Origin of the sequence: Weizmannia sp. FSL W8-0401 (assembly GCF_038009125.1) — a bacterium.
Lineage (GTDB): Bacteria > Bacillota > Bacilli > Bacillales > Bacillaceae_C > Weizmannia > Weizmannia coagulans.
On sequence record NZ_JBBPAG010000001.1, the window covers coordinates 634,386 to 692,056 of the forward strand.

The window sequence follows — 57,671 nt, forward strand, 5'->3', positions numbered from 1 at the left end:
TTTGGAAAATTTAGCAACGCATATTGCCATCGCCTGCAGAAGAATCCAGGAAGGCTTTGTTATTGAAGAGCTGGCTGATGTTCTGGTCGATGATCATCCATTTGAAAAAATTGTAGCGAATGAAATTATAAAAGAAGTGGAAGATTTTACTTCGTTAACTTTTCCTGGGACAGAAATCGATTATGTTATTGTTCATTTATTGGGAACCAAACTTTTACACAAGAAGGAACTGGCCGAGTTTAGTAAATTTGATGAAGCCGGAACGATTATAAATTGTATGTTAGATCGTTTAAAGTCTGAATTGAATTGGGACTTTCGCCAAGACCGCGAGTTTATCCAGGCGTTAACGCTGCATATCCGTCCTGCAATGAACCGATTGCGGTATAAAATGAATATCCGGAATCCGTTATTAAACGATATAAAGAAAAAATACCCGGCCGCGTTTGAAGGCGCCATTATTGCCAGCAAATGTATAGAAAAGTATTTGCAAATGGAAGTGGTTGAAGATGAAATTGCCTATATTGCGCTGCATATTGGTGTTGCGCTAGAACGGATGAAATTAAACAAGAAAAAAATAAAAAAAGTACTCATCGTTTGCGCATCGGGCGTAGGGAGCGCAAAATTGCTCTCCTACCGATTGCAAAATTTGTATGGCCAAGAAATTGAAATTGCCGATACCATTAATTATTACAATTTATCATCCTATGATTTATCTTTCATTGATCTGATCATTAGCACTGTCCCTATAAAGGAGGATTTTGGCGTCCCGGTCCAAGTTGTGAATACTTTTTTGGAAGACAAGGACATTCAAGCTATAAATTGTTTTTTATCTAGGACGCAAAATGTGGCAGAGAAATATTTGCATCCTTCAAGAATTTTCCTCCAACTGGAATTGCAGGATAAGGAAAGTGTGATTCGATTTTTATGTGATGAACTATATAAGCAAAAGCTTGTACCAAGGGATTATGTAAACCTTGTTTTAGAAAGGGAGTCGATTACGCCAACCTGTTTTGGGAATCTCGTAGCCATTCCCCATCCAATGGTGCCCGTAACGAAGGAAACGTTTTGGACAGTATGCACACTAAAAAGCCCTATTCATTGGCATGATCAGCAAATGGTTCAATTTGTTTGCTTGTTAAATATTAAAGAAGGCACGCAAGCGGATTTAGATGATATGTATAAAAAGCTCATTTCAATTATCGAAAACAGGTCTGTTGTGCAAAAAATCATCAAAAGCAAAACGGCTGATGAGTTAATGGCATTTATAAAATAATTGAGCCCCATGCAGCTACCATTTATAAGAGGAATATTTTGCCAGCCATTTCCCCGAAGGAGATTTTACCCGCCATCCGCGTTATCAAGCACAAAACTTGTCCGGTTTTGTGCTTGGTATTTCTGGAGATAACTTTACATAAAAGCGAAAAAAGTTTGTGAATATTTTTTACAACTTCCTTGCCTTGTGCGGTTTCCTAAAGGATAATATTTGTAACCTGCAGTAGAAGGAGTAAAGACACGTGAAAACTTAAAAATGAGGAGTGAGCAAATGAAAACGGTCCAACTGAACAGCCGGATAGCTTTCGGCCCATCTCTACCGCTTGTATTGATTGCCGGCCCGTGCGTAATTGAAAGTGAAACGATGGCCATGGAAACAGCCGCAACCCTTCAAACCATTGCCGGAAAACTCGGCATTCCTTTCGTTTTTAAAGCTTCTTTCGATAAAGCCAACCGATCATCCATTTTTTCCAAACGGGGCCCGGGACTGGAAAAAGGGCTCGAAATACTTGACCGGATTAAAAATGTATTTGGCGCACCGGTCACGTCCGATATTCATGAGCCGCACCAGGCAAAAGCAGCCGGGGAAGTGCTCGACATACTGCAAATCCCCGCTTTCCTTTGCCGCCAGACCGATTTGCTGCTCGCCGCCGCCGCGACGGGCAAAATCGTGAATGTCAAAAAAGGGCAGTTTTTGGCGCCTTGGGATATGAAAAACGTCATTCAAAAATTGGAAGAATCCGGCACCGAAAAAATTCTCCTTACAGAACGTGGTTCGACATTCGGCTACAATAACCTGGTGGTGGATATGCGTGCACTTCCGGAAATGCGCAGATTAGGGTATCCGGTCGTGTTTGACGCTACCCATAGTGTCCAAATTCCGGGCGGAAACGGCACTTCAACAGGCGGAAAGCGTGCGTTTGTCCCGTATCTGGCAAGGGCAGCGGCGGCTTGCGGGATCGATGCGTTGTTTCTCGAAGCCCATCCTGATCCGGACCAGGCCTGGTCGGATGGCCCGAATATGGTGAAACTGGATGATATTGAAGAAATGTTAAAGCCAATAATTGAAATTGATCGCATGATAAAAGAACAAACGGCAGCAAACATCCATTAACGGAGGTGAATAGGATGTTAAAAGATTTCAAACGAAGCATCAATTATGTCGAAAGCGTCCGTGAAGTACTGGAAAAAGAAGCCAATGAGATCTTAAAGCTGAAAGACCGGATCAATTTTCGTATAAATGAAGGCATTGAAATGATATTGGCGTGCGAAGGCAGAGTCATTTTTACAGGAATGGGGAAATCGGGCATCATTGGCCGGAAACTTGCTTCCACATTTGCAAGCACCGGTACCCCGGCATTTTTCCTTCACCCGGGAGAAGCACTGCACGGCGATCTTGGAAAAATAACAAAAGAAGACATCCTCATTGCCATTTCCAACAGCGGGGAAACTTCGGAAATATTAAATATGATCCCCTCCATCAAAAGGATCGGCGCAAAAATGATTGCCATTTCCGGTTCACGCAAGTCGACACTGGCGCGGCGTTCGAATCTGGTGATGGATATCGGGGAAGTTGAGGAAGCGTGCCCACTCGGCCTTGCGCCGACTTCTACAACCACCGTCACGCTTGCGCTCGGGGATGCGATCGCGGTAGCCCTTTTAAAGGCAAGGGACTTTAAACCGGAAAACTTTGCGCTCTTCCATCCCGGCGGCTCGCTTGGCCGGCGTTTGCTTCTCACGGTTGGCCATGTGGCTAAACGGAAAAGCATGAACCCGGTTGCCGGAATGGACACCGGCATAAAGGAAGCATTATTTATGATGACGGAAGCGGGGGCGGGGGCTGTTTCAGTTATTGATGATCGGGGACGGCTGGCCGGTATTTTAACGGACGGCGATATCCGGCGTGAGCTTTTAAACGGCCATGAAGTACTGGACAAAAAAGTAGCAGATTTGTATACAAAATATCCGGTTTGCGTCAGTGAGCATCAGCTGGCAGCGGAAGCATTGCGGATAATGGAAGACCATGCTTTCAAGGTGTTGCCGGTTGTTGCCGCCCAGAAACCGGTTGCCATGCTCCATATTCAGGATTTGATCCAGACTATATAGGCAAAATAACAGGATATTGGACAGAGCGGATTCATAAAGAATACCGCTTTTTTTGGTGTTTACCGCCAATATTTACACAGCAGCTGTCTGCTTCTTTTCGGGGATACCACACAAAGATTTCGGTGACAATGGTTCAGTGGCCTATTAAAATAAAAGGGTCACGAATACTACAGACGGGGTCATTACGCTTCTCCTTTCATCTTTGCTGTTTTATTTTCTCACCATATTGATTGTCCATAAGAAAAACAAAATTTAAATTGGAAATTTTTTAAAAAAGCTTGACGAATCCGAAAAAAGGGGATAAATTGAACATAAGCATTTTTTAAGTCCGTTGTGTAATGGCTTTTGCGGTGTTTATGGCAAATTTCATACTCGTATTTTCTTATCAAGAGAGGTTGAGGGAATGGCCCGATGAAGCCTCAGCAACCTTCAATGCTTTTACGCGTTGAAAAGGTGCTAAGTCCTGCAAGTTATGGGATCCATAACTTGAAAGATAAGAAGATGGTTCATGCACGAAAAGAATGGCCTTCTTCTTATTGGAGAAGGCTTTTTGATTTTAAGTGAGGGAGTGTCCATCATGTATCGTACAGAAACAAAACTTGCACAGATCGGAAACCGCAGTGACCGCGTGACAGGTGCGGTGAACCCGCCTGTTTATTTTTCTACCGCTTACCACCACGAAGGCATTGGGCAGTCGACCGGTTTTGATTATTCCCGTACCGGCAACCCGACACGCCAGTTGCTGGAAGAAGCGATTGCGGATCTGGAGGGCGGGGACCGCGGGTTTGCGTGCAGTTCCGGCATGGCTGCGATTTTCACTGTTTTATCTTTGTTCCAGGCCGGCGATGAGTGGATTGTGAGTGATGATTTATACGGCGGTACCTACCGCCTGCTTGAGCAGGGGTATAAAAAATGGGGGCTTTGTTGTAAGTACGTGAATACTTGCAACCCGGAAAATATTGAAAAAGAAATCACCTCGAAAACGAAAGCCATTTTTCTTGAAACGCCGACAAACCCCCTCATGCAGCAGACGGATATCGGCGCTGTGGCTGAAATTGCGAAAAGGCACGGAATCCTGCTGATCGTGGACAATACTTTTTATACTCCGCTTTTGCAGCGGCCGATCAAAGAAGGCGCTGATATTGTGGTCCACAGCGCAACGAAATATCTTGGCGGGCATAACGACGTGCTGGCTGGGCTGATCGTGGCAAAGGGCGCTGAACTTTGCGACAAGCTTTTCTTGTACCATAACGGCGCCGGCGCCACACTCAGCCCGTTTGATTCATGGCTTTTGATGCGCGGTATGAAAACGCTGGCGCTCCGGATGGAAAAACACGAAAAGAATGCAAAAGCTGTGGCGGCCTTTTTAAGCGCGCATCCGGATGTAAAAGATGTGCTGTATCCGGGCCGCGGCGGGATGCTTTCTTTCCGTGTAAAAGAAGAATCATGGGTTGACCCGTTTTTACGCGGCCTGTCTTTGATTACATTTGCCGAAAGCCTCGGCGGGACGGAAAGTTTTATCACTTACCCGGCTACACAGACGCATGCCGACATTCCGGAAGAAAAACGGATTGCCTCAGGCGTGGACAACTGCCTTTTGCGCTTTTCAGTCGGAATTGAAGATGACCGCGATTTGATTGCAGATATTGAAAAAGCTTTTGCCAACATTCACGAAGGGGTGCAAACACGATGACAAATGAAGATTATTCTTTTCAAACAAGGCTTTTACATAACAGCCACAAAATTGACCCGGCGACCGGTGCGGTGAGTGTGCCGATCCAGCATGCTTCGACATACCACCAGGCGGACATTGACCAGTTCGGCAAATACGATTACAGCCGCTCGCTCAATCCGACGAGGGAAGCGCTCGAGGATGTCATAGCCGAACTCGAAGGCGGCGCCAAAGGTTTCGCGTTTGCTTCCGGGATGGCGGCGATTTCAACGGCGTTTCTGCTTTTGTCGGCGGGCGACCATGTTGTGATCACCGAGGATGTGTACGGCGGCACGTTCCGGATGGTGACGGAAGTCCTGACACGGCTTGGTATTGAACATACATTTGTGGATATGACCAACCTTGAAGAAGTGCGGCAGGCCGTCCGCCCGAACACGAAAGCTTTTTATGTAGAAACCCCTTCAAACCCGCTTTTAAAAGTGACGGATATCCGGGCGGTGAGTGAACTGGCAAAGGCAACCGGGGCGCTCACCTTTGTCGACAACACCTTTTTAACGCCTGCCCTGCAGCGTCCGCTTGAACTCGGGGCGGATATCGTGCTGCACAGCGCGACGAAATTTTTAGCGGGGCACAGCGATGTCGTCGCCGGGCTTGCAGTTGTAAAAGATGAAGCATTGGCAGCGCGCCTCGGCTTTTTGCAAAATTCATTCGGGGCGATACTCGGCGTCCAGGATGCATGGCTCGTTTTGCGCGGGTTGAAAACGTTGCATGTGCGGCTGCTCCAATCACAGCAATCAGCGGTGAAAATTGCACATTTTCTTGATGCGCATCCGCTTGTGCGAAACGTGTATTATCCGGGGCTCGGGCACCATCCGCAGCATGCGTTGCAAAAGCTGGAGGCACAAGGGCCGGGCGCGGTATTGTCGTTTGAACTGGAAGATGAAGAGGCGCTACGGGCATTCGTCAGCCATGTAAAAATCCCGGTTTTTGCCGTCAGCCTCGGTGCTGTAGAATCGATTTTGTCTTATCCGGCAAAAATGTCCCACGCCGCCATGCCGCCTGAGGACCGAAGAAAACGCGGCATCTCCGACAGCTTGTTGCGCTTATCGGTTGGCCTCGAAAATCCGGATGATCTGATTGCCGATTTTGAGCAGGCTTTTTCATACACGAAAGCTGGCACAACAGTGAAATAGAAGCCGGATTCCTTCAGCAGGAAACGCCAACTGTTGCCGGTTAAAGCCCGCTTCGTTCAGAAGTTCCGAAAAAAGCAGCGGGAAACCACTGTAAAAAGGGGCCCGCTGCTTTTTTCTATTTTTTGTGCAATGAAAACGCCTGTATTCACAATCCGGGAATCGGCCGGGTAACCGTCCTGCCTGGTTGCAGCGTTTCTGTCCGGCCGCCGATATGGATGTCCAGCGCATCTCCTTCCAGCAATGCCACTTTGAACGCATGGCGCGTGACTTCCACCTGGAGCCTGCGGTTTTGGTAGGTGAGACGGAATAAATAGCGGTCCCATTGTTCCGGAATGGCAGGGTCCAGGAAAAGCCCGTTTTCTTTAATCCGGACGCCGCCGAATCCGTACACGATGGACAGCCATGTCCCACCCATATTGGCCATATGCAGGCCGTCTTTTGTGTTGCCGTGCGTGTTATCAAGATCAAGACGGGCTGTTTCGATAAAATATTGATACGCTTTTTTCGTTTCGCCGAGCCTTGACGCCATGATGCTGAAGATGCAAGTGGACAGCGATGAATCGTGTGTTGTGACTTTTTCATAATAATGATACGAGTTTCGGACCGTTTCCGGATCGGCCTCTTCTTCCAGCAAAAAATGCGCGAGCACCGTGTCCGCCTGTTTGCATACCTGGTACCGGTAAATCGTGAGCGGATGGTAATGCAAAAGGAGCGGGTAATGGTCTTTCGGCGTATGTTCAAAATCCCAGACCGCTTTATCGAGAAAGCTGTCATCCTGTTTGTGGATGCCGCGTTTTTCATCATAAGGGAGATACATCCCATCCGCTGCTTTCAGCCAGCTTGCCGCTTCTTTGTCCGTTAAACCAAGCCGTGCAGCAAATGCCGCAAAATAGGCATCATCTGTTTCTTTCAGCCAGTGATAAAATTTGTGAGCTGATTTCAAATTATATTTTGCCATCACATTTGTATAGTAATTGTTGTTGACGATGGCTGTGTACTCATCCGGCCCGGTCACATCTTCAATCGCAAATTTGCCGTCTTTTTCCCGGTAATGGCCAACCTCAAGCCAAAGCCGTGCCGTTTCCACGAGAATTTCGACGCCGTATTGCTTCATAAAGTCCTGATCTTGCGTGGCATACCAGTACTGCATATAACTGTAAGCAATGTCCGCGCTAATATGATACTGCGCTGTGCCGGCAGGGAAATACGGGGAGCATTCCGTGCCGGAGATCGTCCGCCACGGAAATAGCGCGCCTTTTTGATGGCCCATCTCTTTTGCCCTTGCCCGTGCGTGGTCAAGGATATGGTAGCGGTACAGCAGCAAATGCCGCGCGAGTTCCGGATGCGTCAACAGAAACACCGGGAAAATATAAATCTCCGTGTCCCAAAAGTAATGCCCTTCATAACCTTCCCCGGACAGCCCTTTTGCCGCAATATTGCTGGCGGTGTCTTTTCCGACAGACTGCAGGAGCTGGTACAGATTGAAACGGATCCCTTCCTGCAGTTTCGGATCGCCGTCAATTTCAATGTCCGCTGTTTGCCAGTAAGTGGCTAAATATTGCTCCTGCTCCCGTATGAGTGCGGAAAAATCTTTCCCTTGCATGCTTTTCAGGATGTCCGCCGCTTTTTCTGCGACATGGCCCCCGTGGCGGAGCGTGTCCGTGTAAATCGCAAATTTTGTAAAGCATACCGGTTGGCCGGGCTTGAAATTGATGATTGCGCGCACTTTATTTTCGTCTTGTTCATAACGGCATTCGCAAGGGGCGTTAACAGTATGGGTTACGGCACAGGCCGTTTCAAGCCCGGAAGCAAATGTGCGGGCACGCAGTATAATGGTGCCGCCTTCCTCTATAGCTTTTGTCACAGCCAGCCTTTTTGCATGGGCAGATCCGGTCCGCGGGTCGTTTGCATCGACATAATTTTGCACATCACCGTTGACAGTGGAAATCACCCGCACCGGCCCGGAAAAGTTCACCGGCTTCATTTTCACTTGAATCGCAAACAGTTCCCGTTGTGTAAAAGAAACGAGCCGCGAAAAAGTGAGTCTGATTTCTTTTCCGGAAGGCGATTTCCAGTGGATGGCACGTTCGGAAAACCCGCGTTTCATGTGCAAAGTTTGGGAAAAACCGAGAACTTCCCCTTCAAAAAGAGAAAAGCGTTCTTTTTCTTCTCCAAGAAAAATTTCGATGGTCTGCGCATCGATCACATTCAGCATTTTCTGCCCGGTTTCCGGAAATCCGTACGCTTTTTCCCCGTATTCGATGTCTGTAATGTCATAAAAAGCATTCAAGTATGTGCCGCGGATGGAAGGAATTTCTTCCGGGTAGCCTTCTTCAAAGTTGCCGCGCACGCCAAGATAGCCGTTCCCGAGTGCAAATAAACTTTCATTGACCAGCAGCATTTGTTTGTCACATTCGTGTTTTGCCATTTCCCATGTCATACGCGGTTCCTCCAAAAATTTGAAATTCATAGAGGGCATGATGCAAGTACCCTTCATCTTCTTTATGATTTAGCCGGCAGGCAACAACGGATCTCCTGCCGGCTCAACGTGTTCCTTTTTTGCAGTACGGGGGATGTGAAATTATTCTTTCACCCCGCCCGTTGTAAGGCCGGAGACGATTTGTTTCTGGAACAGAAGGACGATGATCAGGGTCGGGACCGTGACGACTGTGGTAGCGGCAGCGACCTGTCCCCAAAGTATTTCGAACTGGGTGCGGAGGAAAGAAATCGCGACCGGCACAGTATGGTAATTAGCGTCCGAGTTTAAGGTAATCGTCAGCAAAAATTCGTTCCACGCGGCAATGAATGTAATAATCGCAGTTGTAAAAACACCTGGCGCGGCAAGCGGGAAGACGATCCGGAACAGCGTCTGGACCGGCGTCGCACCGTCAATTTTTGCCGATTCTTCAAGTGCGAGCGGAATCTGGTTGAAATGCGTCACCAGGATCCATACCGCAGTCGGCAGGGTGATCGTCGAATACGGCAGGACAATCGCATACGAGTTCGTTAAATGCAAATGCAGGAACAAGTTATAAATCGGCCCGGTGACAATCATTTGCGGGAACATCGAAACCGCCAGAATCAGCCCGAGCAACAAGTTTTTCCCTTTAAAATCAAAACGCGAAATGGCGTAAGCCGTAAACGTGGCAATTAAAATAATGTAAACCGTTGTCGTTGTCGCAACGATAAAACTGTTTTTCACCGATGTCAGGATTCCCTTTTGGAAAATCTGCGTGTAATTTTCCCATGTTGGATGATGGGCAAAGACCCGAAAAGCCCCGTCCCCAAAAATTTCCCCGGAAGGTTTAAAGGAGGTGATAAAAATCCAGAAAAACGGAAATATCATCCCAAATAAAAATACGGCAATCAGGGCGATGATGAGCACATTCCATTTGCGGTTCGTTTTCATGGCCATCCCTCCTTAGTTTTTATCCATCAGATTGGCACCGAGCACTTTAATGTAAATGGTTGCGATGATGGCAACGCAAATAAACATGATGATCACAATGACGGAGCCGTAGCCGAAGTTGGTTTGCCCGAACATCGTTTTGTAACCGTAGACAGACATGGTTTCTGTTGCCCCGCCCGGACCGCCGCCTGTCAGGACGTAAATCAGGTCGAAAACGCGAAAAGCGTCAAGTGTCCTGAACAGCAGTGCGACCAAAATGGAAGATTTGAGCATTGGCAGCGTAATTTTGAAAAACTGCTGGATTTTTGTTGCGCCGTCAATGGATGCGGCTTCATACAACCCTTTGGAAATGTTTTGCAGGCCGGCAAGCAGCAAAAGGGCCATATAAGGCGTTGTTTTCCAAACGTCGGCTAAGATCGTGGATACCATCGCGCCGGATCCCGTTAAAAGCAGAATGCGCGAATCGCTGATCAGCCCGATAGACTGGAAAAAGTGTGCGACAACGCCGCTTGTGCCGTCATACAAATAACTCCACATGAGCGCGGCAACCGCGGTCGGAATCGCCCACGGGATCAGCGAAGTTGTCCTTACAATGCCTTGCCCTTTGAACGCTTTGTTCATAATCATGGCGAGGCCGAGGCCGAGGACAAACTCAAGGAAAACCGAAACGACGGTAAAGAGCACGGTATTCCATAAGGCATGCCCGAGCCGTTTATCATGCAATGCTTCTTTATAAGACTTGAAACCGATGAAGTTGGAGGGTACAAAGCTGCTTTTGAAATCTTTAACAATTTTTGATAAATTTTTTCCGTTTTGCGTATTGTATTTGGCATTGATTTCCTTTACCAGTTTGGATGAGTCGGTATAAAGGCCCATCAGCTTTTTCTGGTCGGCCTGGCTGATTTTTTGGACGCCTTTTCTGCCTTTATACTGCTTGGCAACATCGGCAACGCGATGGACCAGCTTGTCGACTTTTTGCCGGTCGGCCGGGTCGGTGATTTTTTCCTGGTCTTCTGTCAGAAACAGCCTGACATACGTTTGCGTTTCGTCAAATAAATCGAAATTATAGCGCGGGCTCATGTACAGCCCCGATTTTTGCTGGTTATTCAGCTGATAATCAAAAAAGGTATAGCGGAGTGACTGAAAAATCGGCCACAGCGAGAATACGCCGATAATCAACAGGGCTGGAAGGATAAATAAAAAAGCCTGCAAGCGGTTCTTCTTCATGATGCTGGCACCTCTTTTCACCGTAATGTTTCTTCCCGTACGGAGGATGCACAGTTTATGCAGCGCCCCCTCATATCTTTTTAAAAAAGGCTCTATTGAATAGAGCCTTTCGCCGATATCAAACCATTATGAAAAGCAGGCGCCCGGGGACGGAAAGGGAGTAAAACGCGCCCCTGGACGGTTGCTTATTCGCCTGCTGCGTCCTGGATCGTTTTGGCTGCATCATCCAGATTTTGGCCTGTGCTTAAATATTTGTGGGCCGCAATTTGGATCGTGTCGGATACTTTGCTGTACTTCGCGGATACCGGGCGGGCAATCGTCGTTTTCAACGCTTTTTGGAAGCCCGGCATGGTCAGCATTTTGTTTTGTTTTTGGACATCAGGATCATTCAGCAAATCATTATATCCCGGCAGGTAACCGCCTTTTGTGGACATAATCTTCTGCCCTTTTTTGCCGGCTACGAATTTTACAAACTCCCATGCGCCTTCCACATGTTTTGAGTTTTTGTTGATGCCGAGAAGCCAGCCGCCGACAGCGCCGCCGTTTGGAAGCGGGGCAATGCCGACATTTTTGATGTCTACTTTTACGCCTTCTCCGCCTGTTTTAATGGTGCCGTACTGGTACGGCCAGTTCCGCGCGAAGACTGATTTTCCTTGTGCAAAGCTGTCCAGCGTTTGTTGTTCCATATAGTTTAGCAAATCTTTCGGCGCCCATGATGCTTTTGTAAAATTGTACATCGTCTCAAGGCCGCCTTTGATATCTTTATAATGATTCGTGAATTCTGTCACGTTGACAGTTAAGCCTTCATATTGTTTGGATTGATAAACAAAACCGTTTGTCGTTCCGCCTTTGCCGGCATATTTTGCAGCCATATTTCCGAGTTCTTTATAGGTGTAGTCCCCGCTTTCGAGTTTCGCAGCATCTTCCTTGCTGACAATATCGGAACGGTAATACAGAATGCCGAGGTCCGGGAAGAATGGAAGTGTATATTGTTTCCCTTCATAGTTTCCGGAAGCCATCGAACCGGCATTGAACTGGTCTTTCGTCAAATTGGCATCCATCATTTTCTTGTCAATCGGGACAAGGTAACCGGCACCGGCAAATTCTCCGCCCCATACAACGTCCATGGACATAATGTCATACTCACTTGATCCGCTGGAGAGCGAAGTCAGCAATTGGTCATGCATTTGTGCCGAGTCATTCGTCATTTGCACCCATTTCACCTGGTATTTTTTCGATTGTTTGTTAAAAGCTGCAATGACTGCTTTTGTCGCAGGTGTGCTGTCATTTTGTGCCGCAAATTTTAACACAATCTTTTTCGAGGAACTGCCGTTTTTACTTGATTTCGAGCTTGAATTGCTGCCGCAGCCGGCCAGCACACCCACAACAAGCGTAAGCGCTGCCAAAATAACGCCCGCTTTTTTCCACATCCTAAAGCCCCCTTTAGTTTTGATGATTACACTTGAATATTACCATGTATGCGCATACAATGATATTGAAATCTTTAGATCTATAATAAAATTTTTAGATTGAGGGGCGGCTCCGATGAAACAGTCTGTCATCAGCAAATCCATTATAGAACGCTACCTTTCGTACCGCGTTGAACACCAGCGCGAGTATTTTCTGCATCCGCCTTATATGATGGAAAAGCAGTTGTTGAATGCTGTAAAAGAAGGAAGAGTGGAAGCAGCCGAATCCGTTTTGAAAAACATCAATACGCTGGAGCGGGCAAAACTTGCGGAAGAACCGATCCGCTCGCTCCGTAATTCACTCATCTGTATTTGCACGCTGTTTACAAGGGCGGCGATCGAAGCGGGCGTGCTGCCGGAAACCGCTTTTAACATCAGCGATGCGCATATTCTGGAGATTGAAAGGTTAAAGACGCAGGAAAAGCTGTTTGAACTCGAGTACAGCATGCTGCGCAATTTTACGGAAGCCGTGCAGCAGGCAAGGAAACAAGAACATCGCTACAGCCATGCGATTCATATGGCTGTGGCATATATTCATGAAAATATTTTACAGGTGATCACGCTTGAATCGCTGGCGAAACATGTTTACCTGAATCCGAGCTACTTGTCCCACTTGTTTAAAAAAGAGACCGGCGTATCGGTGACGGATTATATAAATAAAAAGCGGATTGAAGAGTCGATTTATTTTTTGCTCCATACGAATATACCCATTTCTGAAATTGCGCTTCTGTTCCATTTTTGCAACCAAAGCTACTATACTTCGCTTTTTAAAAAATATATGGGGCTCACCCCAAAAGAATTCCGGGAGCAAAACCAGTACTAGTTTTGCTGGCATGTATCCGTTTTTTAACGGTCGGCTGGCGCTTCCTTGTGATTTTCCAATGTTTAACAAAACAACAGCACCGTTTCACGTCCGGATTTCCATCAAGTTCCTTTCCTTAGCCACCGTCTGCACACTCGAACAAAACCGTATATCGCCCATGCTGCGGGTCTTCCCTTTTTGCCACAGGCGTTGGCGGAGCGGGGATTTGTAATTGCCGGCGGTGCACAGAACGTATATACTAAACATGGAAACATTTCACCGTGCTAAGGAGAAAACTGTTTTGAAAAAGGCATTTGGCAATATTGAATTGACCGTGATTACAGAAGAACAATTTTTGGACGAATTTGAGAGCCGGGTACACGAAGGAATTAAAACCAATGTGTTTTTTTTAAATGCGCACTGTTACAATATCGCCCAAACCGACCGCGACTACTACCGGATTATCAATGAAGCCGACTACCTGCTCAACGACGGGGTCGGGATTGAAATCGGCGCAAAACTGTTTGATATTCCGCTTGCCGGCAATTTAAACGGTACCGACTTGACGCCGAAAATATTAAAGCGATGTGAAAAAAACGGCTTCTCCGTATTTGTGCTCGGCGCTACCGAAACGAATTTGAAAAGTGCAATCCAACATTTCCGCAGGGACTATCCCGGTTTGAAAATTGCCGGCGCCCATCACGGTTATTTTCAATCAAACCATGAGATTGTAGAGGCGATTAACCGCTCGCATGCCGATGTGCTGATCGTCGGAATGGGCGTGCCGCTCCAGGAAAAATTCATTGCCGGCTTCGATCGGGAACTTTTCTGCACGGCACGGCTCGGTGTCGGCGCTTTTATTGATTTTGCATCCGGAAACGTACCGCGTGCCCCGTATCTGTTCCGGAAATTGCGGATCGAGTGGCTGTTCCGGCTGTTGCGCGAACCGAAACGGCTGTGGAAGCGGAATGTTGGCAGCCTCATCTTTTTATGCCGGATTTTGCGATATAAATGGAAACATTCTTAGCTTCCTTTTTCCGGCGCGGAAAGGAACGGGGCGTGCAGGGCGGGAATTCAGACACGTGCCCCAAAAAAGAAGGGAATGCCCGGCACTTGCCGAACGATAAAAGATGTGCCAATTTTTGTTTTACAAAAGGGAAAAGCGGGTACGATAATGTAATCATTTGTAAAAGAAAGGTGAGAAATATGGAAATTGATATCAAACCCGCTGCACTCTCCCAATTTAAACAAATTGAATTTCAAGAAGGCGAAGGCATCCGGATTGAGGCGGTCTTTGTCGGGAGCTGTACAATTGCCGCTGAACATTCTTTGAAAATTGACCATAAACGGGAAGATGACGATTTGTTTAATGTTTATGGCATTCCGCTCCTTGTATCGAAGGCAAGCCAAAAACAGCTCGGTGAGAAAGTCATCATCGATTACAATCCGAATAAAGGGTACAAACTTTCTTCAGATCAGGAAGTTTACCAATACAATCTTGACTTGACAAGAGCCGAGTAAAAAGAGGTGCTTTGCATTGAAAGAAACTTTTCGTGCGTTGGTCATGGAAAATGCATCACAGCCGGCACGCTCCGTACAGGAATGGGATACGGGCCGGCTGCCGGCAGCGGAAGTCACCGTAAAAGTCGCCTATTCAAGTGTCAATTACAAAGATGCGCTTGTTGGCGTGAGAGGGGACTTTGTCAAATCTTATCCGTTTATACCGGGGATTGATTTGGCAGGGACGGTGCTTGCGTCCGCTGACAGCCGCTTTAAAGAAGGCGATGAAGTGATCGTCACAAGTTACAAGCTGGGCACCGGGCATTTCGGCGGATTCAGTGAAATGGCGCGCGTGCCGGCTGCCTGGGTGGTACCGCTTCCGAAAGGGCTGACATTAAGAGAATCCATGATTTTAGGGACAGCCGGCTTTACGGCAGCGCTGTCCGTGCAAAAACTGGAAGACCACGGGCTCAAACCGGGACAAGGGCCGGTGCTTGTTGCCGGAGCAAGCGGCGGTGTCGGCAGTGTTGCTGTCGATATTTTGGCAAAAAGGGGTTATGAGGTCACAGCTTCAACCGGGAAAAAAGAGGCACACGCTTATTTGAAACGGCTCGGTGCGGCCCGCATCCTTGACAGGGAGGCCGTTATGGACCATGAAGACCAGTCGATTCGCAAAAAAGAATGGGCAGCTGCAGTCGATCCTGTCGGCGGGAAAACGACACAATACATCATCAGCACCCTTCAGTACGGCGGAGCGGTGGCAACGAGCGGTCTTACCGGTGGAAGAGAAGTCACAACGACCGTAACGCCGTTTCTCGGGCGCGCTATCAGCTGGTTCGGAATCGATTCTGTTTTTTGCCCGATGGATCTCCGGGTGAAAATTTGGGGAAAACTTGCCAGCGATTTTAAACCGGAACATTTGACGAGTGAAATTGTTCGGGAAATCAGCCTTGAGCAAGTCCCGGCCGCACTTTCGGATATTTTGGAAGGCAAGCTCCAGGGCCGGACAATTGTAAAAATGTAACAAAAAAGGATGCGTGGCACTCGCGCATCCTTTTTAACAACCGCAAAAAGCGCTGGTTGAATGGATAAGGGCACCGGCTGGCGTCTTGAGGCCATTCCGCCATTCCAGGGTTCACCTTTCCTTCGAATGTACCTCCATTACCAGCTGGCATGCTTGCGAGTCCGGGTTTTAACTTTCCGCCGGCTCTACATGCACAATGACCTCATATACTTCACAATCGCTGATCAGTGAATTCTCCACTTTTGTGGAAATGTCATGGGCATGGCGCAAATCAAGAGACGGATCAACGCCGATGACAAGATCAATAACCGTATTGTTTCCGTACTGCCGCGCTTTAATATCCTTCACGCTTTGGACGCCGGCTACGCTTAATACTTTCGCTTTATAATTTTCCAGCTCCGACTCATCAAATCCGTCCGTTAAAAGATGGGAAGTATCGCGGAAAATTTCCCAGGCGGTTTTGCAAATCAATAAGCCGACAACAATCGCAGCCGCCGGGTCAAGCCACGGAAGATGGAACTGCGAACCGATGATGCCGATGCTCGCGCCGATACTCACCCAGGCATCGGACAAATTATCCATCGCGCTTGCCCGCACCGCCTGGCTGTTGATGCGTTTTGATAACCGTTTATTGTACAAATAGACAAAAAACATGACAACAGCACAAAGTAACCCGGTCCATGCCGCTGCCATATCCGGGGATTCGGATTTTCCATGCACAATCGAGAGAATGGCATCATAGAGCACCTGGATGCCGACCGCCACCATAATGAGAGAAGCAACCATGGAGGCGACGTTTTCCGCTTTCCAGTGCCCGTAAGGATGATCGCGGTCCGCCGGTTTCCGGGAGAGGCGGAGCCCAATCAGGACGGCGATCGAAGACAGGATGTCCGTAATATTGTTCAGCCCGTCTGCCTTCAGGGCGTTTGAATCCGTATAGAAGGCAATCACTAGTTTCAGCACCGACAGGCTTAAATAGGCCGCCATGCTGATCATAATGCCGTACTCGCCTAATTTTAAATTTTGGTATTTTTCTTCATTCATTGCTTTCACTTCCATTTGGTTTACTTCTCTATCATAACAATGAAGTGCAGGGTGGGTCTACAGCAACGTTTTTTCCGGCCGCTATAAAAGTTAGATGCGGGAAAATCCGCCTTCTCATGCATTAAGGTCTGGGATTTCAACAAATTTATGCTAATATAGAAATAGAAAATTTTTTACAGGAGGCCAACATGAGCACTGATTGGAAAACTTCTTATGAAAAATGGAACCGCTTTGCAGAGCTGGATGCCGCATTAAAAGCAGAACTATCCGGCGTAAGCGGGGATGAAAAAAATCTGGAAGACCGCTTTTATAAAAACCTTGAGTTCGGAACGGGCGGTATGCGCGGGGAACTGGGCGCCGGCACGAACCGCATGAATATTTATACAGTCCGGAAAGCATCAGAAGGGCTGGCAAACTTCATTCTCGACCAGGGGGAAGAAGCTATAAACCGTGGGGTCGCGATCGCCTACGATTCAAGGCGCAAATCGCCGGAGTTTGCCCTTGAAACCGCAAAAACGCTCGGCAAGCACGGGATCAAAGCCTATTTATTTGATTCCCTCCATCCGACGCCGCTTTTGTCATTTGCGGTCCGGTACTTGAACGCTTATGCCGGCGTTGTCATTACAGCGAGCCATAACCCGAAAGAATACAATGGTTACAAAGTTTACGGGCCGGATGGCGGGCAAATGCCGCCAAAAGAAGCGGACGAACTGACAGGCTATGTGAACCGTGTCGAAAATGAGCTGCTTGTCGAAGTCGGCGAAGAAAAGGATCTGATCGAAAAAGGCTTGCTCGTTTATATCGGCGAAAATGTAGACAAAGCTTACCAGGACCAGCTCATCAAACTCCGCCAAAACAAGGAAGTGATCAGCTCGGTTGCAGATTCTTTCAAAATCGTCTACACGCCGCTGCACGGGACAGGCAATCTTCCGGTCCGCCGCGGCCTTGAAAATTTCGGTTTTCAAAACGTCACCGTTGTAAAAGAACAGGAGCTGCCGGATTCCGAGTTCTCAACAGTAAAATCGCCAAATCCGGAAGAACATGCCGCTTTTGAACTTGCCATCCGCTACGGCGAAGAAATCGGCGCGGACATTTTGCTTGGCACGGATCCGGACACTGACCGCCTCGGCGTTGCCGTAAAAAACCATGAAGGAAAATACGAGGTTTTAACCGGCAACCAGACAGGTGCATTACTGCTCCATTATCTTTTAACACAAAAACAAAAGCAAGGGACTCTGCCGGAAAATGGTATTGTCATCAAAACGATTGTAACGTCTGAAATCGGCCGCGATATTGCCCGGTCTTTCGGCATCCCGACCATCGACACTTTGACCGGTTTTAAATTCATCGGTGAAAAAATCAAAGAGTTTGAAAAAACCGGTGCCCATACTTTCTTATTTGGGTATGAAGAAAGCTACGGTTATTTAATCGGCGATTTTGTGCGCGATAAAGATGCGGTGCAGTCGGCAGTCCTTGCTGCTGAAGTGGCCGCTTACTATAAGTCGATGGGAAAAACATTGTATGAAGGCCTGCTCGACATTTTCGAACAGTACGGCTACTATAAGGAATCCTTAACATCGCTCACTTTGAAAGGAAAAGAAGGATCGGAAAAAATCGCCGGCATCCTTGCCAACTTCCGTGCCCATCCGTTAACAGAAGTGGCGGGCATCCCGGTATCCGCCCGCGAGGATTATCAATCACAACTGCGGACCAACGCGAAAACGGGAGAAACGTCAAAAATTGAACTGCCAAAGTCCAATGTGCTGAAATTTTTCCTTGAAGACGGTTCATGGTTCTGCATGCGCCCGTCCGGAACAGAACCGAAAGTGAAGTTCTACTTTGGTGTGAAAGCGGACAGTCTCGCGGAGAGCGAACAACGGAACAAACGCCTAAGCGATGAAGTGATGAATCTCGTAAACCGTATGCTTTAATTGTATTCATAGGGTGCCCCGGGCGGATCTGACGTCCGGGGCGTTTTTTCGCGCTATTGCAGAATACTGCCGGACTACCGCAGCCCAGGCGGAACAACGCTCATTATCACCGGCCTGGCCATCTCTCCGGGACCGCCCGTATTGCTGCCGCCCCCGTATTTGTACCGGTCCTTCTTTCCCGTTTCATGCAGGTTCAGTACGATTTTTCCTTTCTGCAAAAGCAGGCGTAGCTTGCAGAAATTTACCGAAAAAATAAGCCTGATTTTTCTTTACTTTAAAAATAAGGCATGATATATTCTGGGCAGATGCACATTTTCGGCCGGGACGTATCTGTTTGATTCAACAGAGTCCGGCCAACCGGTCCGGTTTGCGGACTGTCACCAACTTTTCGAAAAAGGTAACCGGCACAGCGGAGCCATATGCGAAAATCACGGTGAAAGCCGGCAAAACAACGATCGGAACCGGCAAGGCCGGTAAAAACGGGGAATTTGCGGCCAAGATACAACCGCAAAGCATCGGCAGAAAACTGTATGTCTATGCAACCGATGCAGCGCGCCATACAGGAAAGGCCGTAGCCACAACCGTAAAACCGCCGGCACCGTCCGCACAGGGCGTTAAAGCAGGCGCAACGAAAGTGACCGGAACTGCACTTAGCGGGTCCAAAGTCTATGTCAAAACCGGAAAAACGGCAATCGGCCATGCTGTTGCCGGGAAAAATGGCAAGTTTACCGTGAAAATCAAAAAGCAAAAGGCAGGCACAAAATTGTCGTTGTATGCTGTTAAAAACGGCATTTGGAGCGACGCTAAAACGATTACGGTACAAAAATAGGAGAGCGGATCACCCCATTCAAAACGATATCGCTTTTCAAAAGGAGCATAACGTTTCAGGGCCAAAAAGGCCGGGAGCCGTCCCGGTTTTTTTGCTTATGATAAAGGGCAAATGCCATGCTTTTTTCTTCCGCGGAAACGGCTGAAGCGGGCGGCTTTTTTTTGCCCATTGGAAGAAAAACGCCCAAAAAGGATGCAACATTTTTCTTACTCATGTAAAATGGAAAGAGCGAATAGGAGGCTTTGCCATTGCTCATGAAGAAAAAACAAAGCGCGCTGGTGCTTGCAGGTCTCTGCATCCTGTTTATGGCTGCCATGTTTCTTCTCTCCAACCAGCCCTATAAGGAACAGGACATGCGGCCGGAACTGGAAAAGCTGGTACGCCTCGATGCAAACACATTGCCGAAAATCGAATTTTATTACGGGGGTGCGCTTGTCACGTCAACGCTGCCGTATGATTTTATTGAATTCTGGATCCGGAAATCCTGCCATGTGGCGGAATATGCCGTCTGTACTTTGCTGATCCTTCTAACTTTGCGCACGGTTTTGGTTCCTGTCCGTTTTGCAGTCCCGGCCGGCTTTCTGGCAAGTTTTCTCTATGCCAATCTTGACGAATGGCATCAAAGTTTTGTCAGCGGCAGAACAGGGCATTTTATAGATGTCATCACTTTTGACAGCTTCGGAATCTTGATTGGCGTCTGTCTGTTTTTATGGTTTACGCGAAGGAAAAAATCCCGATAATGCTTAACGAACGGCATTTGTTTCTTTATAATAATCGTATTGAATATACAACAGGGAGTTCTAATCTATGAGCATATCTGTCAGATTTAAAAACGTTTCGAAAAAGTATAAAATGTACCGGAGCAATTCGGAAAAAATTCTCGACATCATTTTGCCGGGCGGTTATGGCGATGATTTTTACGCCCTGCAGAACATATCTTTTGAGGCGAGCAACGGGGATGTCATCGGCGTGATCGGCGTTAACGGCGCCGGCAAATCAACCTTGTCCAATCTGATTACCGGCATTATTCCGCCCACAACCGGAACGATTGAATTAAACGGCGAAACATCGCTGATTGCCATTAACTCCGGCTTAAACAATGAATTGTCAGGCCTTGAAAATATTGAACTGAAATGCCTGATGCTTGGGTTCACAAAAAAGCAGATTAAGGAGCTAACCCCGCAAATTATTGAATTTGCGGATATCGGGCAGTTCATTGACCAGCCTGTTAAAAAATATTCAAGCGGGATGAAGTCACGGCTCGGATTTGCCATCTCGGTCAACGTTGACCCTGATATTCTTGTCATTGACGAGGCGTTATCGGTCGGCGACCAGACATTTGCCGATAAATGTTTTGAGAAGATGAACGAATTCAAGGATGCTGGCAAAACGATCTTTTTCATCAGCCACTCGATGGGCCAGGTAAAGAAATTTTGCGAGAAAGCGATGTGGCTGGAAGCAGGGGAAATTAAGCAATACGGCGCGATTGATGATGTCCTGCCAAATTATGAAAAATTCCTGAAAGAATTCAAATCGTGGCCGAAAGAAAAACAGAAAAACTTCAAACAGATGATTCTCGAAAAACGGAGCAAAGAAAGAAAAGAAAAAGTGGCAGAATAAGGAGGCGGCGGCCCGGAATGCTTGTTGCGTGCCGGGCAGCCGCTTTTTGCTTACCGGGATTTTCGCTGGAAAACCGGGAGTGAACGGCTGAAGAACGATTCCAGCCAGGCAAACTGTTTTTCGCAAAAAATAGATATAAAAATTGATAGCGATTACTTTTTAGCGGTATAGTGAAAATGTGTACATACTCACAATGGGAGGGAATTGTAGTGGCCAGCTTAGAAAATAAAATTGCAATTGTCACAGGCGGCGCTTCCGGAATCGGACTTGCAACCGCAAAAGCTTTTACGGAAAAAGGGGCGAAAGTGGTCATTTCCGATTACAACGAAGAAAGCGGCAAAGCGGTTGAAAAGGAAATTAACGAAAAAGGAGCGGATGTATGCTTTATTCGAGCCGATGCATCTGATGAACAGTCCGTCGCCGGTCTTGTCGCAGAAACCGTCAACCGGTACGGCAGAGTGGATATTATGGTGAATAATGCCGGCATTGGCGTCATGGCTACAACCCATGAACTGAGCTTTGAAGACTATCAAAAGGTTATTTCCGTCAATCAAAACGGTGTATTTTTCGGTTCGAAATATGCCATCCGTGAAATGTTGAAAACAGGCGGTGGCTGTATTGTCAATACATCCTCTATTTTAGGGTACGTCGGCGAACCGGGCGCTTTTGCCTACAATGCAAGCAAAGGTGCCGTCAACCTGATGACAAAGTCGCTGGCCCTTGAATATGCATCAAAAGGCATTCGCGTGAATGCGGTGAACCCGGGGTATGTTGAAACCGGCATGGTGAATAAGGAAGCACTCGGCGATTTTTATGACGGCCTTGTCGCAAGGCATCCGATCGGCCGGCTCGGGCGTGCGGATGAAATCGCCCATGCCATCGTATTCCTCAGTGAAAATGAATTTGTAACCGGCATTGCCCTGCTCGTGGACGGCGGTTATACAGCGCAATAAGTGCGGCATAACCAGCGCCAAAAGGCATCCATCCGGTCCGGGTTGATACCGGTTGATGCGTTCAAGCCATAAACCGGCCCTCGGGAAGAATCGCCGATTTGGCCGTATTTGCAAATGCGTCTGTCCGGACAAGCCATAAAAAAACCTGCATCCGCTAAAAGGATGCAGGTTTTTTTGGTTAAAAGTGCATAACCCAGATGGTTCCGTAAACAACGACGATCGCAATGATGATGCTGTAGATCATATTGCTGACATTGATCTTTCCGTTTTCGCCTTCTTTGACGTGCATGAACATAAATAATTGCACGCCAGCCTGGAGGAAGGCAAACAATCCGATTGTCCAGATGATCGCCGTTTTAGAAAGGTTGGTATACAAAGCAACATACAGTGCCACAAGGGTCAATACGATTGAAAGCAGAAAACCGATGACATGGCCGATCGGATATTTTGAATGATGCTCCATTATTTCATCAACCCTCCTAAATAAACGAAAGTGAAGATAAAGATCCAGACAACATCAAGGAAGTGCCAGTAAATACTTACAACGAAAAATTTGCGTGCCGTCATCGGCGTTAAACCGCGGCGGATCAGTTGTATAATAATCGATATTCCCCATAAAATCCCGAGGGAAACGTGGCATCCGTGCGTTCCGAGCAATACATAGAATGCGGAAAGGAATGCGCTTGTCGGCAGTGTTGCCCCATCATGAACGTACGTGACAAATTCATTGATTTCAAAGCCGACGAAAGTTAAACCGAGAAGAAGGGTAACGATAAACCAGCCGAGCATCGCGCCTTTATTCCGGTTGCGCATATTGAAGACGGCAATTCCGCATGTAAAACTGCTTGTCAAAAGGACAAAGGTTTCAATCAGGACACCTTTGAGCTCAAAGATGTCCTGCTGAACAGGCCCGCCTGCTGTTTGGTGCTGGAGTGTAAAATACGTTGCAAACAGCGTTGCAAACAAAGTGATTTCAGCCGCCAGGAAAACCCAGAAACCGAAAATGGTTAAACGGTCCTGATTGCGCTGGTATTCGAGTGGCAATGATGTATCCAAATGTTCGTCGCTCATCGTTTTACACCTCCTGCTCTTGTATTTTCTGTGCGAATGATTTCTTCTACACTGATATAGTGCCCTTTATCCGGGTCAAACGATCTCCACGCAAGGCAGCCGAGCATCATCAAACCGCCGAGAATGGCGAGCCACCACCAGGACCAGACAAGGCCGAAACCTGCAAGGCCCATCGATACAGCGGAGAAAAATGGCATTGCCGAGTTATTTGGCATATGGATCGGTTTGTACTCTTCATCCCGGTAAATCGGTGTGCCGTTTTCTTTGTATTCTGCGAACGCATCAAGTGTAGAGACAACCGGCTGTTTCGCAAAGTTATATTCCGGAACCGGTGTAGGGGTTGCCCAATCTAATGTGCGGCCATCCCAAGGATCACCGGTCGTGTCGCGAACGCCATGTTTAATACTGTAAACAATGTTCCAAGCCAGGACGAGGAACCCAATCCCCATGATATAGGCACCTACTGTAGAGGCAAAGTTCCAACCTGTCCAGCCAAGCCCTGCTTCATAAGTGTACATCCGGCGCGCCATCCCGTCGAGGCCGACAAAGAATTGCGGCAGGAAGCAAAGGTTAAAGCCGACCATCCACAACCAGAACGTAATTTTGCCCAGTTTTTCATTCAGCATATAGCCGAACATTTTCGGATACCAGTAGTGGAGCCCTGCGAAACATGCATAGGCGACTGCCGGAATCAATGTATAGTGGAAGTGGGCAATCAGGAAATATGAATTGTGATATTGATAGTCTGCCGCTGCCATGGAAAGCATAACACCCGTAACCCCGCCGATCAAAAATGTCGGGATAAAGGCAAGCGACCAAAGCATAGGCGTTGTTGTTCTAATTTTCCCTTTATGCAATGTAAAGATTTCGTTAAATAATTTGACACCCGTTGGTATCGCGATAATCATCGTTGAGATCGAGAAGAACGAGTTTACGACTGCTGTGTTCCCCATTGTAAAGAAGTGGTGAACCCATGTGAAATAACTGAAGAATGCGATACCAGCCATCGCAACGACCATGGAGGCATATCCAAACAATCGTTTACCCGAGAATGTAGCGATAATGTCCGCGTAAATCCCAAGAGATGGCAGCAACACAATGTACACTTCCGGGTGGCCCCAGATCCAGAACAAGTTTGCCCATAACATCGGGCTGCCGCCTGAACCCATGGTAAAGAAGTGTGCGCCGAAAGTACGGTCAAACGTTACTTCTGCCAAAGCCACTGTCAAAACAGGGAAAGCAAAAAGCACGATGATAAAAGTAATCAAAGTAGACCATACGAACATCGGCATTTTCATTAATGTCATGCCCGGCGCCCTCATTTTCAGAATCGTGACAATGAAGTTCACGGCTGTTGCCAGTGTCCCGATCCCGGAAAGCTGCAGGCCCATTGCATAATAGTTGTTTCCGACACCTTTTGTAAATTCCGTGCCTGCAAGCGGGAAGTAGTTCGTCCAGCCGGCAGTAGGGGAACCCCCGATAATAAATGAAATATTAAAGAGGCACATCCCTGCAACCATTGCCCAGAAGCTGAATGCGTTCAAAAGCGGGAAGGCAACATCGCGCGCCCCGATTTGGAGTGGAACAGCAACGTTAATCAGGCCGAACAAAAACGGCATCGCCATAAATAAGATCATGACAACCCCGTGGGTCGTAAAGATCCCGTCATAATGGTTGGCATCAAGCAGATGCTGGTTCGGCAGTGCAAGCTGTGTTCTCATCATTAAAGCATCGACACCGCCGCGGAATAACATTAATACCGCAACGATAATGTACATAATCCCGATTTTTTTATGGTCAACGGTTGTCAGCCATTCTTTCCATAACCATTTCCATTTCTTGAAATAGGTTAGAGAAAAGATCACAGCGGCCGCGCCAAGTGCCATGCCAACTTCGGCGGCATATATGGCCGGTTCACCGGTGACGAAAAAATCACTAAGTTTCACACTGTTTTCCTCCTATTCCAATGATTATTTTCCGCCCATATCCATCCCGGACATATCGTGGTGATGGTGGTGATTTTGTTTCTCACCTTTTTCCGATTCTTCATAATAGCTTTTTTGTTCATCCGGTTTATCCCATTTTAGATGGGTCCCGGTGTAAGTCTGTCTTCCTACGAGGCCTTCTTTTTTAATCAGTTTTTCATAATCCGATTTTTTCATTTGAGGCGCTCTGCTTTTGACTTCCTTCACCCACGCATTAAAATCTTTCGGCGTTTGGGCCAACACATCGAAGTCCATCTTTGCAAAGCCTTCCCCGTTGAAGTTTGCGTTTCTTCCTGTATATTCGCCAGGGTGGTCAGCAGCCAGAATCAGCCTCATCGTCATGTTCGGCATCGTATATTTCTGTCCGCCAAGTTCAGGGATCCAGAAAGATGCCATCGTACCGGATGATGTCAATTCGAAATTGATTGGCCGCCCAGCCGGGATGTTTACATAGTTAACGGTTTCAATGCCCTGTTCCGGATAACTGAAAATCCATTTCCATTCCGATGACGTGACATAAATCGTTAAAGGTTTTTCGCCTTTCATGGATTTTGGCGTTTCTTCAACCGAATAGTTTGCTTTAACGGTTGGAATGGCAATGGCGATAATAATCAGCACCGGGATAATGGTCCACACCGTTTCCAGCACTTTATGGCCGTGGATTTGCGGCGGTTTATAATCAGCCGGCAGACGTGACGCCCTGTATTTGATCACCATATAAAGATACAACCCAAGGACAACGACGAATACAAAGGCCATCAAGATGGATGAGTAAACAATCAAATGATATTGTTCCCGCGCCATTGGACCTTGTGGGTCGAGCACTGCAATTTTGGTGTCACATCCGCCGAGCAAAAAGAGCGATGTGAGGGACAAAAGCAGCACCAATTTCCAAGGTAGTTTCCTCAACACATTTTTTCTCTCCTTCCGGTTTGGTAAAATAGTGTACAAATAAAAGCAAATGAAAAAAAGGTGGTACTTTTATTTTTTCACCTTTATTATGGTGCTAACCTATTTTACAATAAAAAAATATAGATGTATTGTCTTTTACCCTTATTCCGCCATGTTTCATAAAAATTTCATAAAAAGTTCATATATTTTTCATAGATTTGTCAAATACTGGCATTATCCAGAAATAATTTACAACTTTGTGAAGGAATACGGTATTTAATATTTTGGAAAAGATTTCAAAACCATTCTGGGAGGAAAAGTGTTTTTAACGTATAATGTTAAGGGAAACAGAAAGGGGTTTTACGGATGATAAAAGCTGTGATTTTTGATTTCGACGGGCTGATTATGGATACGGAATCGGAACACTATGAAGCGCTTTGTGAAATTTTTCGCGGCTACAATTGCGAGATGCCGCTTGAACTATGGGGAAAGGGGGTAGGCACGCATTCGGGTTTTAAGCCGTTTAAATATCTTGAAGAGCAGATCAAAAAGCCGCTTGATACAGAAAAACTGGACCACGAGCTGGAGGAAATGTTTTTAAAACGGCTCGAAAAAGGTGCGGCCCGCGAAGGCGTGGAAGACTATTTAAAGTCGGCCAGGCAGCTCGGGCTTAAAGTCGGGCTGGCTTCAAGCTCTGACAGGAAATGGCTGCACCGCTATTTGCGCCAGCTTGGCCTTCTCGCTTATTTTGACTGCATCAAATCTTCCGATGACGTTGAAAAAGTCAAACCGGACCCAGCTTTGTATTTGAAAGCGGCCGGCTGTCTCGGCGTGGAACCGGAACAATGCCTCGTCTTCGAAGATTCGCCAAACGGGTCGCTTGCGGCAAAACGCGCCGGTATGGCATGCGTAGTCGTCCCGAACCGGGTAACAAAAGACCTCAAGTTCGGCGAGATTGACCACCGCCTCGGGTCAATGGCAGAAACGCCGCTTGAAGAAGTAATCCGGTTTATTGAAAGCCGTTGACAGAACAACCCGCTTCCGGCATGCCGGAAGCGGGTTGTTTGTTTCCACTATTCCTTAGTCACCAGACAGATTTTCTTCCAGCATTTGCGTGACTTTTTCTTTTTCAGCATCTGACACCGCCAAATAATAGATCCCGTCAAAGTTGGCATCGGTGCCTTTTACTTCATACTGGGTAATGTTTTTGGCGGCATTCCGGTAATTTTTCTCAATCGTAAGCAAGTCATTAAACGTCATATTTGTTTTGACATTGTCGCCAAGCGTATCAAGGATACTGCTGTATTTTGCCACAGAAGAAATGCTGGTTGCTTTCCGGATCAGCGCCTCGATCACTTTCCGCTGCCGTTTATTGCGGCCAAAATCGCCTTCCGGATCAAGATGGCGCATTCTGACATAGCCGAGCGCCTGGGCTCCGTTCAGATGAATTTCCCCTTTTTTGTAATGGTACCCTTTTTTATAGTACCCTTCGTCATGCCAGTCAATTGTGTTGTTGACGGTAATGCCGCCAACCGCATTGACCAGTTTTTTCAGGGCCTGCATGTTGATTTTCACATAGTAATCCATTTGGATACCGGTAAAGTCCTCAACGGTCTGCAGTGCCATACTGGTTCCGCCATATGCATACGCAGCATTGATTTTGTCATATGTGCCGCGTCCGGCGATCAGCGTCCTTGTATCCCGCGGGATGCTGACCAGCTGTGTCGTGCCTTTTTTCGGATTAATGGTCATCACAATGATGGCATCGGAACGGCCGCTGTCATTTGCACGTTCATCCACACCAAGCAGCAAAACGGAAATCGGCTGCCCGTTCTGGCTTGAGATGCTTTCATTTGAAGTGCCTGCCAACGATTCATGCATTTTATTAGCCGCAGCTTTTGCCGAGTGATAAACATAGTAGGCATAACCGCCACAGGCGATGACCAGGATCCCAATTAAGCCTAAAAAAGACATCAGGATTTTTTTCTTCATCGATGGCCCTCTCTTTTTTCGTCATATAATTGTTTATTATAGCATGATTCGCTACGCTTGAATATCCTTTTTTGTCGATTCCCATCATATCCCGTCAGTATCGGGCTGACGGTGCGGCCTGTTTTTCAATCATCGCATTTTGCAACGAAAACATTAAGAAAAATTTAAGTTTGCCCCATCGATGTTGCGGAATAGACGTGGGAATAAGAAAGAAGAAGCTAAGCTGACTCCAGAAGAGAAATTCAAACTTCAAATGAAAAAGGTAGAAAGAGAAAATGAACGGTTACGTGCGGAGAACTTATTCTTAAAAAAGTTAGAGGAGATCGAAAGGAGGCGAAACTAAGCCAAATCCGATTTATAGTATTATGAGATGGAGAACATCCACTTATTCATAGTGATCGTGGGTTCCAGTACACTTCCAAAGGATTTAAATGTAAGATAGACGCAGTAAAGATGACACAAAGTATGTCACGAGTTGGTCGGTGTATTGATAATGGGCCAATGGAATCTTTTTGGGGAACACTGAAATGTGAGAAGTATTATTTACATCAATATAAGACATTTGAGGAACTTTCTCTGGCAATAGATGAATACATCCATTTTTATAATCATGAAAGATACCAAAAATGATTAAACGGCCTTAGCCCGATGGAATATAGAGCTAAAGCCGCTTAAATCATTTTTATTATTTCCACTGTCTACTTGACAGGGGGCAGTTCAAAATTAATATCTCAACGGGTTTTCTTGTTTAAAAAGGACTTTGGGACTGCCCCTTTTCTGAAAAAATATCCATTTCTTTTTCTTAGATGAACAATGGATATTTTACAAATTTGATCTAGAAAAATATGGATCACCCTGAATGGCAGAAAGGCTGACCTCCGCGGTTGAGGCAAAGTGGATAGCCGCTTCATAAAGTTCATCTTTGTCCCCGATCCCGACCGATACTTCCCCCGCACCATTAATTGACTTGATACCCGCGATAGAGTCTTCTAAGCCGATCACTTCACAAGGTTGCAGATTCATCAACTCTGCAGCGCGGACAAAAATTTCAGGGTCAGGCTTACCGGATTTTAAAGCAGCCGGATCAACAACCGCATCAAACATATCAGCGATGCCCAATCTCTCTAAAATGATGGGTGCGTTCTTGGAAGCCGAAGCGACGGCAAGCTTGTACCCTTTATGCTTGACCTCCATTAAAAATTCAGCCATTCCCGGCAAAATATCCTCCGGCGTTAATGTATCGATCAGCTTTTTATAATACTCATTTTTTTCATCTGCCAATTGTGCTTTCTGTTCGTGTGTATAAGAATGCTCACAGTTTCCGGCCTTCAGGATCATTTCCAGGGAATCCATCCGGCTGATTCCTTTTAAACCCGCAGCCAGTTCATCTGTCCATTTCGTGCCGACTTCCTCTGCCGTTTTCTTCCATGCCTGTGCATGGAAACGGGCGGTATCCGTCAATACACCATCAAGGTCAAAAGCAAATCCTTTAATATCATGAAAACTTCTCATTTGGAATCCCCCAGAGTTTTTCTATTTTTACGTTAGTGTACAATGTTGATGGCCGCGATATCCGCCCGTTTGCCAATTCTTGCCCGATACCTCAGCAAGAGGGGGCCAGCCTGGCCCGCTTATCCCGCAGGAGTCTCCCGCGGCCATCAACAATAACATTTAACCGAGCCTTAAGATGAAAATATTTTGGAAAAATGCCTCCGATATCTTCGCATAAAGGAGAATCATTTAAACAAAAACCGAAGATTGTGCAACCAGTTCAACGTCTTTTCCATACAAACCGACCGTCAAGGGTTCGCCTTCCAGCAATTCAAGTGACACTCCATTTGTATCCACACCTACTTCAATCAGACGGCCTCGGAACAACAGGCGGAATTGGTATTTGTCCCATTTTTTCGGCAGGAACGGGGCAAAGTGCAGCTTGCCATCCCGGACACGCATGCCGGCAAATCCCTGCACAATAGCCAGCCAGCTCCCCGTCATTGAAGTGATATGCAGCCCGTCTTCGGTATCATTGTTATAGTTGTCCAAGTCAAGACGTGATGTCCGTTCATACATTTCCACCGCCTTGTTTTCATAGTGCAGATCGGAAGCCAGAATCGCATGGATAGAAGCAGACAGGCTCGATTCATGCACGGTTAAAGGTTCGTAAAAATCAAAGTTGCGTTTTTTCTGTTCCGGTGTAAATTCATCAATAAAATTCCAGATTCCTTGCAATACATCCGCTTGTTTGATATACGCCGAACGCAGTATTTTATCCCATGGCCAGTGCTGATTGATTGGCAATTCATCAGCCGGAATTTCGCTCACAGGCTTAATATCTTTATCAAGGAAACCGTCATGCTGGACAAAAATGCCGAGCTCTTCATCTTCCGGAAGATACATGCGGTCTACAATATCCTGCCACAACTGTTTTTCTTCCTCTGTCACATTTAAAACAGCTGCCTGTTCCTGCGAAACTTCCTCCAGGACCTGCAAAGTGTATGCCAAAGTCCATCGGGCCATGTAGTTGGTATACCAGTTATTATCCACATTATTCTCATATTCGTCTGGACCGGTGACGCCGTGCAGCATATATTTTTGTTTGCGTTTGGAAAAATGCACGCGGTCAGCCCAGAACCGGGAGATTTCTGTCAACACTTTGCTGCCTTCGTTTAAAACATAGGACTTGTCTCCGGTATAGCGGGTGTAGTTATAAATGGCAAAAGCAATATCCGCATTCCGGTGAATTTCTTCAAACGTAATTTCCCATTCATTGTGGGACTCAATGCCATCGAAAGTGACCATAGGGAACAAAGCGCCCTTTAATCCTTGCTTTTTAGCATTATGATAAGCGCCATCGAGCTGCTGGTAACGGTACTTCAACAGATTTTTGGAAATTTTTGGTTCTGCCACCCCCAAGTAAAACGGCAGGACAAAAGCTTCAGTATCCCAATACGTGGCACCGCCGTATTTTTCACCTGTAAATCCTTTCGGACCAATGTTAAGGCGGGAGTCTTCACCATAATACGTTGAAAACATCTGGAAGAGGTTAAAACGGATCCCCTGCTGTGCTGCAACATCGCCTTCAATTTTGACGTCCGACTTTTCCCAGCGCTCTGCCCAAATCGCACGATGGGCATCGAATAATTCATCATAGGATAGATTGTCAGTTTTTTCGCTGATCGCGTTCATCGCAGAAACCAAATTATTTTGAGTATGATAATCCCGAGAGGTAACCACGATCACGCGCTTTTCAAAATCGATTTCCGAACCGGCTACCAATTTACCGCTAAATTCATTTACAACTTCTTTATCATGAGCCGGTGCAGCTACTTTCGCTTGCAAAGCTGTCCGATGGTGCATTTCCGCCCCGACGGTAAAGCGCGGGGTTCCGAACGGGTTGGCTTTCGTAATGGCAACCAGTGATCCGGATTGTTCTTTTTGATCAGTTTGCAATACTTCCCAAAAGCGTTCGCCGTAGTTTGCATCTTCATTTTTAACGTCCGCATCGATGGCTGAAATGATCTTAACGTCCACATCATCTGATCCGAGATTTTTTAGGCGAACCCGCTGGATTGACAATTCTTTTTGGGCAACACTCAAGAAACGTTCAAAGGTAACCACAACTTTTACCGTACCCTTTTCCACAGTAAAAGAACGGGTAAGGCGTGCGTTTTTCATATCGAGATTCAGTTCGAATCCGGTAATCTCATCTTTAGCCAAATCGATAAATTCTCCGTTTAACGCAATATTGATTTTAATAAAATTGATGGCATTAATCACCTTGCCGAAGTATTCAGGATAACCGATTTTCCACCACCCTACACGGGTCCTGTCCGGAAACCATACACCGCCTAAATAAATGCCCGGCAAAGTATCTCCGCTGTAGTTCTCCTCGAAAAACCCACGCATGCCCATATAGCCGTTGCCTAAACTTGTCATGGATTCCTGCAGCCTTTTTTCTGCCCGGTTAAAATCATGGCTGACAACATTCCATGGCTGTACTTCAAAAATACGTTTCATATTCATTCTCCTTTTCCATAAAAATTTACTTTGTTTGCGTTTTTTTAATCAGCGAAACAGAAGCCGCCCCAATAACCAGCAGCACGCCTGACAACAAAATCATCGCCGGCATAGAGGACCCGAGCGCCGGGAATATCACAAAACTTAAGCAGGAAGCCACAATTTGTGGCAAACAGATGCTGCCGTTAAACAACCCGAGATAGGTTCCCATATTCTCTCCTGATAATGCATTGGTCAGAATCGTGAACGGGAATGCCATCATCGCAGCCCATGCAATGCCGATCAGGATAAACGAAACAAGTAATGTGCCCGGGTTGTGGATAAAGAAAACTGAACCGAAACCAACCCCGCCAAGCACTAGGCTGAACGCATAAGCCGGTTTCTGTTTATTTTTCGGTACCTTTGTTAACACAAGAGACCAAAATACCGCGGCAAGGGAATACACACCTGATAAAACGCCGAACCAGTTGGCTGCTTCCTGATAGGCCGTGCTTGACGGATCCACTGCATTCCAAGCGTTTTTGGCCACTGCCCCCGCTCCATACGTCCACAAATATTGAAAACCCATCCAGCAGAAAAATTGTACGACAGTAATCGTCCAGAACTCTTTCGGCGCATTGAGGAGCAATTGAAACATGCCCTTTTTTTCTTTTTGGACTTGATTTTGGATGCCATGATAAACGGCATACTCATCCGGGGGATATTCTTTGACTTTAAAAACCGTAAACAGGCTGCACACAATTAAAATAACGGCTCCGCTGTAAAACGAGACCACAACCGATTGCGGCACCACGCCTTTTGGTGCACTGTTTGAAACGCCCAATGCCGTTAAAACAAACGGAAAAATACAGGCCAGTACTGCACCGCTGTTAGAGAGAAAACTTTGGACAGCATAAGCAAAACCTTTTTGTTCTTCATTTACCATGTCGGCGACCATCATCTTAAACGGTTGCATGGCTACATTGGAAGATAAATCCATAAACAAGATAGTCACCGCTCCAAATGTCAATGCTGTCATTGATCCGAACCCAAAGCCAAAACTTCCGGCATTCGGAAGCAAACACATAACTATCACAGCCACAACGGCCCCTACCAACAAATAAGGGATCCGGCGGCCCAGTTTCGGTATCCATGTCCGGTCAGAGAAATAACCGACCAACGGCTGGACAACAAGTCCAGCAAGCGGCGGCAAGATGAAGAAGAAACCTAATTTTGTAGGATCGGCGCCAATCGTTTGAAAGATGCGCCCCATATTCGAACTTTGCAGCGAAAAGGCCATTTGCACACCTAAAAAACCAAAACTAATCATCCAAATCGTGCTGATTGGCAGCGCCGGCAATTGGTGGCTGCCAATTTTCTTGCCGTCTTTAACAGTTGCAGATGATTTTACCCGTCCAATACTTTTTTCGTCGGTATTCACCGTTTCTCGCATGATCATTCCTCCATTCTATTAATCTATTTAAGAGCCTGCGCTCAGGACGGATATTTCTGGTTTCGTTCACAACCGGTTGCATTCCCCCGTAAATGCAGAGACACCTTCCATATTTATTACAGACTTTGAAGATCCATATTGGTTCGTTCCAGAACTCTGTACTTTCATTTTGCACTAAACAAGAAGTTTTATTCCCTTATTTTTGGGTAATCTTCATCGTAATTCCCCCTTTTCAAGGCGCAACCGGTTGCATTTTTGCCACCAATGTACTATCGCTTTCCATATTTATTGGAAGCCCCAACCAATTTTCTTCCAGATTTCTTAGTTCCAGCTAGTAGTTATAGATTTAATCTTATTAAAACCTCATGGCAGGGGATTGCGCAATCGGTTGCATTACAGGCAATAAAAAATGAACATGTTCCTCATTTTGGGTCTTCTGCATCGAACATCTTTATTATATATGATTTTACCGGATCAGCGCAACCGGTTTCACAAAATATCCATAAACCGGTTGCAAGATTGGAATCTGCTGCATGTAAAACACTGCCGTTAACTGATTTCAAATGGCAGAATGATTTTACGCGGTGGCTCTTCGCCCCCCTTATTTTCCTTATCTGTAAAAAGCAGCTCGACAGCTGCAGAACCGAGATTTTCCGGAAATAAATTGATCGAATGAAACTGATGATTTGCCAATTGTAAAATAAAAGAATGATTAAAGCTTACAGCCGGTATGCTTTTGCCAGGATGGGCGCACTGCCAATGATAGTAAAATTCAAAACCGATCATGTCATCAGTCGCCATGATACTATCAATTTCCGGATGCTGCCGGATAAACTCCACCGTTATGCCGTCATTGTTTTCCTTTTGAAGGCGGTAAATCAGTGGGGAAACGCCACGTCTTAAAATGGCTGCCTGGAAGCCTTCCCGCCTGCTGCGCTCATAAGGCCATTCATGGGAAGATTCGACAAAAACCGGGTGTTTCGCCCCTAAATGCCCGAGCAAGTATTCTGTTCCAGCAATACCAGCTTGATAATTATTATTGTCTACATAAAAATCATTTTTATCTTCAACCGGCTCGCCGATAATGACAAAGCGCAATGCCTTTTTTCTCAAGTATTCTGTTACCGGATCGCTTGCATAGGAATACAGTAAGATAAATCGCTTTACTTTCGCCTGTTCAACCATAGATTTCACGTTCTCAAAAACTTGTTCTGTGTGATCACCAATCGCAACTGACAGAACGTAGTGGCGAGGGGCCAGCTGTTTGTTGATGCCCCGTAAAATATCAATATAGAAAGGATTCCCCTGTACATTGTTTTCAGCTGCCGGAAATACAATCCCTACGACGTTTGCCTCACCAAGCGTTAAATTCCTGGCATTATAGTTCGGCATATAACCTTCCGCGGCTGCGATGGCTTGGATGCGCTGTCTTGTCTTTACGCTGATGCGCGGATTATTATTCAAAGCCCGTGAAGCAGTCGAAACGGAGACATTTGCTTTTTTCGCAATATCCCGAATGGTTGTCATCTAAATCACCTTTCTTCAGGAAAAATAACTGAATAATCGGATCGATGCAGAGCTCTTATATAGATTTATTTTAAGCAATTATTCATAGAAATCATAGACTGAATATATGATTTTTAAATTAATTTTTAATATAATGGAAAAATGGAGGTTTGACTGATGAAGCTGTTGATTGTGGAAGACAACGTATCCCTTTTGGAATCCATGAAGCGGATGCTCGCAAGCGGCGTGCGAATTTCATGGGAAGCATCAGAAACAAATTGCGTTTGTTTATCCCACGCGGCTTTGATCGGTTTTAATGCCCGTTCCGCCAACACCAGCCCGGCGAGCACCGCAAGCAGGCTGGCGAGTGCGCAGCCGGCAATCGTAATGATCATCAGTTTATGGAGCATGAGCACTTCCCCGTCAATTTGCGCAAGGAACTGGATTTGCACATCTTCATTTTGCATCATGCCTTTTACCGTGTATGTCCGAAAGTAATGCCCCGCGATTACCTTCCCGAAAAAGAAGCGGAAAGATGCGCAGGTGAAAAAGAGCGGTAAATGAGTAGGCCGCTCTTTTAACTTGCTTTAATTATTTCACAACCCACTCATCCTTAGGCCCGTCCAGCTCCATTTTTTGCAATTCCAGCCTCATTTTTTCTGTTTCCAGCAGGAAGTTTTCGTTTTTTAACTTTTCGAGCTCCAGTTCTTTCTCCAAAACTTGTACTCTTATTTTTTCGCGCGACTTAAAGAAATTCGTGACAATTGCGACAATTGGCACCGAAAAAATTAAAATGACTGAAATCAATCCGATGAAGTCATCCATTGGCCCACCCCCGGCATATTCTTAAACCCATTATACAATAAGTGCTGCATTCTTTTTACCATTTCCGTCAAAAAAGGGGGCTCCCGCCAGCCTTTTCGGGGCAGCCCTTCAGAAAAACATCCGGAAAATGAGAAAAACCGCCGGGAAAAAATGATTTTCCCAACGGTTTTTTTGTTTTAAAAAGAGCTTTTGGGATTGCTATCAGCCTGTATTCCGGAGCCCTGCGGCGATGCCGTTGATCGTAAGCAGGACCTCCATCAGCAGGTGCCGGGCTTTTTCATCTTTGTTTTCGCGTTCACGCAGTTGCGAAATAAGGTAGACTTGGAACAGGTTCAGCGGGTCGACATACGGGTTGCGGAGGCGCACTGATTCTTTAATGTTTGGCGTGTAATCCAGCAACTCTTTTTGGTCCGCAATCTTTAAAACCATTTCCTTCGTCAGTTCATATTCCGCTTTGATCAGGCCGAAAATCCGGCCGGCAACTTCAGGATCTTTCACCAGCCTTGTATATTCTTCAGCCGTGGAAAGCTCCGCCTTGATCAATGCCATTTGCAGGTTATTGATCGTTGCATGGAAGAACGGCCATGATGCATACATTTCCCGAAGCAACTTGAAATTGCCGGTTTCTTCCACATATTTGCTCAGGCCTGTCCCGGCTGCGTACCAGGCGGGAAGGAGCTGGCGGCTTTGCGTCCAGGAAAATACCCACGGAATGGCGCGCAAGTCTTCGAAACGGGCGCTCCCTTTCCGGCTCATCGGGCGGGAGCCGATGTTGAGTTCACCGATCTCATTTAAAGGCGTTGCCTGTTTGAAATAAGACAGGAAGTCAGGGTCGCGGAAGACGAGTTCCTGATATTTTTCAAGCGCATATTCGGAAATTTTATCCATTGCCCTGACAGCTTCTTCGTTTGGCGTTTTGCCATTTTTCTCGTTCTGTTTTTGTTCTGTGATGGCACACATCATCGTGGATGTCGCCTGCTCAAGGCTCCGGTAGGCAATGTCGCGCAGCAAATAGCGCGATGACAGCACTTCGCCCTGCTCGGTGATTTTCACGCCGTCGCCAAGTGTAACCGGCGGCTGGGACAAAAGGCTTGAATAAAGCGGGCCGCCGCCGCGTCCGAGTGAACCGCCGCGCCCGTGGAAAAACTTCAGCTTAATGCCGTATTTGGCACCCATTTCGTGGATCTCTTTCTGTGCTTTGTACAGCTGCCAGTTCGCCGTCATCGTGCCGCCGTCTTTGCTGCCGTCGGAATAGCCGAGCATGACTTCCTGCAGATTGCCGCGCACCTTTAAATGGTTGCGGTAAATGGGCATTTGGAAAAGGGTTTCGAGCATTTTCGCGCCGTTCCGCAAGTCTTCGATCGTTTCAAGAAGCGGGGCGATATGGATCTCACTTAAAATTTCGCCGTTCGGGTAGACGCGGTACAGGCCGGCTTCTTTTGCGAGCACGAGCACTTCCAGCACGTCGCTGACCGAATGTGCCATGCTGATCAAATACACCTGGATGGACCGTTCGCCGAATGTTTGGTGGGCGCGTTTGATCATCCGGAATGTGTTGATGACTTCCTGCGTTTCCGGCGTAAACGTATCATAGATTGAAATCATCGGCCGCGGGTCGTTTAAAGCCTTCAGGAGCACCGCGACTTTTTCATTTTCGGGCAGATTTTTATAGTCTTTCGCGATATTGACGTTATAAAGCACCTCGGCAAGTGCCGATTCATGTTCGCCGCTATGGTTGCGGATATCGAGTGATGCTAGGTGGAACCCGAACAATTCGACCTGGCGGATAACTTTGCGGAGCAATTTAATCGGATGCCCGGCCGGATGGTGCTGGTTCACGCTGTCCCGGATCATATACAGATCGGCAAGGAGCTCCTCTGCGGATTGGTAGCCGCCATTGCTTTTTCCCACACATTCCAGTTTATGGATCATAATCGCCAGCTTTCTGCGGTAAATTTCATCTTTTGTCGGCCATAATTTTGCAGCTGGCATTGTATTTTCTTCGCTTTCCACAGACGCAAGCAGGGTATGGCTGGCGCTTATTTTTTTGGCAGAATGGCTGAGCAGCTCCCGGAGTGTGGTAAGCGACTTTTTATATTTTTCCAATACGAGTTCACGCTGCATCTCGAGCGTTTTCCAGGTGATGTCCGCGGTCACGTTCGGGTTCCCGTCCCGGTCGCCGCCGATCCACGATCCGAAATGAAGATAAGAAGGGACTTTAAAACGCTGTCCGTACGATTCGTACAGATAGTCTTCTAGGTCTTCGTGTATGCGCGGCAGCACGTCGAACAGGACATTGTCGAAATAATAAAGCCCGTTTTTCACCTCGTCGAGAACGGACGGTTTCTTCTCGCGGATTTCGGAACTTTGCCATAAAATGGTAATCTCATTCAAAATCGTTTCTTCAATAACTTTTTTCTCATAACGGGTGCTTGTAAATTCGAGCGTTTTTAAAAGGTCTGCAATGCGTTTATGGATTTGCAGAATGGTCCGCCTCGTTGCTTCTGTCGGGTGTGCCGTTATAATCAGCTCAAGCGATAAACTGTTCAGCAGTTCTGCAACCATTTCAGCCGGCACTTTTTCTTTCCGCAGCGTTTCGATGCCATCTTCAAGTGAACGCGGTTGGACCTGGTCTGTATCTTCCGACTGGTACTCCCGCCGGCGCTTAATTCTGAAATTTTGCTCGGTAATATTAAATAATTGCAGATAGGTAGAGAAAGCGCGGATGACTTCCTGCCGTTCTGGCGGATTCAGGTCTGTAATTTCTTTTTTTAATTGAAGGTAGAAAGCCTCATCGCCGGTTTCCCTCGCTTTTTGTGCCAGGGAGCGAATATTTTGGATTGTTTTGAGCAATGCTTCGCCGCCTTCAAATAGGATCACTTTATCCAGCAGCCCGGCGAGAAAATCCATGTCTGCCTGCAGGGCCATCCGGTGGGCTTTCTTTTCATCAATTTGATGCAAGGATAATCGCTCCTTTCATTTGGTCAGAAAAATGCACAAAGAAAATGATACTTATTATTATACTTGTAAAATGAAAAAAGTCTAATACTTTATAAAATTAAAAACCAGTAAAGGAACATTTCCCGCATAAAGGGATAAATTAAGGATAAAACGCGAACAATTAAAAGTCAACTGCGAATATCATTCGTGTTTTTACATGGCAAGTACCGAGAATGGAAAGAAAAGAATTGGCATTGAAACCGGTCTCTTCTTCTTTGATAATAAATGAAAGCAGCCGGTATGGAGAGAAAAAAGTGCACTTATATGAAGTTGATTTTATGGTCGGCTTTATTTTGCCCGTCGTACTGGCTGTCCACACGATGTTCATTTTTGATGCACAATTGAATGGCTGTACAGTTGCGTTTTTGTCGATGTCTGGCGGGCACGCCTCCATGCATGTGAAGCAGATTCTTTTAAGCGGGCAGCACCCGCTTTTTTGGAGGGCAGGCATTCAGGAGCAAAAATGGCAGAGATCATTTGGGCGGGATCAGCCATTTATTCCTCCGCCCGGGGAACTTTGTGAAAATCAGCACAAGAATGAATAACGCTTACATATCTGGCTCTTTCAAATAAAGCCATTTGTGAAAAATGTAAACGGATAATTTTGAAAAACCGTCATTTTCCTTTAAAACCGGGCATTTGGGCAAGCAAATTTTCAAATTTTCGCCATAAAATATGTGAATCTAATCACAAAAATAGTGGTATACTTACCCATGTGGAATGAAGGAAAATGAACGGAACGATCCATTTCAGCCATAAAAGGGCATGCCGTCCATCTTTTTCACAAACCGCACGGCAGCATTTGCTGCAAAAGTTTAATCGTCCTGCTTTAAAGGAAAAGCAGTATGGAATCCATTAGGAGTTGGCACAATATCCATAGACTGGATAGGGGCTCGCCATGCCGGGCTTGCAAAACTGCTTTCATACAGTGGAAATATTTTTTACTTTTGATGGGGAGGAAGATTATACATGAAAAAAGTCAATCGTATTGCAGTGGTTGGAACGGGTGCAGTTGGTACAAGTTACTGCTACGCCATGATTAATCAGGGTGTTGCAGAAGAGCTTGTTTTAATCGATATTAACGAAGCAAAAGCAGAAGGGGAAGCCATGGACCTGAACCACGGCCTGCCATTTGCGCCTACGCCGACCCGCGTTTGGAAAGGCGATTATTCCGATTGCGGCACTGCCGATCTCGTTGTCATTACGGCAGGTTCCCCGCAAAAACCGGGCGAAACAAGGCTTGATCTTGTTTCCAAAAACGCAAAAATTTTTAAAGGCATGATTAAGAGCATCATGGACAGCGGCTTTAACGGGATTTTTCTTGTTGCCAGCAACCCGGTTGACATTTTGACATATGTAACTTGGAAAGAGTCCGGCCTGCCGAAAGAACATGTTATCGGTTCGGGCACAGTGCTTGACTCCGCGCGTCTCCGCAACTCTTTGAGCGCCCAATTTGGAATTGACCCGCGCAATGTGCATGCTGCGATTATCGGCGAACACGGCGATACGGAACTTCCGGTATGGAGCCATACAAATATCGGTTACGATACGATTGAAAGCTATCTACAAAAAGGAATTATTGACGAAAAGACGTTAGATGACATTTTTGTCAATACGAGAGATGCGGCTTATCATATTATTGAACGAAAAGGGGCCACATTTTACGGCATCGGGATGTCCCTGACCCGGATTACAAGGGCAATCCTGAACAATGAAAACAGCGTATTGACGGTCTCTGCATTTCTTGAAGGCCAATACGGAAACAGCGATGTGTACATTGGCGTTCCGGCCATCATCAATCGCCAGGGCATCCGTGAAGTGGTTGAAATCAAACTGAACGAAAAAGAACAGGAACAGTTCAATCATTCTGTAAAAGTGCTAAAAGAAACAATGGCACCGATATTGTAAGCATTTGTGCCGGCCGGGCTTTATGGGAGGCCCGGCTTTTTCTTTGAAAAAAATCCCGACGCCTGCTTAAGGCGGACTGCCGAAAAAAGTGCCCATGCTTGCCCCGCTTTCCGGGAAAAGCATGGGCCTGTTTTTTACCGGGGTTAGGAGCGGGCCTGCCATAGGCGGATATAGAAAAGCAGCCTTGAATCGATTCAAGGCTGCTTTTTCTTAATTCAATATGATCACTTTGACCGTACGGCGCCCCCATGCGATGGAAGCTTTTTTGTTCGGCATCAGGACATCGATGATATGGCCCTTAATGGCACCGCCGGTATCGGCTGCGATGGCAACCCCGTATCCTTCAACCCAGACTTTGCTGCCGAGCGGAATGACCGACGGATCGACAGCGATCAATTTCATGTTCGGGTTTTTCTTAATGTTATATCCCAAAGCGGTAATATCCAGCTTCGTATCTTCATGGTTATAAGATGTCGCCGTCACATAAAAGGATTTGCCTTGTGGCGTGCTGTGGCCGGAAGATGCGGTGGATTTGGTTCCGGCCGTTTTCCCGGCACCGGCTTCCGCTGGTTTTTTCGCTTGTGTTTCTGCTGTTTTTTCAGCTTGCGCTTCCGCTGCCTTTTCGGCTTCAGCTTCGCTCGCTTGTTTTGCGAGGGCTTCTTCCCTGGCTTTTGCGGCCGCCTGCTGTGCCTTTATTTCTTTTTGCAGGTTGCTGATTTTCGTATTCAAGTCGGTTTGTTTTTGTTCCGCTTTTGACAGCTCATTTTGAATGCTGTCATACTTCGATTTTAATCCCGACAATGCTTTTTCCTTTTCTTTTAAATTTGTTTGCAGTTTTGCCTGGCTGCTTTTCAAGTTTGCCTGCTCCTGTTCGAGCACTTTTTCCTGGTCTGCAATGGCTTTTTTATCGGCTTCAATTTTCGCAAGGTCCGCTTTTTGCTGATCCAAAAGGCTTGTATCAGCGTTCAGCAGTGTCGCGACTGCACTGACCCGGTTGATCAGGTCGCCAATGCTTTCCGCGTTTAAAATCGTTTCAATCACATAGTCGTATTGGTTGTTTTTTTGCATGGCAACGAGGCGTTTTTTAATCACGCCTTCCCGTGCAGAAACTTGGTCCTCCAGCTTTACGATTTCCTCTTTTTTCTTTTCAATCAAATCTTTTGCTGACTGGATTTTCGCTTCAGTTGCTGCGATATTTTCTTTATTTTTCTGAATGGATGATTGCAATGCGTTCCAGTCTTTTTGTAAATTTTCCATTTTACTTTCGACGGCTTTTTTCTCCGATTCTTTCTTTTGAATGGTTTGCGTATTTTCATCCAATTTTTTCTGTAAGGAACCTTGATCTGTTTCTGCATAGGCATTTAGTTGTGCCGTGCCAACGAATATGGCAAACGCCATAACTGCAATTCGCCTTTTTAAGTGCATAAGACAACTCCCTTCTCCGTACTCTTGTTATAACACAAATAGGCAGAAAGGAAGATTACAATACGATTAAATTCATATTACGAGAATGAAAACGGATTCAATCTATGTGAAAAAGGGAAAAGATAGATTTGGGTGCTTTTTCGGCTAATGATGGGCAGTTATAAGGCTTTTGCCTCCAGGCGTATGAAAAGCAGCAAAAAGAAATAAAGCGGGTACAGCGGCAAATCACTGTGCTCAAGCAATGGTCGGATAAAGCATATCGAGAAGTGGGAAAAAGTGATAACATAAAAGAATTCGCGGGGGTAAAGGCAAAGAAAATAGATAAAAAGAAGCAAGGATCAGCTTCTTTTTCAATTCAGACAGGATGGGAAGGAATATTCTGTGCCTTTGTGCCGGTCAAGGATTCTTTTGATGTTTAAGAAGTCCAAAAGTAGTGCTGAGCTTTTCGATTTTCATTCATGTATAGCCGCGCCGTTTTGGTATGATGATAAAAGCAGCTTTGTATGAAGAGAGGAATTTCTTATGGAAATGGTGGAAAAAGCAATTGAATTTGCGGCAAAAGCACATGAAGGCCAATACCGGAAAGCGTCCGACCTGCCGTATATTGCGCATCCGTATGCGGTTGCCATGATGCTTTTAACAGAAGGCTGCCGCAAAGAAGTGGTCACAGCAGGGCTTCTTCATGATACGGTTGAAGATACTGCGGTGACAAACGAGGAGATAAAAGCCGAGTTTGGAAGCAATGTTGCCCGGATTGTTGAAGCCTGCACTGAACCGCCTAAAAATGTGCGGTGGGAGGAACGGAAGCAGCATACCATCGAGCGATTAAAAACGGCAGAAGAGGAAATTTGTATGCTCATATGCGCAGATAAACTCCATAACTTGAAAACGATACACGAAGAATTGCGAAAAAGCGGGGAAAGCGTGTGGAATGCGTTTAGCCGTGGAAAAGAAAAGCAGGAATGGTACTATAGAAAGATTGCAGAAACTATTGCGTTGCACCATTCTTTTCCTTTACTGGAGCAGCTGCAGTCGGAAATAAAGCAGGTTTTCGGCGTTATCCGGACATGAATAAGTGCAGGGCAAGACATTGCCGGTGAAATAACGGACTTGTTGCTTGAAAAACTGCGAATATGGGCACCGGCCTTCATTCATCATATTAACGTTACCTGTGCGAAAACGGAGACGCACAGGCTTTTTTGCGTGTGCATGACAGCTCAAGCGGTTGGAAAACATAAAGATACAACAACACTTGGAGGCTGCCAATGAAAAAGGTATGGAGGATTTATGCAACTGATTTGAAAAAAATGACAACAAACTGGGCAGCAAGCCTGATCATTGCCGCCTTGATCATTCTTCCGTCATTGTATGCCTGGTTTAACATCAAGGCATCCTGGGACCCATACGGCCACACACAAGGAATTGCAGTAGCCGTTGTGAATTTGGACCGGGGGACAGCGATCAACGGAAAAAAAGTACATGCCGGTAATGATGTCGTGAAAAAGTTGAAACAAAATAAAGCGCTCGGCTGGAGGTTTGTGCAGGAAAAGGAAGCCGCACGCGGCGTAAAGACCGGAGAATATTATGCGAGCCTGACCATCCCGGAAAATTTTTCGGAAAAACTGGCTTCCATCCTGGGTGATAAGCCGGAGAAACCGGTCATTACTTATACCGTTAATGAAAAAATCAATGCGATTGCGCCTAGAATAACAGGGTCGGGTGCGTCTGCCATTACACAGCAAATTAGTGCGCAATTTGTAAAAACCGTTAGCAAAGCGATTTTTACAATGTTTAATCAAATCGGCATTGAACTTGAAAGGGATTTGCCGGATATTGAAAACTTTAAAGCATGGGTTTTTAGATTGGAGGGAGACATTCCGGAGCTTAACCGGATCATCAGGACGGCAGATCGGGATATTACGAAAGCAGACGCAGTAAGAAAGCAGGCAGAAGCTGCGATGCCTGATGTGATGCGGCTTGCAGAACGCGGCAAAACCGTCTCAGGGGATATGTCCCGCTTTTTTGGAAACACCGAAAGTTTGCTTGAGCAGACGGATACCGTGATCAAAAACGGACTGGAAGCGCTGAATGCCGCCCCTGCAGTCTCGAACCAGGTGAGTATGCTGGCAGACAATACGAAAATTGCAGAAACAGCGCCAAAAAATACGATGATTTTGCGAAATAGCAAGCAAATCTCTGACGCGTTCAGTGATTTGCTCCGAACCGCTGCTGAAGAAACCGGTTCGGAACATCTTAAGCGTATGGCAGCCCGGTTTATTGCACTCAGCCAATCCTTTCAAAAACAGCAGGACCTAAACGGGAAAATGCTCCAACAGGTAAATAACGGGTTGCTGCCGGAAACATTGCAGGCAGATCTAAAGCAGGAAGCCGGCCGTGCCGGGGCCATCGCCGGCAGCCTGCTTGAAAACGATGGTGCAGCCATCGCCGCGGATTTAAAAACATTTGTGGCACAAGCCGGGCAGGACAGTGCAAAAGCAAACAAGCTGTTTCAAAAATTGGAAGGCAGCCTGCCGGAAATCCAGGCGATTCTCCGCGATACGAAAACCGGGCTTGCAATCGGGAAAGCAAAATTGAAAACGGCTGAAACGGAACTGCCGGCTGCTGAGAGAAAAATCAGGGAACTGGCTGGTAAAATCCGGGCGTTTGAAAAACAGGGAAATATAGACCAGTGGATTCAATTGTTGAAGAACGATGCACAGGAAGAAAGCGAATTTTTAAAGCAGCCTGTATCGCTGAAAGAAAAAGTCCTATATCCAATCAAAAATTACGGTGCGGGCATGGCTCCGTTTTATACAGTCCTGTCTTTTTGGGTGGGGGCAATGCTATTGGTATCCCTGCTGTCGGTTGAACACCACCATGGCGGCGCATATGCCAGCTGGCAAATCTATTTCGGCAAGCTGTACCTGTTTTTAACGATTGCGTTTTTCCAGTCGGCGATAACGGCGGCGGGCGATCTTTTTATTTTACATGTGGATGTGCAGGAAAAAGCCTGGTTTATTTTGTTCGGTATCGGGATTGGTGCTGTTTTTACCGTGATGGTCTATACACTCGTTTCTGTTTTTGGCAATGTGGGAAAAGCACTTGGGATTGTCCTGCTTGTCCTGCAAATTTCCGGTTCGGGCGGCACTTTTCCAATCCAGATGGAACCGTCTTTCTTTCAACATATCCATCCGCTCCTGCCATTTACTTACGGAATTGGCTTAATGCGTGAAGCTGTTGGCGGGATGCTGATGGAGGCTGTGATCACAGATATCATTTATCTGGCAGGATTTCTGGCAATTGCGCTTATTTTCGGGACCGCAGCCAAGAAACTGCTCAGCCGTATGACCGAACGTTTTACAAGAAAAGGGAAAGAAAGCGGGCTATTCGAATGAAAAAAGCGGAATAGACAAGAAAAATGAGAAGGAAGACATGAAAAATAAAGTTGGTTTATAATAAGAAAGAAGAATATTAGGAGGGGATTGCATTGGCAATTGCCGATATTACCATATTTCCGGTCGGAACGGATTCAACAAGCATCAGCAAATATGTGGCGGAGATTGAGAAGGCGCTGGGAAAAGAACAGGGAAGGGTGAAAATCAAGCTGACCCCGATGAGCACTTTAATAGAAGGGGACATCCATGACCTGTTTGAAATCATTGAAAAACTGCATGAAATCCCTTTTTCAAATGGCGTAAAGCGTGTTGAAACGAATATCCGCATCGACGACCGCAGGGACAAACAGCTCACGATGGAAGGAAAACTGGCCTCCGTCGCCGAAAAACTCGGCCAATAAAAAACCGGCACAAGGCCGGTATGATAAAAGGAGGTTTGGCCAGGCTCTGGGGGAAGCCTGGCCAAATATGGTTTGCTGCAATTCCTTGCCGCTGTCCTAAATGTAAAACATGAAAAAGAAAAACTTGTGAAATGAAAATGATAAAATGATGAGAATTTCCCCGGAAAAAGCAAAAAGCGGACCGGGACCCGCCTTTTGAATCGCTAAAATTTTACCCGTGCAAAAATTTTACACAAACCACTTCCGGAACCGGGACGTCTTTTTGCAGCAAAGTGAGGATCCCGGTTTCCGGATCGCGGGCGTATAAAACGAGCGTGCCCGATTCTTGGTTTGCGGCAACGACAAATTTTTCGGTCGGGTCAAGCACAAAGTCGCGCGGCCAGCTTCCTTCGGTTGAAGTGTATTCAACAAGGGACAGTTTGCCGTCCGGGCCGGCTGCAAACACGGCAATGCTGTCATGGCCGCGGTTTCCGGCATAAACAAAACGGCCGTCGGAAGAGAGATGGATTGCGCTTCCCTGGCTGTTTTCCGTAAAATCTTCCGGAATCGTTTTGATATACTGGACATCTTTAAACGTGCCGGAAGCTTCGTCAAATTCGAGCACAATCACTTCATTGCTCAATTCTGTCATGCAGTAGGCCAATTTCCGGCCTGGATGAAAGGCAAGATGGCGCGGGCCGCTTCCCGGGCGGACGGAAAGGACGGCTTTTTCCGTTAATTTGCCGCCATCATGCGCGTACGTTGTAATCGTATCATTGCCGAGGTCCACCGCGACGACATATTTTTTATCCGGGGTAAAGTCTGCGAAATGGACGTGCGGTTTTTCCTGGCGTTCAGGGTTCGGGCCGGAGCCGGTATGTTCGATAACACTTACTGCCGGCTGCAGGCTGCCGTCTTTGTTTGTCAGATAGGCGCTGACCGTCCCGTTATGGTAGTTGGCGGAGACGACCGTTTTCTTGGCTGAATCCACGCTGACATGGCACGGGGAGGCGCCGCCGGATAACTGGCGGTTCAACTCTGTTAGAGCACCGGTTTCCGCATCAATTGAAAAAGCCGCAACCCCGCCCTGGCTGCCTTCTTTGACAACGGCATACAGATTGCGGTTGTCTGCCGTGATATTAAGATAAGTTGGATTGCCCAGTCTGGCGGCAACTTTCACATCTTCAATTTGCTTTTTTTCTGTATCAAGGGTAAAGGTGTAAATCCCTTCGCTGGCGCCTTTTGTATAGGTGCCGGCATACCCTGTCCATTTTGTCTTTCCCATGGCTGATGCTCCTTCCCATCTGTAATGTGAATATTATAACATAGAAAACGTTTCCCGTTCATTCCGGCGCTTTTCCGGGTATGATGCCATGAGCGGAAACGGCGTGATAAACGGGAAGCATGTTCAAAATTGCCGGCATGCAAGCGAAAATATGGCAAATGTTTCATTTTTGTATCAAAATTGAAAGCGAACTGAAACTTTTTGCTGGAGATGTTTTGATAAAATAAAGTAATCGACAAAATTCTACACATCGCTGCATCCCGGATGCCATATGATAGAGATATAAAAGGCCGTGTGAGGAGGAAAATCATGAAGCCGGAAGACCAGTTTGTCCAAAAATCTTATTATGAAACGTTTATCAAAGAAGGGGAAGAGCGCCATCCGCTTGAAGTGCTCGGGGAAGCGTTCGAAAAAGAAAACGCCCTTGAAAATGCCGATCTTTCCTATATCCGCTTTGCACAAGGGGAAATTTATTTTCATTATAAAGATTACGAAGCGGCCGTTTTTAAATGGGAAAGCATACATAACGACTTTGAACCGTGGGCGCAAAAAAACATGGGGGATGCTTATTTTGAACTCGGCCTCACCAGCATGGCCGAAGAAATTTACAAGTCGGTCCAGACAGACTCCATGGTATTAAAGACGGAGATTGCGCTTCAGCTTATCTCGCTTTATATGGAGGAGCAAAAGCATGAACAGGCTGTCCAGACGATCAAACAAGCGGTCGCCATGAACCCGGACTATCCGAATGTGACGAAAATCGCCCGTGCCTACTTTGAAAAAAACGAAGACTGGATGAATGCGGTTGAACTGGCTGTCAATGAATCCATCCGCACTGAATCGCTGTTCTGGTTTCAAGTTTTAAAGTCGTATATTGAAAATGGGCATACCAAAACGATTGCGCCGGATTATTTTCGGGATGCGCTGTCCGTTTTATACAAGGTGGATCAAATTCAGTTTGAACAACTGGCGGTTGCGTTTTGGCGGTCTTACGAAACGGAGGGCGTGTATCTTGGCTGGCTCCGCGAATTTAACGGCCTTTTTGCCGGACTTGAACTCCATTCGCTTGAAACGTGGCACGAGCTGTCTGCCATTTACGGGGAAACCTATCTTTCTTTAATCAGCGGCAGCTATCTGTTAGAACAACTGGCACCGGTGATGCCGGGCATTTTAACGAACTGGCTGCGGATCACGGACCAGGCGCACGCCCTTCAAGCATCCACTGCGGTTCTCGCATGGGGCGATCTTTTTCCGGGCAGCATCGGGCCGCAGCAAATTGCCGATGCGGAAACGATTTTGCATCATGCGGAGCAAACATTGGACCAGCTTGAATATGCGCTCCGGCTCTTTGATTCCATTATGCAATGGGCAAAAAGGAACGGGCTATCTGTCAGCACCCGTTTGAAATGGATGGCGAGGGAGCTGATTGACTTTGATGTCCAGCATATTCTCGTTGCCGGCATGAACGGCAGCGGCAAGACGGCCTTTATCCAGTCGGTGTTGGCCGACCCGCTGCCCGAACGGCCGACACAGTTTGTGATGGCGGTGCGCCATGATGATGAACATGCACTTTCTGTGATCTCGGACAAAGGCATTTCGCCTGTAACGGAAGAGGACAATGCGGCGCCGGAGCCCGGGGACATGCTTGAATGGCGGGGCCCGAGCCGGTTCCTGGAAGAAAATGCGCTTATTTTCATCGATACACCCGGGCTGAACGGGCCGGGGCGGGGAAAAGCATACGAGTATTTGCGTTTTGTTGACGGCGTTTTATTCGTTTTAAATGCAAATGATCCCCTTACAGACAAAGAAGCGGATATGCTGTTGAAAATGAAGGAACAAGTGCCCGGGCTTGCGATTCACTTCTTGCTGTCCAAAATGGATATGATATACAGCAAGCAGGAAGCGGCAGATTTAGTGGAAGAAACAGTACAAAAGGTAAAAACAATTTTTCCGCAGGCAAACTTGCACCCTTATACGTCCAATTATGCATCCCGGGAAGCAGGGCTGGATCTTGCCCGCTTTTTCCGGCAAAATTTCAAGCCGGAAAACCTGGAAGAAAGCCGGATTGACAAACTTTCGCACTGCATCCGGGAATCGATTGCCGATTTGCTGAAACAAAGGCTGCAAAATGAACAGCATCTGGCAGAGTCAATCAACCGGCATGAAGATCTGTACGCAAAATTAAACGGGGCGGCAAACCAGCTTCAGGATGTCATCCATGAACAAACCGAACTGGTCCGCTCGTCCTACCACAGTATGACCCAGAAAATCCGCGATGAACTGCAAAACCGGATTCCGGAAATTTTACGGAAAAGCGCCGATTTTATTAAGCCGGACAGTGATTTCCGGAAAATTCATCTTGAATTGAATGAAGAAATGAACAAACGGATCCGGCACTTTTTGCAGACGACCATTTCCCCGAAATACGAGGAACTGGTGGCGGAGTGGATAGAAGCGTCAGAAGGGGAATTGCAGCAAAGCCAGGATTATCTTGATGAAATGGCGGAAGGGTTTAATAAGTTGTACGGGGAAGAGATTCTTGTGCTTGCCTGTGATTTTAAAATTATGGAGGACTGGCGGCGTGATGCGGACCGGATGGCAAACGGAATTCCTTTTGAACCGGTCAATATATTGTTGCGCCATACGCCGCAGCAGGTCCTGTTAAAGAGCGCGGGCAAATTGTTTGGCGTGCTTTCGCAAAACAAAACGATGCTGTATAACCGCTATAAAAAATTTATCGAAAGCGAAGATTATACGGAAATTGCAAACCTTGTCACGAATAAAGTGATGCTGCAATTCGAGCTGTTTGAACAAGGGCTTGAGCGCGATGTCCGCCTGTTCTTTAAAAATCCGGAAACAGTTCTCCGCGAAACCATTGCGGAAACAGAGGCGGCCATTGCCGAAACAAAAGAGATGCTGGAGAATATGAAAGAAAATCCGGAAGTGTATCAGGATCCGCTGAAATTGTTCGAGCTGAAACTCCGCCAGTTTGAATGGATGCAACTCGGGCAGAAAACAGGCGGGAAAGTGTAAGCTTTTCGCAAGGCGGATGGACGGGGCAGGTACAAGATTTAAGGGGTAAACGGGGCTTGCTGAACGCATGGCTAAAGTGCTGAAAATGGGGCCCGAGTGCTGATTTAGCAAGCCCTCAATAATATAAGATGAACCGCCTGGATTCCGCCGGAAATACATGCATGGACCGGTTCCGGAACAAAAAATAAACCGGCCGGATGTTGCGGAAAGCAGAAGGATGGAAACGGCTTGAAACGGCCGGAAATTGTTGGATGAACAGCGCCCATATGCGGCGCTGTTTTTTCCTGCCCTGTTTTCCCGGAAGCACCGCGGAGCCTGAAGTGTATTAAAAATAAGCCCCCTTCCGGCAAAAACTTGACACATGTTCGCAAATATTCCTGCTATTATGTATGATACATTCGTGATACTATTAAGATACAGTTTATACTTAGAAATGGGGTGGCAATTTGAAACGCATTGACCGCATTTACGCGTATCTTGTTGAACAGTCGCAAGGCAAAACGCTTGATGAATGGATCCGTATAGAAGGATTTACGGCTTCGGATATCGCAAAAGACCTTGGCATTTTAAGAAACAATGTCAGTGCCGAGCTGAACAAGCTGCTGCGGCAGAAACGGATTATCAAAATAAAAGGCCGCCCGGTTCATTACTTGGTCAAACAAATCATGGAAGACCTTCTGGGAACGAAATTGCCGGAAGATCAATATGAATATGAAAATATACTTGAAGTGACGAGCCGTTGCCCGGATCCGGGCAACGGCCCGTCTGCGAATCATGATACCGCTTGGGAAACGAATCCCTTTGATGACCTGATCGGTTCGAAAACAAGCCTGAAAGTGCAGGTCGAACAGGCAAAGGCGGCCGTCCTCTATCCCCCACATGGCCTTCATACGCTCATTGTCGGCCAGACCGGTGTCGGGAAAACGCTGTTTGCCAATTTGATGTTCAATTATGCAAAACTGGCAGCACCGTTTATGGACGAAGACGCCCAGTTTATTGTCTTTAACTGCGCGGACTATGCAAATAACCCGCAGCTGCTCATTTCCCACATTTTCGGGCATATCAAAGGCGCCTTTACGGGTGCGGACAGCGAAAAAGACGGCCTTGTTTCCAAAGCGGACGGCGGCATGCTGTTTCTCGATGAAATCCACCGGCTCCCGCCTGAAGGCCAGGAAATGCTCTTTTACTTTATGGATACGGGGACGTATGCAAAGCTCGGGGAAACCGAACGGAATCGCAACGCCAATGTCCTGATCGTCGGGGCGACAACGGAAGACCCGGAATCTTCTTTGCTGAAAACGTTTGTCCGCCGTATTCCGATTCTGATCCGGATTCCGTCTTTTGAAGAACGACCGGCAATTGACAAGATTGAGATTTTGAAATTTCTGCTTGCCATTGAAGCAAACCGCGTCCAAAAACCGATTAAAATTGATGCGGAATCGATGAAGGCATTAATTGGCAATACGTCATACGGCAACGTCGGGCAGTTGAAATCCAACATACAGCTTGTCTGCGCCAACGGTTTTCTGCACTGCCTGCGCGATGATGTCATCACCATCCACTTTAAAGATCTGCCTTCCGAACTGAAAAACGGTTTCTTCTATTTTAGTAGAAAACGCCAGGAAATCCAGGAGCTTTCTGATTTAATTGATTCATATTTGACGGTTTATCCGGAAGGGGAAAACAAGGCGCTCTTTGAAGAAGACCCATACGAACCGGATTTTAACCTGTACAACATCATCGAGGACAAAGTCAGTTTTATGATGGAACAGGACGTGCCGGATGAAGACATTAACCGGTTTCTGAAGCTGGATATCGATATCCATTTAAACAAGTTTTACAATAAGTTTTCAAGCTATGCGCTGAACCGTGAGAAAATCTTAAAAATTGTCAGTGAAGATATCCTTAATTTCAGCGAAGAAGTGCAGGATATCGTGGAAAAGCGGCTGAAGTGCAAAGTAAATGAACGTTTTTTGCTGGCATTCAGCCTGCATTTGACTTCCTTCCTGAAGCGGGTAAAAAACCAGCAGGTAGCCAATTATACGAATATCGAAAATGTCATCAATGACCGGCCGCAGGAGTATCAGCTATCACTTGACATCTGCAAAATGATCGGGGAAAAATACCGCGTGCATGTGCCGGTAAAAGAAGCCATGTATTTAACGATTCTACTCACATCCCTCATAGACGAACAAAAGGCCGAGCAGGTGGCGATCCTTGTTGCCGCACACGGGTTCAGCACGGCAAGCAGCATGGTAAGTGTTGTGAAAAGCCTCCTGGGCGAATCGAATGTGGACTGCATCGATATGCCGCTCGATATGGACCCGAAATATGTTTTGGAGGAAATGAAGAGGCGGGTAAAAGAAATTGATATGGGAAAAGGTGTCCTGCTGCTTGTCGATATGGGCTCGCTGACCGGGTTCGGCGATATTATTACACAGGAAACGGGCATCAAAACGCGGACCATCGATATGGTGACAACGGCGCTCGTCATTGAAGCGATCCGCAAAGCGACGATTATGGAGATGGACCTCGACGATATTTATGAGTCGTTAAAGGAATTCCGCGGCTACGGATCTTACCAGATGGAAAGCAAACCGCGGGAAACAGGGAAGCCTGTCAAACCGCAGGCCATTCTTTCCGTCTGTTCAACAGGGGAAGGGACGGCGGAAAAATTAAAGCAGCTGATTACAAGACTGCTCAAAAACATCGGCAAAAACAATATTGCCGTTATCCCGCTGCCAATCAACGAAGTAGAAGAAAAGAAAGAAACGCTGATGCAGAAATATGACATTTTGCTCGCTGTCGGGATTGCCGATCCGAAAGTCCAGGCCCCGTTTGTTCCGCTTGAAGCTTTGTTTATGGGTGACGGGGAAACGCAGGTCACCCATCTCATTCAAAACCACCAGCTGCTGAAACAACCGCCAAGGTCTCCGGCAATGGTGCGGGAAATGACGGAAGAAAGCCTGAATGAATTTTTAACCTTTTTAAACCCAAAGAAAGTGATCGCAGCGATTACGGCGTTTGTCACTTCCCTTGAAAAAATAGCGGAAAGGCCGTTTAACAACGCTTCAAAAATCAATATGAATATTCATATCGGTTGCGCGCTCGAAAGAATGGTCACCCAGTCCGGCCTCATTTACAAAAATGACATCACGCCGGAAAAAGCTGCTAAAATCGAAAAATATAAAAAGGCGGCGCAAATTTTTGAAGACCAGCTGAAATTGAGGCTGTCGGATGATGAACTCTATTATATTGCAGATATGATCGACCATTTATCCACCGAGCAAACTGCAGCCGTGCAGTAATTCTCACCTGCAAATCGCAGTTTCGCTATTTGCAGGCTTTTTTTATGCTGGGGAAAAAGACGGAGGGATATCACAGATACAGAATGCACATGCAGGCCAAAAGTATCAAAATGATACGGATATTGCAGAACTTTTTAATACAGTAGTGAAATGAAAAATAAAACCCTTTTTCAATGTGTATTAAATAAACGGTTTGTGTATCATAAACATAAAGGGATACTGAAAACGCTTATTTAACAAGGGCTGTTTTTTGATACTCAAAAGTTGGCACACATCTTGCATTATAAAAGGCGGAAAGGCAAGTTTTTTACGATTGATTAGCAGGAGGTGGTCGGATGGCATTGGATATACGGCTTGCGCGCATTGATGAGTGATCGCAGCGATTACGGCGTTTGTCACTTCCCTTGAAAAAATAGCGGAAAGGCCGTTTAACAACGCTTCAAAAATCAATATGAATATTCATATCGGTTGCGCGCTCGAAAGAATGGTCACCCAGTCCGGCCTCATTTACAAAAATGACATCACGCCGGAAAAAGCTGCTAAAATCGAAAAATATAAAAAGGCGGCGCAAATTTTTGAAGACCAGCTGAAATTGAGGCTGTCGGATGATGAACTCTATTATATTGCAGATATGATCGACCATTTATCCACCGAGCAAACTGCAGCCGTGCAGTAATTCTCACCTGCAAATCGCAGTTTCGCTATTTGCAGGCTTTTTTTATGCTGGGGAAAAAGACGGAGGGATATCACAGATACAGAATGCACATGCAGGCCAAAAGTATCAAAATGATACGGATATTGCAGAACTTTTTAATACAGTAGTGAAATGAAAAATAAAACCCTTTTTCAATGTGTATTAAATAAACGGTTTGTGTATCATAAACATAAAGGGATACTGAAAACGCTTATTTAACAAGGGCTGTTTTTTGATACTCAAAAGTTGGCACACATCTTGCATTATAAAAGGCGGAAAGGCAAGTTTTTTACGATTGATTAGCAGGAGGTGGTCGGATGGCATTGGATATACGGCTTGCGCGCATTGATGATCGTTTGATTCATGGCCAGGTTGCCACAGTTTGGTCGAGGGCAGTTGGGATTGACCGGATTTTAGTGGTCAATGATGAAGCCGCCAATGACGAGCTTCGAAAGCTTTTGTTGAGGCAAGCGACACCACCGAGCATCAAATCACATGTCATCACGAAGCAAAAACTGCTTGAACTTTACCAAAACCGGCTGTTTGACGAAATGAAAGCGATGCTGCTGTTTGTTTCGCCACAGGATGTACTGGAGGTTGTCCGGGCAGGGGTTGGTTTGAAATCGATCAATATCGGCGGCATGCGTTTTACGGAAGGCAAGAAGATGATCACCAATTTTATTTCAGTCAATGAGGATGATGTCCAGGCCTTTGCGAAGCTGGCTGCACTCGGCATCGAATTGGAAATCCGCCAAGTGCCTGCCGACCGGAAAATCGATTTGATGCAGCTGATCAAAAAGGAGAAACTGCTTCATCCATGAATTTTGGTTACAGGTTCTTTAGAACTTATTTATAAGATTGATACTGTAACAATACGAATAGGGAGGTAAGAAGATGGTAGGAATTATCATTGCCAGTCACGGCGATTTCGCCAATGGTGTCTTGCAATCCGGAGAGATGATCTTCGGAAAGCAGGAAAATGTAAAAGCTGTTACATTGATGCCGAGCGAAGGCCCTGATAATGTAAAGGCAAAAATGAAAGAAGCAGTCGCCTCTTTCGACAACCAGGATGAAGTCCTTTTCTTAGTCGATCTTTGGGGCGGAACACCTTTCAACCAGGCCAACAGCTTGTTTGAAGAACACAAAGACAAGTGGGCCATCGTCTCAGGCATGAACTTGCCAATGCTCATTGAAGCATTTGCAGCGCGCGCCACGATGAACAAAGCCCATGACATTGCCGCGCATATTTTAGGCGCAGCGAAAGAAGGCGTGAAAGTAAGGCCTGAAGCATTACAGCCGGCCGCACCTTCCAAGGCTGCCGGGAAACCGTTAACGGTGGGGGCTCCTGGCAAATTTGAATACGTGCTGGCACGGATCGACTCCCGCCTGCTTCACGGGCAAGTCGCAACTGCTTGGACAAAAGCGACACGGCCTACGCGCATTATCGTTGTATCGGATGCGGTAGCGAAGGACGAACTTCGAAAGAAACTGATTCAACAGGCTGCGCCTCCGGGTGTAAAAGCACACGTTGTTCCGATCCGTAAAATGATTGAACTTGCAAAGGATGACCAGCATTTCGGCGGCCAGCGCGCCATGCTCCTTTTTGAAAACCCGCAGGACGTGCTCCGGGCGGTTGAAGGCGGCGTTCCATTGAAAACAATCAACGTCGGTTCCATGGCACACTCGCCGGGCAAAGTCCAGGCAAACAAGGTACTGGCCTTCAGCCAGGACGATGTCGATACTTTCAAGAAACTGAAACAACTTGGTTTGAAATTTGATGTGCGCAAAGTTCCGGGCGATGCAAAAGGCGACATGGACGAAATTCTCAAAAGGGCTCAGGAAGAGCTGAACAAACAAAAATAATCCTGCCCATCAGGAGAAAAGGGAGGACGACTCGTTATGGATTTAAATATTGTCCAAATGATACTAGTCTTTATCGTAGCATTTTTAGCTGGTATGGAAGGGATTTTGGACCAATTCCAGTTCCATCAGCCACTCGTTGCTTGTACGTTAATTGGCCTCGTTACAGGTAACTTGGTGCCATGTATTATCTTAGGCGGTACCCTGCAAATGATCGCTTTGGGCTGGGCAAACATCGGGGCTGCCGTAGCGCCTGATGCTGCGCTTGCATCTGTTGCGTCTGCCATTATCTTAGTTTTAAGCGGTGCAGGCAAAGCCGGTGTAACTTCTGCAATCGCGATTGCCGTCCCGCTTGCGGTTGCCGGCCTTTTATTGACCATCATCGTTCGTACAATTGCAACAGGGATTGTCCACTTAATGGATGCCGCAGCACGGGAAGGAAACATTAGAAAAGTTGAATTTTGGCATATTGTTGCGATTTGCTTGCAAGGGCTGCGTATTGCGATTCCGGCTGTCCTGGTTTTAGCCATTGGCGCAGGGCCAGTGCGTGACTTGTTATCCGCCATGCCAGCTTGGTTGACAGATGGCCTTGCAATCGGCGGGGGAATGGTCGTTGCTGTTGGTTATGCAATGGTCATTAACATGATGGCGACAAGAGAAGTTTGGCCGTTCTTCGCCATTGGGTTCGTTTTGGCAACTGTTTCGCAAATTACCCTTATCGGCCTTGGCGGTATCGGTGTGTCACTTGCACTGATTTATTTGGCGCTCTCCAAACAAGGCGGCTCCGGTAAAGGCGGCGGAAATGCAAACACCGGCGATCCGTTAGGCGATATTATTGACAATTACTAAGAAGGAGGCGGACAGAAAAATGGCACAAGAACTAAAATTATCTAGAAAAGATCGTATTTCTGTATGGTGGCGTTCAACTTTCCTTCAAGGTTCCTGGAACTATGAACGGATGCAAAACGGCGGCTGGGCATATACCATGATTCCGGCCATCAAAAAATTATATAAAACGAAAGAAGACCGCTCTGCTGCCCTGCAGCGCCACTTGGAATTTTTTAACACTCACCCTTATGTCGCTGCACCGATTGTTGGTGTAACTTTAGCGCTTGAAGAAGAACGTGCAAACGGCGCCCCCGTTGACGACACAGCCATTCAAGGTGTGAAAGTCGGGATGATGGGGCCTCTGGCAGGGATCGGGGATCCGGTATTCTGGTTCACGGTCAGGCCAATCCTTGGTGCGTTAGGTGCTTCTCTTGCAATGGACGGCAACATTCTCGGGCCAATTATTTTCTTCGTTGCATGGAACCTCATCCGGATGGGATTCCTGTGGTATACGCAAGAATTCGGCTACAGAGCCGGTTCAAGAATTACGGAGGACTTATCGGGCGGCATTCTTCAGGATATTACAAAAGGCGCATCGATCCTTGGGATGTTTATCCTTGGCGCACTGGTTAACCGGTGGGTATCGATTAAATTTACACCGGTTGTATCACAAGTAAAACTTTCTAAAGGCGCTTATATTGACTGGAATCATTTGCCTGCCGGAGCGCAAGGGATTAAAACGGCGCTCGAACAGCAAGCTGCCGGCCTCTCACTGGAACCGGTCA

47 protein-coding genes, 1 pseudogene and 1 riboswitch (2 of these 49 cut by a window edge) are annotated in these 57,671 nt (G+C 46.6%); of the genes and pseudogenes, 29 read left to right on the plus strand and 19 right to left on the minus strand.

The window, feature by feature from the left end; all coding sequences use genetic code 11:
- The 5 genes from NSU00_RS02950 to metC form a co-directional block, all read left to right on the plus strand.
- Positions 1-1,273 carry the 3' portion of a BglG family transcription antiterminator gene (locus NSU00_RS02950; RefSeq protein ID WP_340703389.1) on the plus strand. The gene continues 647 nt to the left of window position 1, outside the view, so only the last 1,273 of its 1,920 coding nucleotides appear in the window; the start codon falls outside the window, past its left edge; the stop codon is at positions 1,271-1,273.
- A 270-nt stretch (positions 1,274-1,543) separates the two neighbouring features.
- Positions 1,544-2,386 (plus strand): 3-deoxy-8-phosphooctulonate synthase, encoded by an 843-nt coding sequence (gene kdsA / locus NSU00_RS02955; RefSeq protein ID WP_340703390.1) that lies wholly within the window; start codon positions 1,544-1,546, stop codon positions 2,384-2,386.
- Between the two features lie 14 nt (positions 2,387-2,400).
- A complete protein-coding gene (locus NSU00_RS02960) occupies positions 2,401-3,378 on the plus strand; it encodes a KpsF/GutQ family sugar-phosphate isomerase (RefSeq protein ID WP_340703391.1) in 978 nt (325 codons plus the stop codon).
- A 379-nt stretch (positions 3,379-3,757) separates the two neighbouring features.
- A riboswitch (SAM riboswitch) is annotated at positions 3,758-3,878 on the plus strand.
- Between the two features lie 77 nt (positions 3,879-3,955).
- Positions 3,956-5,071, plus strand: coding sequence for a methionine biosynthesis PLP-dependent protein (locus NSU00_RS02965; protein ID WP_340703392.1), 1,116 nt, complete (start codon positions 3,956-3,958; stop codon positions 5,069-5,071).
- Entirely contained in the window at positions 5,068-6,243 is a 1,176-nt protein-coding gene (gene metC, locus NSU00_RS02970) for a cystathionine beta-lyase (RefSeq protein WP_340703393.1), read from the plus strand. The genes NSU00_RS02965 and metC overlap by 4 nt, the downstream gene beginning before the upstream one ends.
- 145 nt (positions 6,244-6,388) lie before the next feature.
- On the opposite strand, the gene NSU00_RS02975 is transcribed toward metC, so the two are convergent.
- The 4 genes from NSU00_RS02975 to NSU00_RS02990 all read right to left on the minus strand — a co-directional run bounded on the left by NSU00_RS02975 (position 6,389) and on the right by NSU00_RS02990 (position 12,309).
- Complete coding sequence (locus NSU00_RS02975) at positions 6,389-8,683, minus strand: glycoside hydrolase family 65 protein (protein ID WP_340703394.1); 2,295 nt, start codon at positions 8,681-8,683, stop codon at positions 6,389-6,391.
- A gap of 141 nt (positions 8,684-8,824) precedes the next feature.
- A complete protein-coding gene (locus NSU00_RS02980) occupies positions 8,825-9,652 on the minus strand; it encodes a carbohydrate ABC transporter permease (protein WP_013858456.1) in 828 nt (275 codons plus the stop codon).
- A 12-nt stretch (positions 9,653-9,664) separates the two neighbouring features.
- Entirely contained in the window at positions 9,665-10,879 is a 1,215-nt protein-coding gene (locus NSU00_RS02985) for a carbohydrate ABC transporter permease (RefSeq protein WP_340703395.1), read from the minus strand.
- 185 nt (positions 10,880-11,064) lie between these two features.
- Positions 11,065-12,309, minus strand: a complete 1,245-nt coding sequence (locus NSU00_RS02990) for an extracellular solute-binding protein (protein WP_328191784.1) — start codon at positions 12,307-12,309, stop codon at positions 11,065-11,067.
- A gap of 115 nt (positions 12,310-12,424) precedes the next feature.
- Here NSU00_RS02990 and NSU00_RS02995 point away from each other — a divergent pair, with 115 nt between their 5' ends.
- The 4 genes from NSU00_RS02995 to NSU00_RS03010 all read left to right on the plus strand — a co-directional run bounded on the left by NSU00_RS02995 (position 12,425) and on the right by NSU00_RS03010 (position 15,674).
- A complete protein-coding gene (locus NSU00_RS02995; RefSeq protein ID WP_340703396.1) occupies positions 12,425-13,171 on the plus strand; it encodes an AraC family transcriptional regulator in 747 nt (248 codons plus the stop codon).
- Between the two features lie 280 nt (positions 13,172-13,451).
- Positions 13,452-14,177: a WecB/TagA/CpsF family glycosyltransferase gene (locus tag NSU00_RS03000; protein WP_251459654.1), complete on the plus strand. Its 726-nt coding sequence runs from the start codon at positions 13,452-13,454 to the stop codon at positions 14,175-14,177.
- A gap of 179 nt (positions 14,178-14,356) precedes the next feature.
- Complete coding sequence (locus NSU00_RS03005; protein WP_014096042.1) at positions 14,357-14,671, plus strand: iron-sulfur cluster biosynthesis family protein; 315 nt, start codon at positions 14,357-14,359, stop codon at positions 14,669-14,671.
- Between the two features lie 16 nt (positions 14,672-14,687).
- Positions 14,688-15,674, plus strand: coding sequence for an acrylyl-CoA reductase family protein (locus NSU00_RS03010; RefSeq protein WP_340703397.1), 987 nt, complete (start codon positions 14,688-14,690; stop codon positions 15,672-15,674).
- Between the two features lie 168 nt (positions 15,675-15,842).
- Here the strand turns inward: NSU00_RS03010 and NSU00_RS03015 are convergent, their stop codons facing one another.
- A complete protein-coding gene (locus NSU00_RS03015; RefSeq protein ID WP_437184213.1) occupies positions 15,843-16,718 on the minus strand; it encodes a cation diffusion facilitator family transporter in 876 nt (291 codons plus the stop codon).
- A 188-nt stretch (positions 16,719-16,906) separates the two neighbouring features.
- Here NSU00_RS03015 and NSU00_RS03020 point away from each other — a divergent pair, with 188 nt between their 5' ends.
- The 5 genes from NSU00_RS03020 to NSU00_RS03040 all read left to right on the plus strand — a co-directional run bounded on the left by NSU00_RS03020 (position 16,907) and on the right by NSU00_RS03040 (position 22,051).
- Positions 16,907-18,649 carry a phospho-sugar mutase gene (locus tag NSU00_RS03020; protein WP_061566517.1) on the plus strand — a complete coding sequence of 581 codons (1,743 nt, stop codon included), beginning with the start codon at positions 16,907-16,909 and terminating at the stop codon, positions 18,647-18,649.
- A 334-nt stretch (positions 18,650-18,983) separates the two neighbouring features.
- Complete coding sequence (locus NSU00_RS03025) at positions 18,984-19,478, plus strand: Ig-like domain-containing protein (RefSeq protein WP_340703398.1); 495 nt, start codon at positions 18,984-18,986, stop codon at positions 19,476-19,478.
- A 254-nt stretch (positions 19,479-19,732) separates the two neighbouring features.
- A complete protein-coding gene (locus NSU00_RS03030) occupies positions 19,733-20,218 on the plus strand; it encodes a VanZ family protein (RefSeq protein WP_340703908.1) in 486 nt (161 codons plus the stop codon).
- A gap of 67 nt (positions 20,219-20,285) precedes the next feature.
- Positions 20,286-21,098: a teichoic acids export ABC transporter ATP-binding subunit TagH gene (gene tagH / locus NSU00_RS03035; protein ID WP_017553876.1), complete on the plus strand. Its 813-nt coding sequence runs from the start codon at positions 20,286-20,288 to the stop codon at positions 21,096-21,098.
- 209 nt (positions 21,099-21,307) lie between these two features.
- Positions 21,308-22,051 (plus strand): SDR family NAD(P)-dependent oxidoreductase, encoded by a 744-nt coding sequence (locus NSU00_RS03040; protein ID WP_340703399.1) that lies wholly within the window; start codon positions 21,308-21,310, stop codon positions 22,049-22,051.
- A gap of 178 nt (positions 22,052-22,229) precedes the next feature.
- Here the strand turns inward: NSU00_RS03040 and qoxD are convergent, their stop codons facing one another.
- Genes qoxD through qoxA form a run of 4 tightly spaced genes read right to left on the minus strand, consistent with a single transcriptional unit; the run spans position 22,230 to position 26,019 of the window.
- Positions 22,230-22,514, minus strand: a complete 285-nt coding sequence (gene qoxD / locus NSU00_RS03045) for a cytochrome aa3 quinol oxidase subunit IV (protein ID WP_029141973.1) — start codon at positions 22,512-22,514, stop codon at positions 22,230-22,232.
- Positions 22,514-23,122: a cytochrome aa3 quinol oxidase subunit III gene (qoxC, locus tag NSU00_RS03050; protein ID WP_017553873.1), complete on the minus strand. Its 609-nt coding sequence runs from the start codon at positions 23,120-23,122 to the stop codon at positions 22,514-22,516. The genes qoxD and qoxC overlap by 1 nt, the downstream gene beginning before the upstream one ends.
- The gene (qoxB, locus tag NSU00_RS03055) at positions 23,119-25,068 is read right to left on the minus strand and encodes a cytochrome aa3 quinol oxidase subunit I (RefSeq protein WP_035189426.1); all 1,950 of its coding nucleotides are present in this window, start codon (positions 25,066-25,068) and stop codon (positions 23,119-23,121) included. The genes qoxC and qoxB overlap by 4 nt, the downstream gene beginning before the upstream one ends.
- A 24-nt stretch (positions 25,069-25,092) precedes the next feature.
- On the minus strand, positions 25,093-26,019 hold the full coding sequence (qoxA, locus tag NSU00_RS03060) for a cytochrome aa3 quinol oxidase subunit II (protein WP_019722179.1): 927 nt from the start codon (positions 26,017-26,019) through the stop codon (positions 25,093-25,095).
- Between the two features lie 345 nt (positions 26,020-26,364).
- Between qoxA and NSU00_RS03065 the strand changes: the two genes are divergently transcribed.
- Entirely contained in the window at positions 26,365-27,024 is a 660-nt protein-coding gene (locus NSU00_RS03065; protein WP_265115642.1) for an HAD family hydrolase, read from the plus strand.
- Between the two features lie 54 nt (positions 27,025-27,078).
- Here the strand turns inward: NSU00_RS03065 and NSU00_RS03070 are convergent, their stop codons facing one another.
- Positions 27,079-27,990, minus strand: a complete 912-nt coding sequence (locus NSU00_RS03070; RefSeq protein ID WP_061566511.1) for an LCP family glycopolymer transferase — start codon at positions 27,988-27,990, stop codon at positions 27,079-27,081.
- 372 nt (positions 27,991-28,362) lie between these two features.
- Between NSU00_RS03070 and NSU00_RS03075 the strand changes: the two are divergent.
- Positions 28,363-28,620 (plus strand): annotated as a pseudogene (locus tag NSU00_RS03075) (transposase); the annotation flags it as partial.
- Between the two features lie 192 nt (positions 28,621-28,812).
- Here the strand turns inward: NSU00_RS03075 and pgmB are convergent.
- The 7 genes from pgmB to ppc all read right to left on the minus strand — a co-directional run bounded on the left by pgmB (position 28,813) and on the right by ppc (position 38,680).
- Positions 28,813-29,502, minus strand: coding sequence for a beta-phosphoglucomutase (pgmB, locus tag NSU00_RS03080; RefSeq protein WP_013858479.1), 690 nt, complete (start codon positions 29,500-29,502; stop codon positions 28,813-28,815).
- A gap of 228 nt (positions 29,503-29,730) precedes the next feature.
- Complete coding sequence (locus tag NSU00_RS03085) at positions 29,731-32,013, minus strand: glycoside hydrolase family 65 protein (RefSeq protein ID WP_340703400.1); 2,283 nt, start codon at positions 32,011-32,013, stop codon at positions 29,731-29,733.
- Between the two features lie 19 nt (positions 32,014-32,032).
- A complete protein-coding gene (locus tag NSU00_RS03090) occupies positions 32,033-33,439 on the minus strand; it encodes an SLC45 family MFS transporter (protein ID WP_340703401.1) in 1,407 nt (468 codons plus the stop codon).
- A 549-nt stretch (positions 33,440-33,988) separates the two neighbouring features.
- Positions 33,989-34,966 carry a LacI family DNA-binding transcriptional regulator gene (locus tag NSU00_RS03095; RefSeq protein WP_340703402.1) on the minus strand — a complete coding sequence of 326 codons (978 nt, stop codon included), beginning with the start codon at positions 34,964-34,966 and terminating at the stop codon, positions 33,989-33,991.
- Positions 34,967-35,091: 125 nt separating this feature from the next.
- Positions 35,092-35,415, minus strand: a complete 324-nt coding sequence (locus NSU00_RS03100; RefSeq protein ID WP_340703403.1) for a histidine kinase dimerization/phospho-acceptor domain-containing protein — start codon at positions 35,413-35,415, stop codon at positions 35,092-35,094.
- 121 nt (positions 35,416-35,536) lie between these two features.
- Entirely contained in the window at positions 35,537-35,770 is a 234-nt protein-coding gene (locus NSU00_RS03105) for a hypothetical protein (RefSeq protein ID WP_026104666.1), read from the minus strand.
- Between the two features lie 201 nt (positions 35,771-35,971).
- On the minus strand, positions 35,972-38,680 hold the full coding sequence (gene ppc, locus NSU00_RS03110) for a phosphoenolpyruvate carboxylase (protein ID WP_445684498.1): 2,709 nt from the start codon (positions 38,678-38,680) through the stop codon (positions 35,972-35,974).
- 344 nt (positions 38,681-39,024) lie between these two features.
- On the opposite strand from ppc, the gene NSU00_RS03115 reads away from it, so the two are divergent.
- On the plus strand, positions 39,025-39,315 hold the full coding sequence (locus NSU00_RS03115; protein WP_235601585.1) for a hypothetical protein: 291 nt from the start codon (positions 39,025-39,027) through the stop codon (positions 39,313-39,315).
- Positions 39,316-39,739: 424 nt separating this feature from the next.
- Positions 39,740-40,678 carry an L-lactate dehydrogenase gene (locus NSU00_RS03120; RefSeq protein WP_328194228.1) on the plus strand — a complete coding sequence of 313 codons (939 nt, stop codon included), beginning with the start codon at positions 39,740-39,742 and terminating at the stop codon, positions 40,676-40,678.
- 210 nt (positions 40,679-40,888) lie between these two features.
- Here NSU00_RS03120 and NSU00_RS03125 read toward each other — a convergent pair whose 3' ends face one another.
- Entirely contained in the window at positions 40,889-42,103 is a 1,215-nt protein-coding gene (locus NSU00_RS03125) for a 3D domain-containing protein (protein WP_285957800.1), read from the minus strand.
- Between the two features lie 230 nt (positions 42,104-42,333).
- On the opposite strand from NSU00_RS03125, the gene NSU00_RS03130 reads away from it, so the two are divergent.
- From NSU00_RS03130 to NSU00_RS03145, 4 genes are all read left to right on the plus strand, one after another.
- Positions 42,334-42,522: a hypothetical protein gene (locus NSU00_RS03130; protein WP_026685048.1), complete on the plus strand. Its 189-nt coding sequence runs from the start codon at positions 42,334-42,336 to the stop codon at positions 42,520-42,522.
- A 103-nt stretch (positions 42,523-42,625) separates the two neighbouring features.
- Positions 42,626-43,174 carry an HD domain-containing protein gene (locus NSU00_RS03135; RefSeq protein ID WP_017554123.1) on the plus strand — a complete coding sequence of 183 codons (549 nt, stop codon included), beginning with the start codon at positions 42,626-42,628 and terminating at the stop codon, positions 43,172-43,174.
- Between the two features lie 194 nt (positions 43,175-43,368).
- Positions 43,369-45,498, plus strand: a complete 2,130-nt coding sequence (locus NSU00_RS03140; protein ID WP_340703406.1) for a YhgE/Pip domain-containing protein — start codon at positions 43,369-43,371, stop codon at positions 45,496-45,498.
- 92 nt (positions 45,499-45,590) lie between these two features.
- Positions 45,591-45,899 (plus strand): MTH1187 family thiamine-binding protein, encoded by a 309-nt coding sequence (locus NSU00_RS03145; protein ID WP_013858492.1) that lies wholly within the window; start codon positions 45,591-45,593, stop codon positions 45,897-45,899.
- Between the two features lie 211 nt (positions 45,900-46,110).
- Here NSU00_RS03145 and NSU00_RS03150 read toward each other — a convergent pair whose 3' ends face one another.
- The gene (locus tag NSU00_RS03150) at positions 46,111-47,163 is read right to left on the minus strand and encodes a lactonase family protein (protein ID WP_340702320.1); all 1,053 of its coding nucleotides are present in this window, start codon (positions 47,161-47,163) and stop codon (positions 46,111-46,113) included.
- Positions 47,164-47,472: 309 nt separating this feature from the next.
- Between NSU00_RS03150 and NSU00_RS03155 the strand changes: the two genes are divergently transcribed.
- The 7 genes from NSU00_RS03155 to NSU00_RS03185 all read left to right on the plus strand — a co-directional run.
- The gene (locus tag NSU00_RS03155; protein WP_340702321.1) at positions 47,473-50,196 is read left to right on the plus strand and encodes a GTP-binding protein; all 2,724 of its coding nucleotides are present in this window, start codon (positions 47,473-47,475) and stop codon (positions 50,194-50,196) included.
- Between the two features lie 446 nt (positions 50,197-50,642).
- Positions 50,643-53,504 (plus strand): sigma 54-interacting transcriptional regulator, encoded by a 2,862-nt coding sequence (locus tag NSU00_RS03160; RefSeq protein ID WP_340703407.1) that lies wholly within the window; start codon positions 50,643-50,645, stop codon positions 53,502-53,504.
- Positions 53,505-53,874: 370 nt separating this feature from the next.
- Complete coding sequence (locus NSU00_RS03165; protein ID WP_340702323.1) at positions 53,875-54,180, plus strand: PRD domain-containing protein; 306 nt, start codon at positions 53,875-53,877, stop codon at positions 54,178-54,180.
- Between the two features lie 335 nt (positions 54,181-54,515).
- The gene (locus tag NSU00_RS03170) at positions 54,516-55,019 is read left to right on the plus strand and encodes a PTS system mannose/fructose/N-acetylgalactosamine-transporter subunit IIB (RefSeq protein ID WP_019722201.1); all 504 of its coding nucleotides are present in this window, start codon (positions 54,516-54,518) and stop codon (positions 55,017-55,019) included.
- A 73-nt stretch (positions 55,020-55,092) separates the two neighbouring features.
- Positions 55,093-56,061: a mannose/fructose/sorbose PTS transporter subunit IIA gene (locus NSU00_RS03175; protein ID WP_340702324.1), complete on the plus strand. Its 969-nt coding sequence runs from the start codon at positions 55,093-55,095 to the stop codon at positions 56,059-56,061.
- Between the two features lie 36 nt (positions 56,062-56,097).
- On the plus strand, positions 56,098-56,907 hold the full coding sequence (locus NSU00_RS03180; protein WP_029142005.1) for a PTS mannose/fructose/sorbose transporter subunit IIC: 810 nt from the start codon (positions 56,098-56,100) through the stop codon (positions 56,905-56,907).
- 19 nt (positions 56,908-56,926) lie between these two features.
- On the plus strand, positions 56,927-57,671 hold the 5' portion of the coding sequence (locus NSU00_RS03185) for a PTS system mannose/fructose/sorbose family transporter subunit IID (RefSeq protein WP_285957807.1). The gene runs 167 nt beyond the window's last position; only the first 745 of its 912 coding nucleotides appear in the window; its start codon is at positions 56,927-56,929; its stop codon lies beyond the right edge, outside the window.

Bases quoted from the DNA above. Each gene is read 5' to 3' on its own strand.
- kdsA (WP_340703390.1), top strand. From the start codon at position 1,544: ATGAAAACGGTCCAACTGAACAGCCGGATAGCTTTCGGCCCATCTCTA.
- NSU00_RS02960 (WP_340703391.1), top strand. From the start codon at position 2,401: ATGTTAAAAGATTTCAAACGAAGCATCAATTATGTCGAAAGCGTCCGT.
- NSU00_RS02965 (WP_340703392.1), top strand. From the start codon at position 3,956: ATGTATCGTACAGAAACAAAACTTGCACAGATCGGAAACCGCAGTGAC.
- metC (WP_340703393.1), top strand. From the start codon at position 5,068: ATGACAAATGAAGATTATTCTTTTCAAACAAGGCTTTTACATAACAGC.
- NSU00_RS02975 (WP_340703394.1), bottom strand. From the start codon at position 8,683: ATGACATGGGAAATGGCAAAACACGAATGTGACAAACAAATGCTGCTG.
- NSU00_RS02980 (WP_013858456.1), bottom strand. From the start codon at position 9,652: ATGAAAACGAACCGCAAATGGAATGTGCTCATCATCGCCCTGATTGCC.
- NSU00_RS02985 (WP_340703395.1), bottom strand. From the start codon at position 10,879: ATGAAGAAGAACCGCTTGCAGGCTTTTTTATTTATCCTTCCAGCCCTG.
- NSU00_RS02990 (WP_328191784.1), bottom strand. From the start codon at position 12,309: ATGTGGAAAAAAGCGGGCGTTATTTTGGCAGCGCTTACGCTTGTTGTG.
- NSU00_RS02995 (WP_340703396.1), top strand. From the start codon at position 12,425: ATGAAACAGTCTGTCATCAGCAAATCCATTATAGAACGCTACCTTTCG.
- NSU00_RS03005 (WP_014096042.1), top strand. From the start codon at position 14,357: ATGGAAATTGATATCAAACCCGCTGCACTCTCCCAATTTAAACAAATT.
- NSU00_RS03015 (WP_437184213.1), bottom strand. From the start codon at position 16,718: ATGAATGAAGAAAAATACCAAAATTTAAAATTAGGCGAGTACGGCATT.
- NSU00_RS03020 (WP_061566517.1), top strand. From the start codon at position 16,907: ATGAGCACTGATTGGAAAACTTCTTATGAAAAATGGAACCGCTTTGCA.
- NSU00_RS03030 (WP_340703908.1), top strand. From the start codon at position 19,733: ATGAAGAAAAAACAAAGCGCGCTGGTGCTTGCAGGTCTCTGCATCCTG.
- tagH (WP_017553876.1), top strand. From the start codon at position 20,286: ATGAGCATATCTGTCAGATTTAAAAACGTTTCGAAAAAGTATAAAATG.
- qoxD (WP_029141973.1), bottom strand. From the start codon at position 22,514: ATGGAGCATCATTCAAAATATCCGATCGGCCATGTCATCGGTTTTCTG.
- qoxC (WP_017553873.1), bottom strand. From the start codon at position 23,122: ATGAGCGACGAACATTTGGATACATCATTGCCACTCGAATACCAGCGC.
- NSU00_RS03065 (WP_265115642.1), top strand. From the start codon at position 26,365: ATGATAAAAGCTGTGATTTTTGATTTCGACGGGCTGATTATGGATACG.
- NSU00_RS03070 (WP_061566511.1), bottom strand. From the start codon at position 27,990: ATGAAGAAAAAAATCCTGATGTCTTTTTTAGGCTTAATTGGGATCCTG.
- pgmB (WP_013858479.1), bottom strand. From the start codon at position 29,502: ATGAGAAGTTTTCATGATATTAAAGGATTTGCTTTTGACCTTGATGGT.
- NSU00_RS03085 (WP_340703400.1), bottom strand. From the start codon at position 32,013: ATGAATATGAAACGTATTTTTGAAGTACAGCCATGGAATGTTGTCAGC.
- NSU00_RS03090 (WP_340703401.1), bottom strand. From the start codon at position 33,439: ATGCGAGAAACGGTGAATACCGACGAAAAAAGTATTGGACGGGTAAAA.
- NSU00_RS03095 (WP_340703402.1), bottom strand. From the start codon at position 34,966: ATGACAACCATTCGGGATATTGCGAAAAAAGCAAATGTCTCCGTTTCG.
- NSU00_RS03100 (WP_340703403.1), bottom strand. From the start codon at position 35,415: ATGATGCAAAATGAAGATGTGCAAATCCAGTTCCTTGCGCAAATTGAC.
- NSU00_RS03105 (WP_026104666.1), bottom strand. From the start codon at position 35,770: ATGGATGACTTCATCGGATTGATTTCAGTCATTTTAATTTTTTCGGTG.
- ppc (WP_445684498.1), bottom strand. From the start codon at position 38,680: ATGGATTTTCTCGCCGGGCTGCTGGATAAAGTGATCCTATTTGAAGGC.
- NSU00_RS03120 (WP_328194228.1), top strand. From the start codon at position 39,740: ATGAAAAAAGTCAATCGTATTGCAGTGGTTGGAACGGGTGCAGTTGGT.
- NSU00_RS03125 (WP_285957800.1), bottom strand. From the start codon at position 42,103: ATGCACTTAAAAAGGCGAATTGCAGTTATGGCGTTTGCCATATTCGTT.
- NSU00_RS03135 (WP_017554123.1), top strand. From the start codon at position 42,626: ATGGAAATGGTGGAAAAAGCAATTGAATTTGCGGCAAAAGCACATGAA.
- NSU00_RS03140 (WP_340703406.1), top strand. From the start codon at position 43,369: ATGAAAAAGGTATGGAGGATTTATGCAACTGATTTGAAAAAAATGACA.
- NSU00_RS03150 (WP_340702320.1), bottom strand. From the start codon at position 47,163: ATGGGAAAGACAAAATGGACAGGGTATGCCGGCACCTATACAAAAGGC.
- NSU00_RS03155 (WP_340702321.1), top strand. From the start codon at position 47,473: ATGAAGCCGGAAGACCAGTTTGTCCAAAAATCTTATTATGAAACGTTT.
- NSU00_RS03170 (WP_019722201.1), top strand. From the start codon at position 54,516: ATGGCATTGGATATACGGCTTGCGCGCATTGATGATCGTTTGATTCAT.
- NSU00_RS03175 (WP_340702324.1), top strand. From the start codon at position 55,093: ATGGTAGGAATTATCATTGCCAGTCACGGCGATTTCGCCAATGGTGTC.
- NSU00_RS03180 (WP_029142005.1), top strand. From the start codon at position 56,098: ATGGATTTAAATATTGTCCAAATGATACTAGTCTTTATCGTAGCATTT.